The organism is Pseudarthrobacter sp. HLT1-7, from assembly GCF_059383435.1.
In genome coordinates, this window is sequence record NZ_JBWZCH010000012.1 from 1 (window position 1) to 56,857 (window position 56,857).

At 65.7% G+C, this 56,857-nt stretch carries 50 protein-coding genes, 1 tRNA gene and 1 pseudogene (1 of these 52 cut by a window edge); 20 read left to right on the plus strand and 32 right to left on the minus strand.

What is annotated here, in order from left to right; translation table 11 throughout:
• The first annotated feature begins 334 nt into the window (after positions 1 to 334).
• The gene (locus AC50X6_RS12270; RefSeq protein ID WP_494966486.1) at positions 335 to 1,201 is read left to right on the plus strand and encodes an endonuclease domain-containing protein; all 867 of its coding nucleotides are present in this window, start codon (positions 335 to 337) and stop codon (positions 1,199 to 1,201) included.
• Positions 1,202 to 1,360: 159 nt separating this feature from the next.
• On the opposite strand, the gene AC50X6_RS12275 is transcribed toward AC50X6_RS12270, so the two are convergent.
• From AC50X6_RS12275 to AC50X6_RS12285, 3 genes are all read right to left on the minus strand, one after another.
• Positions 1,361 to 3,049: a helicase HerA-like domain-containing protein gene (locus AC50X6_RS12275; protein ID WP_494966487.1), complete on the minus strand. Its 1,689-nt coding sequence runs from the start codon at positions 3,047 to 3,049 to the stop codon at positions 1,361 to 1,363.
• A gap of 93 nt (positions 3,050 to 3,142) precedes the next feature.
• Positions 3,143 to 3,844, minus strand: a complete 702-nt coding sequence (locus AC50X6_RS12280) for a type 1 glutamine amidotransferase domain-containing protein (protein ID WP_494966488.1) — start codon at positions 3,842 to 3,844, stop codon at positions 3,143 to 3,145.
• Positions 3,845 to 3,897: 53 nt separating this feature from the next.
• The gene (locus AC50X6_RS12285) at positions 3,898 to 4,767 is read right to left on the minus strand and encodes an aldo/keto reductase (protein WP_494966489.1); all 870 of its coding nucleotides are present in this window, start codon (positions 4,765 to 4,767) and stop codon (positions 3,898 to 3,900) included.
• 21 nt (positions 4,768 to 4,788) lie between these two features.
• Between AC50X6_RS12285 and AC50X6_RS12290 the strand changes: the two genes are divergently transcribed.
• Together AC50X6_RS12290 and AC50X6_RS12295 are read left to right on the plus strand one after the other, a co-directional pair.
• Positions 4,789 to 4,929 carry a hypothetical protein gene (locus AC50X6_RS12290; RefSeq protein ID WP_494966490.1) on the plus strand — a complete coding sequence of 47 codons (141 nt, stop codon included), beginning with the start codon at positions 4,789 to 4,791 and terminating at the stop codon, positions 4,927 to 4,929.
• Between the two features lie 184 nt (positions 4,930 to 5,113).
• Positions 5,114 to 6,103: an LLM class flavin-dependent oxidoreductase gene (locus AC50X6_RS12295; protein ID WP_494966491.1), complete on the plus strand. Its 990-nt coding sequence runs from the start codon at positions 5,114 to 5,116 to the stop codon at positions 6,101 to 6,103.
• A 1,021-nt stretch (positions 6,104 to 7,124) separates the two neighbouring features.
• Here AC50X6_RS12295 and AC50X6_RS12300 read toward each other — a convergent pair.
• From AC50X6_RS12300 to AC50X6_RS12310, 3 genes are all read right to left on the minus strand, one after another.
• Positions 7,125 to 8,069, minus strand: a complete 945-nt coding sequence (locus AC50X6_RS12300; RefSeq protein WP_494966492.1) for a carbohydrate ABC transporter permease — start codon at positions 8,067 to 8,069, stop codon at positions 7,125 to 7,127.
• Positions 8,066 to 8,884, minus strand: coding sequence for a carbohydrate ABC transporter permease (locus tag AC50X6_RS12305; RefSeq protein ID WP_494966493.1), 819 nt, complete (start codon positions 8,882 to 8,884; stop codon positions 8,066 to 8,068). The genes AC50X6_RS12300 and AC50X6_RS12305 overlap by 4 nt, the downstream gene beginning before the upstream one ends.
• A 94-nt stretch (positions 8,885 to 8,978) precedes the next feature.
• Positions 8,979 to 10,331: an ABC transporter substrate-binding protein gene (locus AC50X6_RS12310; protein ID WP_494966494.1), complete on the minus strand. Its 1,353-nt coding sequence runs from the start codon at positions 10,329 to 10,331 to the stop codon at positions 8,979 to 8,981.
• A 152-nt stretch (positions 10,332 to 10,483) separates the two neighbouring features.
• Between AC50X6_RS12310 and AC50X6_RS12315 the strand changes: the two genes are divergently transcribed.
• Genes AC50X6_RS12315 through AC50X6_RS12345 form a run of 7 tightly spaced genes read left to right on the plus strand, consistent with a single transcriptional unit; the run spans position 10,484 to position 17,253 of the window.
• Positions 10,484 to 11,485 (plus strand): LacI family DNA-binding transcriptional regulator, encoded by a 1,002-nt coding sequence (locus AC50X6_RS12315; protein WP_494966495.1) that lies wholly within the window; start codon positions 10,484 to 10,486, stop codon positions 11,483 to 11,485.
• Positions 11,486 to 11,545: 60 nt separating this feature from the next.
• Positions 11,546 to 12,709, plus strand: a complete 1,164-nt coding sequence (locus tag AC50X6_RS12320; RefSeq protein WP_494966496.1) for a cupin domain-containing protein — start codon at positions 11,546 to 11,548, stop codon at positions 12,707 to 12,709.
• A gap of 11 nt (positions 12,710 to 12,720) precedes the next feature.
• Positions 12,721 to 13,452, plus strand: a complete 732-nt coding sequence (locus AC50X6_RS12325; RefSeq protein WP_494966497.1) for an alpha/beta fold hydrolase — start codon at positions 12,721 to 12,723, stop codon at positions 13,450 to 13,452.
• Complete coding sequence (locus tag AC50X6_RS12330) at positions 13,449 to 14,384, plus strand: ester cyclase (RefSeq protein WP_494966498.1); 936 nt, start codon at positions 13,449 to 13,451, stop codon at positions 14,382 to 14,384. Before AC50X6_RS12325 ends, AC50X6_RS12330 begins: the two co-directional genes overlap by 4 nt.
• Positions 14,385 to 14,408: 24 nt before the next feature.
• Positions 14,409 to 15,731: a histidinol dehydrogenase gene (gene hisD / locus AC50X6_RS12335; RefSeq protein ID WP_494966499.1), complete on the plus strand. Its 1,323-nt coding sequence runs from the start codon at positions 14,409 to 14,411 to the stop codon at positions 15,729 to 15,731.
• The gene (locus AC50X6_RS12340; RefSeq protein ID WP_494966500.1) at positions 15,728 to 16,501 is read left to right on the plus strand and encodes an SDR family NAD(P)-dependent oxidoreductase; all 774 of its coding nucleotides are present in this window, start codon (positions 15,728 to 15,730) and stop codon (positions 16,499 to 16,501) included. The genes hisD and AC50X6_RS12340 overlap by 4 nt, the downstream gene beginning before the upstream one ends.
• The gene (locus AC50X6_RS12345; RefSeq protein WP_494966501.1) at positions 16,498 to 17,253 is read left to right on the plus strand and encodes an HpcH/HpaI aldolase family protein; all 756 of its coding nucleotides are present in this window, start codon (positions 16,498 to 16,500) and stop codon (positions 17,251 to 17,253) included. Before AC50X6_RS12340 ends, AC50X6_RS12345 begins: the two co-directional genes overlap by 4 nt.
• Positions 17,254 to 17,317: 64 nt before the next feature.
• On the opposite strand, the gene AC50X6_RS12350 is transcribed toward AC50X6_RS12345, so the two are convergent.
• Together AC50X6_RS12350 and AC50X6_RS12355 are read right to left on the minus strand one after the other, a co-directional pair.
• On the minus strand, positions 17,318 to 18,805 hold the full coding sequence (locus AC50X6_RS12350) for a M20/M25/M40 family metallo-hydrolase (protein WP_494966502.1): 1,488 nt from the start codon (positions 18,803 to 18,805) through the stop codon (positions 17,318 to 17,320).
• A gap of 94 nt (positions 18,806 to 18,899) precedes the next feature.
• Positions 18,900 to 19,856, minus strand: a complete 957-nt coding sequence (locus AC50X6_RS12355; RefSeq protein ID WP_494966503.1) for an SDR family NAD(P)-dependent oxidoreductase — start codon at positions 19,854 to 19,856, stop codon at positions 18,900 to 18,902.
• Between the two features lie 129 nt (positions 19,857 to 19,985).
• Here AC50X6_RS12355 and AC50X6_RS12360 point away from each other — a divergent pair, with 129 nt between their 5' ends.
• Positions 19,986 to 20,228: an MmyB family transcriptional regulator gene (locus AC50X6_RS12360; RefSeq protein WP_494966583.1), complete on the plus strand. Its 243-nt coding sequence runs from the start codon at positions 19,986 to 19,988 to the stop codon at positions 20,226 to 20,228.
• A gap of 87 nt (positions 20,229 to 20,315) precedes the next feature.
• Here the strand turns inward: AC50X6_RS12360 and AC50X6_RS12365 are convergent, their stop codons facing one another.
• From AC50X6_RS12365 to AC50X6_RS12375, 3 genes are all read right to left on the minus strand, one after another.
• On the minus strand, positions 20,316 to 20,978 hold the full coding sequence (locus tag AC50X6_RS12365) for a GAP family protein (RefSeq protein WP_494966504.1): 663 nt from the start codon (positions 20,976 to 20,978) through the stop codon (positions 20,316 to 20,318).
• Positions 20,975 to 21,493 carry a TetR/AcrR family transcriptional regulator gene (locus AC50X6_RS12370; protein WP_494966505.1) on the minus strand — a complete coding sequence of 173 codons (519 nt, stop codon included), beginning with the start codon at positions 21,491 to 21,493 and terminating at the stop codon, positions 20,975 to 20,977. The genes AC50X6_RS12365 and AC50X6_RS12370 overlap by 4 nt, the downstream gene beginning before the upstream one ends.
• A 93-nt stretch (positions 21,494 to 21,586) precedes the next feature.
• The gene (locus AC50X6_RS12375; RefSeq protein WP_494966506.1) at positions 21,587 to 22,402 is read right to left on the minus strand and encodes an SDR family NAD(P)-dependent oxidoreductase; all 816 of its coding nucleotides are present in this window, start codon (positions 22,400 to 22,402) and stop codon (positions 21,587 to 21,589) included.
• Between the two features lie 297 nt (positions 22,403 to 22,699).
• On the opposite strand from AC50X6_RS12375, the gene AC50X6_RS12380 reads away from it, so the two are divergent.
• Complete coding sequence (locus AC50X6_RS12380) at positions 22,700 to 23,293, plus strand: TetR family transcriptional regulator (RefSeq protein ID WP_494966507.1); 594 nt, start codon at positions 22,700 to 22,702, stop codon at positions 23,291 to 23,293.
• Positions 23,294 to 23,717: 424 nt separating this feature from the next.
• Here AC50X6_RS12380 and AC50X6_RS12385 read toward each other — a convergent pair whose 3' ends face one another.
• Positions 23,718 to 24,533: a DUF4386 domain-containing protein gene (locus AC50X6_RS12385; RefSeq protein ID WP_494966508.1), complete on the minus strand. Its 816-nt coding sequence runs from the start codon at positions 24,531 to 24,533 to the stop codon at positions 23,718 to 23,720.
• Positions 24,534 to 24,660: 127 nt separating this feature from the next.
• Between AC50X6_RS12385 and AC50X6_RS12390 the strand changes: the two genes are divergently transcribed.
• Positions 24,661 to 25,335 (plus strand): TetR/AcrR family transcriptional regulator, encoded by a 675-nt coding sequence (locus tag AC50X6_RS12390; protein ID WP_494966509.1) that lies wholly within the window; start codon positions 24,661 to 24,663, stop codon positions 25,333 to 25,335.
• 657 nt (positions 25,336 to 25,992) lie between these two features.
• Here AC50X6_RS12390 and galK read toward each other — a convergent pair.
• The 9 genes from galK to AC50X6_RS12435 form a co-directional block, all read right to left on the minus strand.
• A complete protein-coding gene (galK, locus tag AC50X6_RS12395; RefSeq protein ID WP_494966510.1) occupies positions 25,993 to 27,177 on the minus strand; it encodes a galactokinase in 1,185 nt (394 codons plus the stop codon).
• Positions 27,174 to 28,274 (minus strand): galactose-1-phosphate uridylyltransferase, encoded by a 1,101-nt coding sequence (galT, locus tag AC50X6_RS12400; RefSeq protein ID WP_494966511.1) that lies wholly within the window; start codon positions 28,272 to 28,274, stop codon positions 27,174 to 27,176. The genes galK and galT overlap by 4 nt, the downstream gene beginning before the upstream one ends.
• 1 nt (position 28,275) lies before the next feature.
• Complete coding sequence (locus tag AC50X6_RS12405; protein WP_494966584.1) at positions 28,276 to 30,594, minus strand: alpha-galactosidase; 2,319 nt, start codon at positions 30,592 to 30,594, stop codon at positions 28,276 to 28,278.
• 74 nt (positions 30,595 to 30,668) lie between these two features.
• Positions 30,669 to 31,487 (minus strand): DeoR/GlpR family DNA-binding transcription regulator, encoded by an 819-nt coding sequence (locus AC50X6_RS12410; RefSeq protein WP_494966512.1) that lies wholly within the window; start codon positions 31,485 to 31,487, stop codon positions 30,669 to 30,671.
• Between the two features lie 9 nt (positions 31,488 to 31,496).
• Positions 31,497 to 33,026, minus strand: a complete 1,530-nt coding sequence (locus AC50X6_RS12415; protein WP_494966585.1) for a beta-galactosidase — start codon at positions 33,024 to 33,026, stop codon at positions 31,497 to 31,499.
• Positions 32,993 to 33,502 carry a beta-galactosidase gene (locus tag AC50X6_RS12420; RefSeq protein ID WP_494966586.1) on the minus strand — a complete coding sequence of 170 codons (510 nt, stop codon included), beginning with the start codon at positions 33,500 to 33,502 and terminating at the stop codon, positions 32,993 to 32,995. Before AC50X6_RS12420 ends, AC50X6_RS12415 begins: the two co-directional genes overlap by 34 nt.
• A gap of 35 nt (positions 33,503 to 33,537) precedes the next feature.
• Positions 33,538 to 34,485 (minus strand): carbohydrate ABC transporter permease, encoded by a 948-nt coding sequence (locus AC50X6_RS12425; RefSeq protein ID WP_494966513.1) that lies wholly within the window; start codon positions 34,483 to 34,485, stop codon positions 33,538 to 33,540.
• Positions 34,482 to 35,360 (minus strand): carbohydrate ABC transporter permease, encoded by an 879-nt coding sequence (locus AC50X6_RS12430; protein WP_494966587.1) that lies wholly within the window; start codon positions 35,358 to 35,360, stop codon positions 34,482 to 34,484. The genes AC50X6_RS12425 and AC50X6_RS12430 overlap by 4 nt, the downstream gene beginning before the upstream one ends.
• Positions 35,361 to 35,465: 105 nt before the next feature.
• Entirely contained in the window at positions 35,466 to 36,785 is a 1,320-nt protein-coding gene (locus AC50X6_RS12435) for an ABC transporter substrate-binding protein (protein WP_494966514.1), read from the minus strand.
• 300 nt (positions 36,786 to 37,085) lie between these two features.
• Here AC50X6_RS12435 and AC50X6_RS12440 point away from each other — a divergent pair.
• A pseudogene (locus AC50X6_RS12440) lies at positions 37,086 to 37,536 on the plus strand (glycoside hydrolase family 15 protein); the annotation flags it as partial.
• A 250-nt stretch (positions 37,537 to 37,786) separates the two neighbouring features.
• Here AC50X6_RS12440 and AC50X6_RS12445 read toward each other — a convergent pair.
• The 3 genes from AC50X6_RS12445 to AC50X6_RS12455 form a co-directional block, all read right to left on the minus strand.
• Positions 37,787 to 38,923 (minus strand): GmrSD restriction endonuclease domain-containing protein, encoded by a 1,137-nt coding sequence (locus tag AC50X6_RS12445; RefSeq protein WP_494966515.1) that lies wholly within the window; start codon positions 38,921 to 38,923, stop codon positions 37,787 to 37,789.
• Positions 38,924 to 39,066: 143 nt separating this feature from the next.
• Positions 39,067 to 39,495 carry an aspartate 1-decarboxylase gene (gene panD, locus AC50X6_RS12450; protein ID WP_494966516.1) on the minus strand — a complete coding sequence of 143 codons (429 nt, stop codon included), beginning with the start codon at positions 39,493 to 39,495 and terminating at the stop codon, positions 39,067 to 39,069.
• A gap of 114 nt (positions 39,496 to 39,609) precedes the next feature.
• Positions 39,610 to 40,533 (minus strand): LysR substrate-binding domain-containing protein, encoded by a 924-nt coding sequence (locus AC50X6_RS12455; protein ID WP_494966517.1) that lies wholly within the window; start codon positions 40,531 to 40,533, stop codon positions 39,610 to 39,612.
• Between the two features lie 143 nt (positions 40,534 to 40,676).
• On the opposite strand from AC50X6_RS12455, the gene AC50X6_RS12460 reads away from it, so the two are divergent.
• Both AC50X6_RS12460 and AC50X6_RS12465 read left to right on the plus strand, forming a co-directional pair.
• Entirely contained in the window at positions 40,677 to 42,140 is a 1,464-nt protein-coding gene (locus AC50X6_RS12460) for an amino acid permease (protein WP_494966518.1), read from the plus strand.
• A 237-nt stretch (positions 42,141 to 42,377) separates the two neighbouring features.
• The gene (locus AC50X6_RS12465; RefSeq protein WP_494966519.1) at positions 42,378 to 45,938 is read left to right on the plus strand and encodes a proline dehydrogenase family protein; all 3,561 of its coding nucleotides are present in this window, start codon (positions 42,378 to 42,380) and stop codon (positions 45,936 to 45,938) included.
• 112 nt (positions 45,939 to 46,050) lie between these two features.
• On the opposite strand, the gene AC50X6_RS12470 is transcribed toward AC50X6_RS12465, so the two are convergent.
• Positions 46,051 to 46,410, minus strand: coding sequence for a hypothetical protein (locus tag AC50X6_RS12470; protein WP_494966520.1), 360 nt, complete (start codon positions 46,408 to 46,410; stop codon positions 46,051 to 46,053).
• 221 nt (positions 46,411 to 46,631) lie between these two features.
• Entirely contained in the window at positions 46,632 to 47,486 is an 855-nt protein-coding gene (locus AC50X6_RS12475) for a LysR substrate-binding domain-containing protein (RefSeq protein WP_494966521.1), read from the minus strand.
• 139 nt (positions 47,487 to 47,625) lie between these two features.
• On the opposite strand from AC50X6_RS12475, the gene AC50X6_RS12480 reads away from it, so the two are divergent.
• Entirely contained in the window at positions 47,626 to 48,978 is a 1,353-nt protein-coding gene (locus AC50X6_RS12480; RefSeq protein ID WP_494966522.1) for an MFS transporter, read from the plus strand.
• Positions 48,979 to 49,100: 122 nt separating this feature from the next.
• On the opposite strand, the gene AC50X6_RS12485 is transcribed toward AC50X6_RS12480, so the two are convergent.
• The 3 genes from AC50X6_RS12485 to AC50X6_RS12495 form a co-directional block, all read right to left on the minus strand.
• Positions 49,101 to 50,249: a N(5)-(carboxyethyl)ornithine synthase gene (locus AC50X6_RS12485; protein WP_494966523.1), complete on the minus strand. Its 1,149-nt coding sequence runs from the start codon at positions 50,247 to 50,249 to the stop codon at positions 49,101 to 49,103.
• 8 nt (positions 50,250 to 50,257) lie between these two features.
• Positions 50,258 to 50,407 (minus strand): hypothetical protein, encoded by a 150-nt coding sequence (locus AC50X6_RS12490; protein ID WP_494966524.1) that lies wholly within the window; start codon positions 50,405 to 50,407, stop codon positions 50,258 to 50,260.
• Positions 50,408 to 50,520: 113 nt separating this feature from the next.
• A tRNA-Gly gene (locus AC50X6_RS12495) sits at positions 50,521 to 50,594 on the minus strand.
• A gap of 572 nt (positions 50,595 to 51,166) precedes the next feature.
• On the opposite strand from AC50X6_RS12495, the gene AC50X6_RS12500 reads away from it, so the two are divergent.
• The 3 genes from AC50X6_RS12500 to dcd all read left to right on the plus strand — a co-directional run bounded on the left by AC50X6_RS12500 (position 51,167) and on the right by dcd (position 53,739).
• Positions 51,167 to 52,279, plus strand: coding sequence for a glycosyltransferase family 4 protein (locus tag AC50X6_RS12500; protein WP_494966525.1), 1,113 nt, complete (start codon positions 51,167 to 51,169; stop codon positions 52,277 to 52,279).
• A 309-nt stretch (positions 52,280 to 52,588) separates the two neighbouring features.
• Positions 52,589 to 53,035 (plus strand): SRPBCC family protein, encoded by a 447-nt coding sequence (locus tag AC50X6_RS12505; RefSeq protein ID WP_494966526.1) that lies wholly within the window; start codon positions 52,589 to 52,591, stop codon positions 53,033 to 53,035.
• 128 nt (positions 53,036 to 53,163) lie between these two features.
• Positions 53,164 to 53,739, plus strand: coding sequence for a dCTP deaminase (gene dcd, locus AC50X6_RS12510; protein WP_326967269.1), 576 nt, complete (start codon positions 53,164 to 53,166; stop codon positions 53,737 to 53,739).
• Between the two features lie 14 nt (positions 53,740 to 53,753).
• On the opposite strand, the gene AC50X6_RS12515 is transcribed toward dcd, so the two are convergent.
• The 3 genes in view from AC50X6_RS12515 to AC50X6_RS12525 are tightly spaced (at most 39 nt apart) and all read right to left on the minus strand, a layout consistent with a single transcriptional unit that may run on beyond the window.
• Complete coding sequence (locus tag AC50X6_RS12515; RefSeq protein WP_494966527.1) at positions 53,754 to 54,947, minus strand: cation:proton antiporter; 1,194 nt, start codon at positions 54,945 to 54,947, stop codon at positions 53,754 to 53,756.
• A 5-nt stretch (positions 54,948 to 54,952) separates the two neighbouring features.
• Positions 54,953 to 55,435, minus strand: a complete 483-nt coding sequence (locus tag AC50X6_RS12520) for a cation:proton antiporter regulatory subunit (RefSeq protein ID WP_494966528.1) — start codon at positions 55,433 to 55,435, stop codon at positions 54,953 to 54,955.
• A gap of 39 nt (positions 55,436 to 55,474) precedes the next feature.
• Positions 55,475 to 56,857, minus strand: partial view of an MFS transporter gene (locus AC50X6_RS12525; protein ID WP_494966529.1) — the 3' portion only. Its footprint extends 21 nt past the window's final position; the window shows 1,383 of its 1,404 coding nt (coding positions 22–1,404); its start codon lies beyond the right edge, outside the window; the stop codon is at positions 55,475 to 55,477.

Here is a 56,857-nt window from a genome sequence, read left to right on the forward strand (position 1 = left end):
CATCAGAAAGGTGCTTCTTTCGGCCGGTGGAACAGTGCGTCAACAACACTATTTTCCCAGCTCAGAAGCACCTTTCGTCGATTAAACACACCCTACAGGCCCCACCCTCATGAAAACCCCGGGCTAGGCGGCCACTCCTGGCTGGTTGATGCTGCTGTCCGTGACCACACGTCACGGACAGCAGCCTTTTGGTTTAAACCGGGCCCAGCCGCCGCGGAATTGTTCGGCTCAGCCGCCTGAGCGGACTCAAAAAGCTGCGCTCCGTGACATCGAGTTGTCCACATCCAGCCGTCCGCGGGTGCCGGATTTCACCATTCCGGGGGACCATGGCCGCATGGATATCTTCAGGGCTTTGAAGATCTGCGGGGGAGCGGCCCGAAGACCCGCGCTTGCCTGCCTGGGGATCGACGACGCCGCCCTCCGGCGGGCAGTCAGAGCGGGAGTCCTGCAGCCGGGCCGTGGACTTTATGCGCTTACGACGGCGGACCCAAACCATGTGGCGCTGCTGCAGCGGCGGCAGCTGCTCACATGTCTCAGCGCCGCGCCCTTCTACCGGCTCTGGACCGTTGACTCCGCCGGACCCCGCCATGTCCACCACCGGCGGGGCGAGGGCACCGGCGGCGAGATAGGACACGGCGGCCTGCTCCTGGAACCGCATCCGCACCGGCCGGTTGCAGCCCTCGGCGACGTGCTCCTTCATGCGCTGAGGTGCTTGCCCTGGCGGGAGTCCCTGGTCATGGTGGACTGCGCCGTCGGCAGGGGCGATATAACCCTTGATTTCCTGCGGCAGAGACTCCCCGGAAAGCGCAATGGCCGGGCCCGTCAGGTTCTCGACTGGGTGGACCGCGGAGCCGAATCCATGCTGGAGACTCTTGCCAGGACCTATTTCCGGCAGGCCGGAATCCGGGTGGAGACGCAGGTTTACATCGACGGCGTGGGATACGTGGATCTGCTGTTGGAGGGCAGGCTCATCGTAGAGCTGGACGGACGTCATCATGGTGAGTGGTCCCAAGTGAAGAAGGACCAGCGCCGAAACAATGCGTCCGTAACCCAGGGCTTTACCGTCCTCCGGTACTACTACGACGACGTCGTGCATAGGCCGGATCAGATGGTGGCGGAGGTTCTGGCTGTCCTCGCCGGCCTTGGCGGATCCGGGCACGCGTCACGGCAGGCGGAATTTTGGGACCGCGCGAAGCCGTGATCCGCGGATTGACGGGGTTCGGCGAAGCTGCCGGAGCCAAGAGCCTGCCTGGCGTGACGCCCGGTCCGGCCGCCCGGGGCCAGGTAGCCCAGGAGCGGGGTGAACACACCGTGTCACGCCAGCCCCGTGTGGCGCGCACAGCGGGCGCGCACTGACGTGCTAGCGGCGGCGTCGCCTGGGGGCAGTGCCGAAGACGCCGCGGAGCAGTTCCCGGCCGAGCTGGGTGCCGAGCGAACGCGCCATGCTCCTGAGTCCGCCGCCGAGAGCCCCGCCCACGGCACCGGCAAGGCCGCCGGCTGTTCCGCCACCGGCGTCCTGCCCCCGCGCCGGACGTTCGGTAGCGCGTTCCTGTCCCCGCTCCGGCGCGGGCGCCGGCCGGCTGCTCGGGCGTCCCAGGATCTCCTCCTCGATCCGCCGGGCTTCGGCGTCGACGTCGTCGTGGTTCCCGGCGCTGCCCGGAGCGGTCGGGGCAGCAGCCGCACCGGTGCCGGCGGCAGCCTTGCCGCTGATCTTCTCGTAGGCGGAGACATTGTCTACCGCTGTGCCGTACTTGGCGAGCAGGGCGGAGCCGGCCACGGTGCTGGAAATCAGGGCGTCGCTGCTCCGGCCCATGACGGATTCCGGCGCGCGGAGTCGGGTCAACGCGACGGGGGTCGGGGCGCCCTTTTCGTTCATGACCGTGATGACTGCCTCGCCGATACCCGCGGAGGTGAGCGTTTCCTCGAGGTCGTAGTCACTGATCGGGAAGGTGGAGACGGTCGCCTTGAGGGCCTTGGCGTCCTCGGGCGTGTAGGCCTTCAGCGCGTGCTGCACCCGGTTGGCGAGCTGCCCCAGGACCTCGGCCGGAACGTCCTTGGGCGTCTGGGTGACGAAAAAGATGCCGACGCCCTTGGACCGGATCAGCCGCACGGTGGTGGTGATTGCGTCCAGGAAGGCCTTCGAGGCGCCGTTGAACAGCAGGTGCGCCTCGTCGAGGAAGAACACGAGCTTGGGCTTGTCGAGGTCGCCGGCCTCGGGGAGCTCTTCGAACAGATCGGCGAGCAGCCACATCAGGAAGGTAGAGAAAAGCATCGGCTTGGTCTGCAGCGTCGGAAGTTCCAGGCAGCTGACGACGCCGCGGCCGTCCGGGGCGGTGCGCAGCAGCTCGGCGGTGTCGAACTCGGGTTCGCCGAAGAACTTCTCCATGCCCTGCGCCTCGAGTGTGATCAGTTCGCGGAGGATAACGCCGGCGGTGGCCTTGGAGAGCCCGCCCAGGTCTTCGAGCTCGTCTTTGCCCTCGTCCGAGGTGAGGAAGTGGATGACAGCCCGGAGGTCCTTCAGATCGATGAGTTCGAGGTTGTTTTTGTCCGCGAAGTGGAAGACCAGCTGCAGGCTCGATTCCTGCGTGTCATTAAGCTCCATGACGCGGGACAGCAGGATGGGGCCAAAGGAGGTGATGGTGGCGCGGACAGGAATGCCGTTGCCGTCGCCGCCGAGGGCCAGGAACTCCACCGGGAACGTCTTGGGCGACCAGGCCTGGCCGATGCCTTCCGTGCGGGCCAGGAGTTTTTCGGTGCCGGTGGCGGCAGTGGCCAGACCGGAGAGGTCGCCCTTGATGTCCGCAAGGAATACCGGCACCCCGGCGGCGGAGAGCTGTTCCGCCATCATGTGCAGGGTGACGGTTTTGCCGGTGCCGGTCGCGCCGGCCACCAGGCCGTGCCTGTTCATCATCGCCAGCGGGAGCCTGACGGGGGCGTCCTTGTGGACTTCGCCGTCGATGATCGCGGCGCCCAGCTCGATCGTGGGGCCCTCGAGGGTGTACCCCTTCTGGATGGTGGCGACTTTATCTGCTGTGGATTTGATTGCCATGCGGATAGCTTAGCCGGGTCCGGCAAGGCCGGACCCGGCTAAGTTGACAGCGATTCGCCGGCTGCGATCGCCGCCGGCGTTGCCTCGCCGTCGTTATTCCGCGAGAGCCTTGAGGACTTCCTTTGCGACGTCCTCGCTGGACTGCGGGTTCTGGCCGCTGATGAGGTTGCCGTCGCGCACTACATGGGAACTCCAGGCGGCGCTGTTCTCCACGATGGCACCCTTTTCCTTCAGCACGTCCTCCACGAACCACGGCGTGTTGGGCCCGGTGCCGCCGTTGAGTTCTTCCTCGTCGGTGAAGACGGTGAGGCGGCGTCCCGCGAACGCGAACGCGCCGGCGTCGTCCGTGGCACTGAGCAAGGCTGCGGGGCCGTGACAGAACGGGGCGATGATCTTGCCGGCAGTGTTCGCCGCGCTCAGGAGCTTGCCGAGATCGGCGTCCTGGAAGAGGTCGGACATGGGGCCGTGGCCGCCGGGCAGGACGACGGCATCGTAGCCGGCGGGGTCGACGTCAGCCAGCACCAGGGGTGCGGACAGTTCGGCGTCGATCTCGGAGAGGTACTTCCGGAATCCATCGGCGCGGTCCTGGCCGCCGGCGGATCCGGCGGCCAGGCTGACCTGGTCGACCGTGGGCTTCGCGCCGCCCGGGGTGGCGAGGTGGACGGTGTGCCCGGCGTGGAGCAGTGTCTGGTGGGAGACCACCAGTTCCTCCGCCCAGTAGCCGGTGGGGTGTTCGCTGCCGTCGCGCATGGTAAGCGAATCGGCGGCCGAGACGACCATCAGAATGTTAGCCATGGGGTGCTCCTGTTCTGCCGGCGCACGTGCGCCGGCGGGTGGGTGGAAAGAGTTTAGTGTGCAGCTTCGAGGTCGGCGTAGGTAGCGTCATCGAGGACGACGCCGGCCGCAGCCAGGTTTTCTTCGAGGTGCTTGACCGAGCCGGTGCCGGGAATCGGCATCATGACGGGGGAGCGGCGCAGCAGCCAGGCGAGGGCCACCTGCGAGGTGGTGGCGCCGAGGCGCGTGGCCGCCTCGTCCAGCGGGCCGCCGGGCTCTGCCAGCTCTCCCGCGGAGATGGGGGCCCAGGGGATAAAGCCGATCCCGTTTTCTTCGGCGTAGTTAAGGACGTCCTCGGAGCTGCGGTCGGTGAGGTTGTAACGGTTCTGCACCGTGGATACGGTGAAGTACTTTCCGGCTTCCTCGAGTTCGGCGACGCTGACCTGGGACAGTCCCAAAGCCTTGACCTTGCCCTCCCTCTGCAGGTCGCGGAGCACGGTGAATTGCTCCTCGGGATCCACCTTGGGATCGATCCGGTGCAGCTGCAGCAGGTCCAGCGAGTCCACCTTGAGCTTGCGCAGGCTCAGCTCGGTCTGCTGGCGGAGGTATTCCGCGCGCCCCAGCGGGACCCAGACGTCGGGCCCGGTGCGGGCGAAGCCCGCCTTGGTGGCGATCCGCAGGCCCTCCCTGTACGGGTGCAGAGCCTCGGCGAGGATTTCCTCGCTGATGTTCGGCCCGTAGGAATCGGCGGTGTCAATGAAGTCGACGCCGAGTTCGACGGCGCGGCGCACGACGGCGACCGCGGCCTTGCGGTCCGCCGGCTCGCCCCAGATGCCGTCTCCGACAATGCGCATGGCGCCGAAGCCCAGCCGCTGCACAGTGCCCAGGTTCTTGAGATCGATGGTGGCGGATGCTTCCGGATGCTGTGGTTTGTCGTGGTTCATAAGGGCGGCAACTCCCCAAGCATGCTGAGTATTCCAGCCGGTGCGCCCGGTCCGGCCGGTGCCAGGTCCAACTGTGCGCTGCCCGGGCTGACTCCCGGCAGCCGGGTGGCCCTGACCCAGGATGTCTCCGGCGGGCTGGACTACGACTACCCGTGCATGTGACGCGGCGCCCGCGGCAATAGTTCCGCAAGAACGGCTCCGCAGAAATATCCCGGGCACCGCCGTCGTTGTCCCCAGTGTGCGCGTGCCGCAACCCGGCACGCCTGAAGATCTTAAGACTTCTTAGGACCTTGGGACTGCATATGACCCTGAGGCATTGCCCCGCAACGAAAGGCCGGCTTTTTCCGTGACTGTTCCGCTTTCCATCCTTGACCTGGCAACCATCGGCAAGGGCCAGACGGCGGCAGAGAGTTTCGCGGGGAGCGTGGCCATCGCCCAGCTCGCCGAGAAGCTGGGCTACCGGCGGATCTGGTACGCCGAGCACCACAACATGTCCTCGATCGCTTCCTCGGCCACCAGCGTGCTGATTGCCCACATCGCCGCCCACACGGAGAGCATCCGCCTCGGTGCCGGCGGCGTGATGCTGCCCAACCACTCACCGCTGACCATAGCCGAGCAGTTCGGTACGCTCGAGACCCTGCACCCGGGACGTATCGACCTGGGCCTGGGACGCGCGCCGGGCAGTGACCAGAACACCCTGCGGGCCCTGCGCCGCGATCCGATGTCCTCGGACAGCTTCCCGCAGGATGTGCTGGAACTCCAGGGCTACCTGACCGGTCCCACCCGCATCCAGGGCGTCGAAGCCACCCCGGGCAAGGGCACGGACGTGCCGCTGTACATCCTGGGATCCTCGCTGTTCGGCGCCAAGCTCGCCGCGCAGCTGGGTCTGCCCTACGCCTTCGCCTCACACTTCGCGCCCAACGCACTGCAGGACGCCGTCGCGATCTACCGCCGGGAGTTCAAGCCCTCCGCGCAGCTGGGCGCCCCACATGTGATCGCCGGCGTCAACGTGATCGCGGCGGACTCCGCGTCCGAGGCGCAGGAGATGTTCCAGGCCACCAAGCGGGCCCGCGTCTCGCTGTTCTTCGGCAACGGCACGGTGTTCAGCGACGACGAGGCGGACATGATCCTGGACTCGCCGCAGGGCCAGCACCTGGCACAGATGATGAAGTATTCCGCTGTCGGAACCCCGGACGTTGTCCTTGATTACCTGGACGCGTTCACCGCCCACGCCGACGCCGACGAGCTGATCGTGGCGCACCAGAGCACCGGCACCGGGGCGCGGCTGCGATCCGTGGAACTGCTGGCCCAGGTCGCCGGACTGGCGCGGGTCTAGCGCGAGTTCCGGGCTATTTCGTTAGTTCGCAGGGGGTCTGGGCTCGGTGGCCTGGGCGCGATGGCCGGGCTCGGGGACATGCCCCGCGCCGGGGCCAGCGGGTGGACATAGTGCCATTATGCCCAGTCCCGGTGCGAAGAGAAGAATGGGCATGTCCCCCGGCGCGAAAAGGTCCGCGCTCCGTCTGACCCCCAGACGAACTAACGACAATGACCACTAGGTTCCGGAGTAAGGGGCGCCGGGGTGTGGCCGCCGTCGGCGTGGGCACGGCTGGGACTGTTCTAGCCTGACGTGGGGGATTCTGTGGGTGCCCGGGCCCTGCAATTGTTGTTTTCAGCGTGGCGGCAGGAAACTGGAGCCTGAGGCCTGTTGAAGCACGGCCGACGGTCGGTCCGCGGGACGGGACGGCACCATAATGGTGACATGACATCCCCACCGGGTGAAGTAGCCCCCTTAGCTCCGGGCCTGGTGCCGGAACTCCTGGTCACCGATCTCGTCACGAGCCTGCACTTTTGGGTCACACTCTGCGGTTTTGAGATTCTCTACGACCGGCCGGAGGAGGGGTTTGCGTATCTTCACTCGGGAACGGCGCACGTCATGCTGGAGCAGATCGGGTCGGACGAAACTGGGTCCCTGGCGCCCTTGAGAGTCCGCTGGGCCGCGGGGTTAATTTCCAAATCGGCGTGCCGGCGATAACACCCGTGGTGGAACGTCTCGCGGCGGCCGGCTGGCTGCTGTTCATGGTCCCGGAAACCAAGTGGTACCAAACGGGCGACACAGAGGCCGGAGTTTCCCAATTTCTGGTCCAGGACCCCGATGGGTATCTCATCCGGTTCGCTTCACCGCTGAAGTAGGCGTTCCTTGTCAGTGAGCGACCGGGGTGCCCGGTCTTGTGCTTCCCAGTTCCGGGCGGAACGGTTCGCTGTTCATTCGTGCTCTCCTTTGGTGGGCGTACAGCCGACAGCCTAGGAGTCCCCGCTCGGGTGGGTGCCGGTCCCAGGCGATGGACCACCTTGGATGCCTATCCCTTGATTGCACCGCCGGTGAGTCCAGTGACGAGGAACCGCTGGGCAAAGAAGGCCAGGGCGATGATCGGGAGGGCCAGCAGGATGCTGGCTGCGGCGATCAACTGGTACAGGGCGGTGTCTTCCGCAATCCCAAACGATGCGATGAAGACGGACAGGGTGGTCGCATACTGTTGCGTCAGTACGACGGGAATCAGATATTCCTGGATGGCCAGCAGAAAGGTGAAAATACCTGCGGTGACCAGCCCAGGGCCGGCGAGGGGCATGATGACGCGACGGAACGCCCCGAGACGGCTGCAGCCATCGATCTGGGCCGCTTCGTCGAGTTCCCGTGGCAGTTCGGCAAAGAAGTTCCGCAGCAGCCAAATCGTGAACGGCTGATTCACCGCAACCAGGGCGATGATCAGCATCAGCTGGGTGTCGTAGATGTTGAGGGCCTGTGCGATGGAATAGAAGGGCAGGACGACGACGAAGCGCGGCAGTGAGCGGAAGACGAGGGCGAGCACCAGCAACCACAATGAGATCCGCGAGTCAAAGCGTGAGAGTGCATAGGCCGCCGGTGCGCCCACGGCCAATGAAATGATGACTGTCACCACTCCGACCACAATGGTGTTCACCCCGAAGGACGCAAATTCAGTGGCATACCACAACTGTTCATAAGCCGTGATCTGGGGGGTGAATGTCCAGACCGGCGGCGAAACGAACGCGTCCGTGTAGGGCTTGATGGAGGTCAGGAGGGCCCAGAAGAAGGGAAACACCGCCACGAACGAGGCTATGGAGAGCCCGGTGTACGCGAGGATTGTCCGCCACCGGGGCCGGCGTCCAATGGTGGTGTTGCTCGTGACCCCGAGCTTCCGCCGGGGCGTCCGTTTCTGGACACCGGGAACGGGTGCCCGAGGGGGAACAGGGCTAAGGACGCTGACGTTATTGGGTGTGCTCACGCGGATTTCATCTCCCGCCAGGTCTGGCGTATGAAAGGGACAAGGAAGATCAGGATGATGATGATCGTGATGACGTTGATGGCGCTTGCAAGTCCGAGTTGCTGGGTTTCCCCGAGCGCTACGTTGTAGACGTAGGTCATGAGGGACTCTGTGCCCACGGTCGAGGCGGCAGGGGTGATCATCCGAACGCTGTCGAAGACCCGGAAGCCGTCCATGATCGAGATCAGTGCGATGAAGCCTATAAAGCCCCGGATGGAGGGCATCACGATTCGCCACTGGGTCTGCCACCAGCCGGCACCGTCGATGGCGGCTGCCTCGATCCGTTCGCGGGGAACGGACTGCAGGGCCGCGACGAGGACGAGGATACCGAACGCGGACTCGTGCCAGATGCTATGGAAAATGAGGAGAAACTTCGCCGCGGTCGGATCGGTGAACCAGTCCGGTGCGATACCCAAGGGGGCCAGCAGGACGTTGACGAAGCCGCCAAACGTGCTGTTGAACAACCAGGAGAAGACCAGGGCGCCGATCACTGTCGGCACGACATAGGGCACAAGAAGCAGACCGAGGAAGAACGCCCGGGCCTTGGCGCGGACGGCGTTGAGCATAAGGCCGACAACGTACCCGCCCACGATCTTTCCCGCCGTCATCGCTGCGGTGTAGACGGTCGTGAATCCGGCTGCGGCCCAGAACCGCTGGTCGCTCAACGTGGCCGCATAGTTGCCGAACCCGACGAACAGACCTGGGTCGCCGTAGCTGACCTTCCTGAAGCTGTCGAAGGCCGTGATGAATAAGGGCCCGGCCATGAGCAAGGTCATGACCAAAATACTGGGGCCGACGAAGATGAAGAATTCGCGTCGTCTCAGTGGACCCACCTCCTAAGATCTGTTGTGGCGGATTCGCCGCGGAAAGCTACTTCAGGTACCCGGCGGTCTTCAGTGCGGCATTGGCTGCTGCATCAGCTTTGCCGAGTGCATCGATCGGATCCCCTGTGCCGTTGACTGCCTCGACGATGAAGGTGCGGGTGCTCTGCTGGACTGTGGGCATGAACGGTTTCAGCGGCAGGGTTTCGGCTCCGGCCTTCAGGGTGTCGAGTGCGGCCTGCCAGTAAGGGGCCTTGGCCTGCAGTGCGGAATCGTTGAGCTTGCTGGTGCGGGAAATGACGGCGAACGGGGCCCCGTTGGTCATTGCTGCGTCACCGACGGAGGTCGCCATGACTCCGGCGAGCGTTTCGAAGCCAACTTTGGAATTCTTGGCGATGGCAAACCCGTCCTGCGTCCACTGGGCGGCGGGCTTGCCTCCTGCCTTCGCCGCGGGGGCGGGTGCGAAGGCGAAGTCCTTGGCGAACTTCGACAGGGCCGGATCGATGAGGGTCGCGCCCCTCCCGGCATAGACGATGCCCATGGCGGCCTGCCCGTTCTGCAGCGCAGCGACGGCTTTTGCATTGTTCAGCGTCAAAGCGTCGCTGGACATGTAGGACTTGAGTTTCCGCAGGTCATTGATCGCGGCTGCTCCTTCGGGGCTGGCCAGCGTCGGCCGTCCGTCGCCATTGACCCAGGCTCCGCCCTGGCTGGTCAGCGCGTTGTTGAAAGCGGTGGAGATGTCGCTGTCCGCATTGAACGACGCGACGAAGGGCGCCTGGGACTTGCCCGCGGCCTTGATCTTGTCGGCCGCTTCATACAGTTCGCCGTAAGTCTTGGGCGCCTGGATGCCTAGCCCGTCCAGAATGTCCTTGCGGTACATCAGGATATGGACGTTCTGCTGGTTGGGCAGCGCGTAGAGGCGGCCGTCGTACTTCATCTTCTCCAGCAGTGCAGGGTCGATATCGTTGACACCGGACGCTTCACCATTCTTGGCGACCCAATCGTCCAGGGGTGCCAGCCAGCCCTTGGCCGCATATTCGACCAGGGTTGTGTTGTAGACCTCGACGATGTCGTAGGAGGCACCGTCCGCCGGTTGGGAGAGTGAGAGTGGCGCCTTTTCCAGCTGTGCCGAGAAGTCCACCGGTGAATGGTTGACCTTGAGGTTCTTGACTCCGTTGCAGGAGCTCGTCATGGCCTTCGAGAAAGGATCCATTCCGGGGGCGCCGTAGGCCAGGATGTTGACGGTGGCAGGGCTGGCCGGCTCCGGGGCCAGGCAGGTTCCTTTCGCCCCGGTCGCGCCGGGAAGCTGGCTGCCGGCGCCGCAGGCAGCGAGTGAGGCCACCGTCACGGCGGCGACGGCGAGCATGACGGGCCGTTGGCCCAGGATTTGCGATAAGTTCAAAGCGTCACCTCATGATTGGTGCCCCTAGCGGGCATGAATACGTATGTAATACACTGTGGCACAGCTAACATCTTGTCAATAGGTGGACCGTGAGATGACCTGACGCCGGCGCATCCGCTCAACCCGCCCGAACCGGAAAGTGAGGCACCCCGATGGTTGCCACCAGTCGTGATGTTGCCCGCCTAGCCGGAGTGTCGCAGCCGACCGTTTCACGGGCACTGCGGGGCGACCCGAGGGTCACCGCCGAAACCCGCCGTCGCATTGCGGAAGCCGCCCAGGCCCTCAGCTACGTCCCCAGCCAGATGGGCCGCTCACTTTCAACGCAGGCCACACATCGGGTGGCCATGGTCGCCGACCTCAGCAACCCCCTCTACCCGCTGATCGTTCCGCCGATTCACGACGCGCTGGCCGCCCGCGGCTACCGGATGGTACTACTTGCCGAGCGCGAGGATGACAGCGCCGGGTACTCGCCCCTGCTGGACCGCTCCGTGGACGGTGTGCTCCTCACGACAACGCGGCGTGAGTCGACTCTGCCGTTTGAACTCAATCAACGGGGTATCCCGACGGTCATGCTGAACCGCATCGGTGGGATGGTCGACACTGACAGTGTGGTGGCGGACAACCTAGACGCAGGGCGGGTGGCAGCCCGGATGCTCGTGTTGGCGGGCCACCGCGAGATAGGGCTGATTGCCGGTCCCGGTGAAGCCTCCACCAGCACCGACCGTGAAACGGGGATCCGTGAGGCGCTGGCGGATGCGGGCATCGCCCTGCGCTCATCCCGTGTCGTGCGCGGATGGTTCGGCCATGATTCCGGAGACGCGGGGATGCGCAGGCTGATGGCCCTGGAGGACCCGCCCAAGGCCGTCGTCTGCGTCAGCGACTCAGTCGCCATCGGCGCCCTGAACGCGGCCCGGGACCTTGGCCTGCGGGTCCCCGAGGACGTGGCCATGGTTGGCATCGATGATGTTCCGACATCCGGTTGGCCGATCTGCGATCTCAGCACCGTCTCCATCCCGCTGCCCCAAATGGCGCAGGATGCTGCGAACCTTCTGGTGGACAGGCTGACGGGGGTCGTATCCGGCGGGCCCGTACATCGCGTCCACCCGGTGCACGCCGTACCGCGGGGCACCCACGCCCTCGAAGGGCGAACATAAGACCACCCAGGGCCACCCGCAACCCTTGACATGCATATGATACATACGTATACATAGCTCATGGAAGTTAACGTTAAACAGCAAACCGCAACCCAGGTCGTCGATGAGAACGAGCTCAGGCGCCGGACCATCCGTCGCAGTGACTACGTCAGCTGCAACCAGGCCTTCATCGACTGCCGCACGCCCGGCAGCGATACCAAGGAGAACTACTCGATCATCGGACCTGGTGTGACCCAGAGCGCCCAACAGGTGGTGAACCTTCGTGAGCCGCACGGCTTCAACATCGGTGCTGCCGCCATGCCCGATGGAGTGGTGAACAACCTCCACCTTCATTTCACTGCCGAAGTTTTCCTGAACTGGAGCGGAACCTGGAAGATGCGTTGGGGCGCAGACGGCAGCGACGGCGAATTCATCTGTGAAGAGGGCGATATCGTCAGCGTTCCTACCTGGATCTTCCGTGGATTCACCAATGTGGGCGGTTCGCGCGGGTGGCTCTTTACGGCCCTGGGCTTCGACAACACGGGAGGCATCATCTGGGGACCCTCGGTGCTGAAGGAGGCCGAAAAGCATGGCCTGTTCCTCACCCTGGACAACGATCTGATTGATACCGTGGCCGGCGACACGGTCCCGGAAAACGTGGAGGTCGTCCCGCCTCTGCCCCAGGCCGAGATCGACCGGTTGCGCATATGGACAGCCGAGCAGATGCAGCAGCGTGTGGTCCGCCAGCGCGATCTGAAGTGGAGCAAACAGCCCTTCCTGTGCAATGAGCTGCCCGGCGGCGGGGCGGAGCTCGCGACGGTCATCGGATACGGAATGACCGAGGACCGGGACCAGGTACCGCCGATCCATTATCCGCATAATTTCAACCTCGCGTGGCTGCGTGCGATCAAGGACGAGGGCATCCTCCAGCACCGCCACGACCACAGCCAGGTACTGATGGGCTACCGCGGCACCTGGCTGGTGACCCTCAACGAGGGGGACCACAAGGTGGCGACCGTTCTCAATCCCTACGACACGATTTCCGTGCCAGCGGGTGCCTGGCGGACTTTCACCGCCCTGGATGACGAGGCGCAGATGCTGGTGGTGAACAGCGGCGACGGGCGTGTGCGCCTCGAATGGCCGTCCGAAACCATCCGGCACGCCGAAGACAAAGGCCACGCCGCAGACGCCGCCGGCTACGTCGCCGCATGGAACGTCGTCCGCTACTCCACAATCGACGACTGAGCGGGCAAATTGTGGTGCCGCGCCCTGCGGAACAACAGATCCGCACGTGGATCCGGGTGCCGGGCATGTTGTGCACCGAGGAAGTCTTCACCGCCATGGATCCGTTTCTCGACCTGGGCGGCACCACAGTGGACGCCCGAATCCAGGGCACCACCTTGGGTGGCGCGGCGGAGTATCTCCTCGAGCTTGCCCGGACGCAGGAGGGGCCGGTGGGTATCATCGGGCTTTCGCTGGGTGCAATAGTGGTGATGGCTGCCGCCGTGGAGGACCCGGCAGCCTTCCACGCCGCGGTCCTGATCTCGACCAACCCCCGGGGTCCCAGGCCCGAACAGATCCGGGCCTGGGAAGTGATGGCCCGGCGCAACTCGGCCGGCGCGTTCACTGACATCGCAGGTGAACTCGCGCCCGCCCTGTTCGCCCCGGACCGCGGCACGGGTCCGCTGCTCAGCTCGGGAAAGACCATGGCCGAGCGCCTCGGACAGCGGGCCTTCGCAGACCAGCTGGGCATCCAACGAAGCAGGCGGGACCTCCGTCCGGAGCTGTCGAGGGTCGGCGCACGCACGCTGGTCCTCGCCGGATCCGCAGACCAGCTGTGCAGCCCGGACATGCATCAGGACATTGCCGCCGCCATGCCTCACGCCGAACTTGAAGTCATGACCGGCGCCGGTCATCTCATGACCCTTGAGGATCCGGCAGCAACGGCCAACATCATCAATCTCTGGTATCAAAGGAAAACTTTATGACGCCCTCTCCGCCCGGCCTCCGAGCATTCGGGTTCGACGGCCCCGTCGACTACATCGAACGCATCACCTATGACATCTGGAACCTCCCGCACCGTGATCTGGAGCTCATTCGCAAGTACTATTCGCCCAGTACGGCAATTCACCTCGACGCGGGCGACCTGGTGGGCGACGAGACCGTCATCGCCAACACCCATGCGCGGCTACGCACCTACCCGGACTTCCACGGCGTCATCGACGACACGATCTGGACCGGTTCCGAGGAGGAAGGCTACCGGACCTCCATGCGTTGGACCTGGACCGGGACCGACACCGGCGGCACCGCGTACGGCCCCGCCACCGGAGGAGCGGTGACATTCATGGCCATTGCCAACTGCATCGTCCGGGGCCAGGTCATCATTGAGGAATGGCTGGGCGCCAACCCGCTCGCCCAGGCCCGTCAACTGGGCTACTCCCTTCAGGACGCCGTGCAGGCTACCCAATATCCCGCGGCGCGCGGGGTGACGCGCCCGTCCTTCGAGTTCACCCGCACCGCGGAGGGAGACCTGGTCCGGCAGGCGTTCACCAGCGTCTTGGAAGGCCGGCTCGAATCCGGGCTTTACGCCGCCGATTGCGTCACCGCCTTCGCCCCGGACGTTCAGCGCGACGGCGCCGGTGCCGTCCTGGAATGGGCCCTGGGTCTGCGGGCCGCGCTCGGACCCCTTTCCGTGGAGGTCGACGACCAGTACTCGCTGCCGGCTTCGGGCAAACTGCCGCTGCGCGTCGCCACTCAGTGGCGGATCGCCGGCACCGGGCCCAGGGGCCCTGTCGAGTTCAGCCTCATCAGCCACCACCATCTCGTTGAAGGCCGCGTCACGGCACAGTGGCTGGCCTATGACGAACTCGCCCTCGCCCACCAGGGCGTCGCCTTCCCCCAGCCAGCAACCGCCGCCTGATCACCAACCTTCCCGGAGAAAACTATGTCGCAAATACTCAAATCAGCCCTCCCGGCCGGCCATACCGGCAGCAGCAAACCGGAAGTCCGCACCACCGTCGAAGCCATCATTGACGATATCCGTACCCGCGGGGACGCCGCCGTCCGCGAGTACTCGGAGAAATTCGATGGCTGGAGCCCAGAATCCTTCCGGCTCACCCTTGAGCAGATCGAGGAGATCATTGCCACCCTGCCCCGGCAGGTGATCGATGACATCACGTTCGTCCAGGAGCAGGTCCGCCGCTTCGCGCAGGCCCAGCGCGACTCCATGACGGACATTGAGATCGAAACGCTTCCCGGCGTCCGGCTGGGCCACCGGCACCTTCCCGTCGCCTCCGCAGGGGCCTACATCCCCGGCGGCCGCTACCCCCTCACCGCTTCAGCGCACATGACCATCATCACCGCCAAAGTCGCCGGCGTGCCCCGGGTGGCCGCGTGCACCCCGCCCATCCGCGGCAAGATCCCCGCAGCGACCATTGCCGCCGCACACATGGCCGGCGCGGATGAGATATACCTGCTTGGCGGAGTGCAGGCCGTGACGGCCCTCGCCGTTGGTACCGGGGAAATTCCCAAAGTGAATCTCATTGCCGGCCCGGGCAACGCCTTCGTGGCAGAAGCAAAACGCCAGTTGTTCGGCGAGGTAGGCATCGACCTTTTCGCCGGCCCCACCGAGATCCTGGTCATCGCCGATGAATATGCGGACCCGTTCATTGTCGCCGTGGACCTGCTCAGCCAGGCGGAGCACGGCCCCGATTCCCCCGCCGTGCTGATTACCACCAGCACCGAACTGGGCACCCAGGTCCTGGATCATATCGGGCACATCCTGCCGGGCATGCCCACCAAGGACTATGCCGAGCCGGCCTGGCGGGACCACGGCCAGATCCATGTCGTGGACTCACTTGACGAGGCATATGCCCTGGCTGACACTTTCGCTTCCGAACACGTCGAAGTCCTCACCCGCGAGCCTCGCGAAGCCCTGGAAAAAATGCGCGAGTACGGCGCGCTGTTCCTCGGCGAGGGCACCTGCGTTTCCTACGGCGACAAAGTCATCGGCACCAACCACGTCCTTCCCACCAAAGGCTCAGCCCGCTACACCGGTGGCCTCTGGGTCGGAAAATACCTCAAAACAGTCACACACCAGGAAGTGACAGACGCGGCGACGTCGGCGCGGCTGGGCGAGATCTGCGGCCGGGCCAGCCGGGTCGAATCCTTCGAAGGCCACGCCCGCTCGGGCGACGTCCGCGCGAGCAAGTACACCGGCGCAGACCTGCCCTGGTCCTCCCGGCCTGCCGCGGCGGCGCAGCAATGACCCTCCCGCTGGCAGGACGCACGGCCCTGGTGACCGGCGCCGGCAATGGCCTGGGCAGGGCCATGACCGGGCACCTGGTCGAAGCCGGAGCCCGGGTCATCATGGTCGGCCGGAACCTGCACAAACTCGCACAGTCCCGCGATGAACTCGGACTGACCGAGGGTCAATGCAGGCTGGAAAGCTGCGACGTCGCCGATCCGTCGTCGGTCGATCAGCTTGCACTGAGGCTCAGGGACGAATCCGTTTCCCTTCTGGTCAACAACGCGGGCGTGCCCGGGCCCGTGTCGGATCTGGTCGACATTGATCCGGGCGACTGGGACGAGGTGTTCGCCACCAACGTGCGCGGCGTGTACCTGATCTGCCGGGCCTTTCTTCCCGCCATGATGAAAGCCCGCAGCGGCGACATCATCAATATCGCATCGGTGAGCGGGAAACGGCCCCTGGTTGGGCGGACTCCCTACTGCGCATCCAAGATGGCAGTGATTGGACTGACCACAACCCTGGCTGCCGAGGCCGGCCCCTATGACATCCGGGTCAACAGCCTCTCACCTGGCCCGGTCCGGGGTCCACGGATGGAACGCAACTTCCGGCTGGAGGCTGAGCGCACAGGAACCTCCTGTGATCAGGCCGAGGCAGACTTCGTCTCCCGGGCGGCCCTGGGCCGCATGGTCGAGGAAGAGGAGGTCGGCCAGGCGCTGGTAGCGATACTGCAGATGCGGGGAATGACCGCAGCCGACATCGATCTCTCGGCGGGGATGGCGGCCCGATGAGCTCCCCGCTGTCACCGGATCCGCTCAAGACACGCCTCGCCGCCGGCGACCGTCTGCGCGGCCTGCTGGTCCGCGTGCCGGCACCGATGCTGATAGACATGGCCGGGACCAACGGGTTCGATTTCATCTTCCTCGACGCCGAACACGGGACCGCGGATCAAAGGGACCTCGCAGAACACATCACCGCCGCGCGGGCAGCCGGGCTGCCCACGCTGGTGCGTATCGGGGAGAACGAGGCGGCACTTGCCCTGCGCGTCCTCGATGCCGGCGCCGAAGGTGTCATCGTGCCGCACGTCCGGACAGCCGAGGAAGCGTCGGCCGCGGTGCGGATGGCCCACTACCCGCCTGCGGGGGACCGCGGCTTCGCGACCTACACGGCAGCCGGCCGATGGGGTAAGACATCCCCCGCACACCACGCGGCGCAGGCAGCCGCCAACACTATCGTCGTGGTCATGATTGAGGACGCCGAGGGGGTATCAAACGCCGGCGTAATCGCGCAACACCCCGGCGTCGACGTCATCTTTGTGGGCCCTTCGGACCTGGCCGCAGCCTTGGGCTACGACGCGGCCCTCGCGGATGACGCCCGGCTGCAGGTCTGGGCGGCCTCGGCCGCAGCCGGATGCCCCGTCATGGCGATCGTCTCCACCGCAGCCCAGGCGTCCAGGGCCTGGCAGCAGGGAGCGTCGATGGTGGTGCTGAACGCGCAGTCCGCCATCGATGACTGCCTGGCCGACTGGGCCGCCCAGTCCTGACTACGGCCGCAGGGGTGGCCCGGTTTCTACCGGGCCACCCCTCTTCTGTGAATTGTGACCAGTTCTAGCCGGCCGTGGCCGCCCGCGCCATGGAATCCGCAAAGTCGCCAAGATAGTCGACCGTGAAATGCATCAGCTTTTCCACCGACCCGACCGTGAAATACTCATCCGCAGCATGGGCCCGGTCGCCATGGCCGAGCCCAGCCACACTGAACGGGATCTGCTTGCCCAAAGCCGTGAAGAGCGAGGCAGGGCAGCAGTTGTTAGCGATCGGCCACACCGCCGTCTCCACCCCGTAACGTGCGGCCGTGACGATCCCCGCATCCAGCAGGACATCACGGTCGTCTGGCATGGACGGCGCCCCGGCATAACCGCGCGGAATCTCAATCGCAACGTGGCCGAAACCTCGCCGGTCCAGATGCCCCCGCAGGGCCAGGACGAACTCCTCCGGAGTCAACCCGGGAGGAAACCGGAAATCGACACGGGCGCTGGCTTCCCCGGGGAGCGAGGTATAGAACGTCGGACCCTGGTAGCCGCCAGCGATGCCCTGGATGTTCATGTTGACGCCGGTCATGTAATTTTCCACATGATCCGCGATGTCCTTCCCGGCCAGGGCCCTTTCAACATGCAGGTTGCCCAGCATGTTTGCCGCCCAGCTGGGATTTTCGCGGAAACCGGACGATACCCGGGCGACGTCGTCGGCGAACTGCAGCGAGGCCGCCTCCGCGACAGAGCCGACACCGTCAATGGTGACACGTTGTTCGTCGTCGTACATGGTGGCCAGGGCTCGCACCAGTTGCATCATCGGCGCGTCAATCCACGCCGAATTCCCCGCCCAGATGTGCCGCCCGTCAGCGGGGCCGCCCCACTGCCCGCCGCGGCACGTGATCTGCGCAAAGACGCACCCCTTGAACCCCCGGCGGACTGTCATGAGACCCGCGGAATTCTGCTGCATGCACGGCAGCCAGATCCCGTCAGCGGTGAGCAGCAGCTCCCGGTGATTCGCTACGAACCCCGGCAGGCTCGGGCTGCCGATTTCCTCTTCGCCTTCGATCACGAAGATCAGATTGACCGGTAATTCCACTCCGGCCCGCTGCATGGCCTCGATCGCGAGAATGGCGGCGATAACGGGGCCCTTGTGGTTGTTCGCGCCCCTACCGGCCACCACGGGTCCCAGATGGGGCAGCAGTCCAAGGTCGCGGGCATCCACGATCTCGGCCGCCAAAGGGTCAACCGTCCACTCAGGTGCCATCGTCGGGGTCACGTCATAAAGGCCATACACGATCAACGTGGGAGCCGACTGTCGGGCGGACCGGACTGTCCCCAAAACCACCGGGTACCCTGCCGTGGGAACGATCGCAGCGTCCGGACAAACTCGCTTCAACAAGGCGAAAAAGTAGTCTGCGGCAGCTTCGATGCCCTCACCGGTATCACTGAACGACGGTATGCGCAGGGCATGGCGTACCTCTTCCATGGCCAGATTGCCGTCGTCGTCGATTATCTGATGTGCCGAAGCGAACTCCATGCGGGGTCCGGTAGTGGTTTCTTTCATCCAGCAATTATTGGGCATGCATACGTATACTTCAACCTTTCGCCCCTCACCAGCGGACGGGGCGCTGGCTGTGCCCGCGACGATTTCGCTGAGTTCAGCGCGCGGACCGGGCTGTGTCCAGTAACTCCACCGAGACATCCCACAGCCGCCGGGCGGCGTCCGGGTCCAAAGCATAGTCCAGGACCCCGTGCAGGCCGTCGGTGATCTGGGGGACCGTCCGGGCCTCGTTGCAGTCTTCGAAATACCGGCCGCCGATTCCCTCGAGTTCGTCCGAGGTGGCGAGGAGCACGGAGGTGGCGGCCCCCTGCTCCATGGTTTTTACGGGCAGTCCAGCCGCGAGGACCTGCACTTTGGTTGCGGCGAGAACGGCAGGGTCCCAGTGCCGCTGGAGGTTGGTCCAGACGCCGCCGGGCATGAGGGCGTTCGCGGTGATCCCGTCGCCGGCCCAGCGGCGCGTTGCCTCGACGGCGAAGAGCACGTTGGCGGTCTTGGACTGCCCGTAGGCGGCTCCGGGGTCGTAGGGGCGCCGGTCGAAGAACAGGTCGTCAAAGACCACAGGCGAGTTACCGTGCCCGGAAGAGCTCACGACGACGATCCGCGCGGCCCCGTCGGCTGCCAGTGCCGGATGGAGACCGAGGGCCAGGGCGAAGTGGCCCAGGTGGTTGGTTGCGAACTGCAGCTCCCAGCCCGGCGGAGTGTAAGTCTCAGGCGTCATCATGACCCCGGCGTTGTTCACGAGGATATGCAGGGGCCCCCGCCAGCCGGCGGTGAACGCGTCGACGGAGCCGATGTCGGCGAGGTCGAGTTCGCAGGCCCTGACGTTGGGGTTTCCGGTGCCGGCAGCAATGCTCTCGGCCGCATTCCGGCCGGCGTCCATGTCACGCACCGCGAGGGTCACGGCTGCGCCGGTCCGGGCCAGCGCCCGCGCGGTTTCGACCCCGATTCCGGACGCCGCCCCGGTGACGATCGCTGCCCGGCCGGAGAGATCGACGCCGGCCGACACTTCCGCAGCAGTGCTGAAGGAGCCGAATTTAGTGGCAATGAGGTCCACGTGATTCCTCGTTTCGTTCTGGGGGCGGTGATCAAACGGGACGGGTGGCGGACATGCCACCATCGATGCCAAGGGTAGTGCCGTGGATCATAGAGGCGTCCTCCGAGGTGAGAAACACGACGCCGCGAGCTGCGCACCGCAGACGACGACGTCAACACCTGGTGGGACGACCACAGCGTGCGCGACTACGCCTCCGCCAGCAAACGCATCAACCACCCGCTGGTGGGGGACATGTCATTTGACATCGAAAGTGTGTCACCGCTGCAGGACCCGGACCAGCGTCTGGTCATCTACACCGTGGCTCCCGGCTCTCCGACCGCCCAGCTCCTGCCCATCCTCGCGAGCTGGCAACACACTTCGACACCCTCTTAGTCATCTCGTGTCGCCCCGCGGCGGTCGCCGCGGAGGACCTCTCCCTGGCCGTCACCAGCCCTCCGCCCCTGCAGGTCCACGGCCGGCTTAGGGCCACAGCGCGATGGCTGCAACTGCGATGGCAGCCGCCAGCAGCAGCAACGCCGTCGGAATCGACTTCTTCACCGTCCCGGTCGAGAACCGGTCATATACCTTCTGGAGCCAGCCGCGCATTCTTTCTCCATGCAGTACTCCGAGCAGTAACAGCAGCAGGCAGGGCAGGCAGTACACGAGTGCGTACCCGATGATAACCACCAGGCCGCTGCCGGAGGAGACGCCGGCGTTGATCATCCGTTCGATGGCAATGAAGTAAGGGAACGCATTCGGGAGATCGGCCCCGGTCATCATCACACCGAGCGGCAACGCCGTTCCCACCGAGAACCAGTCCGGCAGCACGGCGCCGGCGCGATCCCTCGTTTTCAGCCGCCTGAATGCGACAATGACCAGCGTGATGGCCGCGATCAGGAAAACGATACGCCGGAGCCAGCCGATGCCGCCGGCGACGGCATCGGCTGCCACGCCCGCACTGAGGAAGATCACCGCTCCCAGGACGAAGACCGTGATCATCGCTCCCGACACGAAAGCCAGCGCCGACAGGACCGGTTTCTTCCGGACGCTGAGGAGGATCAGGGTGATCGCAAGAATCGTTGCCGGGTTGAAGGAATCAAGGAGGGCCAGTGCCGCGATGCCGCCAATCAACGCCAAACTCATGACGCACCCTCCGTGGCGGACCGGCACAGGGCATCCACCAGGGCATCGACGTTCCCGGCCGGCGTGCCCGCCACCGCGTTCATCAGCAAACCGTCCCCAACCAGCCGGATGATCAGGGCTTGTGTCGGATCGCCCACCTCAGCACCCAGAAGGTCCTGCCACCGGGACGTTGCGGCGCCGGCCAGCTCGATCACTCCCTGATTTCCCGCCTCGACTGCCCGGAATGCCACCATCATCGCGCGGTACAGCGCTGCCTCATCCGGACCGGGGACCGATAGACGCAGCCAGGTCTCGGCGGCCCGGCCTTCCGCCGCCGCGGCCTCCATCACAGCATCAACCTCGTCGAGAGCCTGACGTGCCAGGCCATCCACAAGTGCTGCCCTGGTGCGGAAGTGGTGCATCAGGCCGCCTTTGGAGACCTGGGCCGCCGCCGCTACCGCATCAAGGGACGGGATTACCCCGCGCTCGAGAGCGAGTTCACGTGCTGCCTTGAGAATTCTGACCCGGGTATCCATCCCTCCACCTTACCCGACAAACCGACCAGTCGGTTTGTCGGGTAAGGTGGATTTGCCGGCGACGGAGGGGTGGCGGGATCCTGCCGGTGCAGGTTAGCCGACGTGCTGTCCGCCGTCGGCGGCGAGCACGGTCCCGGTGGTCCATCGGGATTCGTCACTGAGCAGAAACAGGGCGACACGGGCCATGTCGTCCGGCAGGGCGATCTGGTTCATCGGCGCCCAGGCCGCGACCTCGGCCTGGGCCTCCGCGGAAGGCAGCCACTGGCCGAACATCTCCGTGCGGGTGGAGCCGGGGGCGATTGCGTTCACGCGGATGTTTGCCCCGGCGACTTCAAGTGCAGCGCTCTTCGTCAGGCCGATGACACCCCACTTGCTGGCGACGTACTCGGCGATGTTTGGGACGCCGACGAGGCCTCCAACTGAACTGACATTGACGATGGAGCCTCCGCCCGCCGCGAGGAGTGCAGGGATCTGGTGCTTGAGGCTGAGAAATACCCCGCGCAGGTTAACGGCCATGACCCGATCGAAGTCTGCGGCGTCGATGTCAGGGATCGCTCTGCCGCTGCCGGGGAGACCGGCGTTGTTCAGGGCGCCGTCGAGACGGCCGTAGCGGTCGACGGCGGTGCGAACCGCCTCGGCAACGGAAGCTTCGTCGGTAACATCCAGGGAAACGGCCAGCGCGTCGTGGCCCTGCTCCGTGAGTTCGGCAACCAGTTCATCTAGCCTGTGGGTGCGGCGCGCGCCGACGACGACTGTGGCGCCCTCGGCGGCAAAGCGGCGCGCGGACGCCGCTCCGATTCCGGCGCTGGCGCCGGTGATCAAGATGACCTTATGCTCGAGCCGGCGGGCGGCGATGGTCAGTGGCTCAGGGCGCTGGTTGTCCACCGAAGGGGTGATGGGCGAGGTCATGGGCGTGCCTTTCTTTTTGGGGTAATTCCACGTGCTGTCGACGACGGCGGCCGGGTGCCTGCCGAGATACGGGATTGCCAGACAGGGAAGCCGACCGGGCCGGGAGCCGTCCTCCGCGTGTACCGCCGGCGGGAATAGAGCCGGACTGCATCCGGCCCGTCAATGCGTTCCACTCACGGCCGGCTGCCACTTAACCATAAAGGCACTGGGTGCCTCAAGTCAAGTAGTGCCTATAGGCAGTTGGTGCCCGAAGGCCCGTGATGCCATTCAATGGTGTAGCGGTGCTACTATGCGGACATGAATGACCTGAAGGCGCCCCGTGGTTTGCGGGAGCTGCGAGCACAGCAACTGCGGACCGCGCTGATCGAAACAGCGCAACGGCTATTCGTCGACCACGGATTCGACGCGGTATCGGTCGACGACATCGCCGCGCAAGCCCAAGCGTCCCGCCGCACGTTCTTTCGCTACTTTGGGGTCAAGGAAGACGTACTTTTCGCGGAGGACGACGCGCTCCTCGCAGCGTTCCTTGGCGGCATGCGCAGCGCGGATGAAACCGCATCAGCGCTGGCGGCGGCCCGCGCCGGAGTCCGGGCCGTCGTGGCCACCCTTGAGCCGCGCCGCGAAGAGCTGCGCGTGCGGCAGGCCGTCCTCAACACGGTCCCGGCCCTGCAGGACCGCTCTTTCTGCAAGTACGCCCGCTGGGAACGGGAGGCAGTCGGCGCGTTTTCCCGCGGCGCCGACGACTACGACCGCATCCTGCGGGTCGCCGTCCCGGGCGCCCTGCTTTGTTTGCGCATCGGCTACGACCTCTGGCTCGCCTCCGGGAAGGACGGGGTGTCACTGCAGCAGCACGTCGACGCCGCCCACGGAGACCTTGCACGGTCTGTCTGACTGCCGCTTGCATCAGCGGTGGCCTCCGTCAGTGGTTTCTCCGCTGGTGTGCAGCAGGGGCAGGAGCAGGTGGTGGACAGCCCGGGCAACGAACGGGTCGTCCACCGAAGGCCCAGCACCGTGACGCGGTGTAAGGCCAAGCAGGGGACACTTCGGAAATGGAAACCGCGTCCTCCGAGTAACGACTCATGAGGCTCGCGAAAGTGTTGTGCTTGCCTCAGCTGTTTGTGCTCGCGTGGATGCGGCTTCCAGGCCCGGGTTTTGGCTGCTGCGAGGACGATGAGAATGGTTTGGCCGGTGGTTACGCCCCGGCTGAGGTCGGCCGGGTTGGTAGTTGCCATCAGGTCCGCGAGTTCAGCGGCTTTGGCCGGAACGATTCGGGGCCCTTGATCAACGGACATGTCCTGTCGACCGTCGGTGGGAACTACGGTCGGGTCGACTGCGGGGTCATGGCGCTTTGACTCGAGACGGGGTCCGGCGCCGCTTCCGCGGCAGGCGTCCGATCCGTGGGGCGCGGAGAGCGTACGCCCACGATGAGCAGGTACAGGACCATCCAGATCTCTGCGATGGCCGGCACGACACCCAGGTAGCCGTGGATCTGATCAGCGAGCCCGGGGAGCAGGAACGCCACGACGACGTCAACCAGGTAGCTGACCGTGGCCAGTATCAGGATGATGCCGAGAGCCTTGGGAAACAGCCGAGACTTGTAGGCGAGATACCCCAACGGTGCAAGCCACAGTCCGAAGAAGACCTGGGCGGCAAGAACGGTGAAGTGCTGTATTTCAAGTAGGAGCAGCACGACCGCGCTGGACCCTACGGGCCCGAACGCGGTCTCGTAGAAACTGTCCGTCGCGACCTGCATCGCCACGAACGTGAAGACGGCGCTGATGGAGATGATGCCGGCGGCGATAATCACTGGCACCACCATGAGGCGCGCCGCGTGCTTGCCAACGTGCTTGAGTAACAGGTAGAGCGTCACGGCGGTCAGCAGGAAGAACACAGCATCCGTGAGGTGGGCGATGACGCCAAAGCGCATGAGCCCCTCGTTGGCCACCACGTTCGCGGACGTGGCGGCCGCGTCGCCGGCGACATAAAGGGAGGGATCGACAAAGCCCTCAGAGAAACCGCCTGTGATACCCACGACGAGGTAGAAGATGCCCGCAATCTTTGCCAGTCGCTTAGGTGAGGCCGGAGCGACCCCCGGGGGTTGCTCAAAGAATATTCCCTTTGGAGATTTCATGACGTTCCTTTCGAGTGGTGAGCGTGGCCGTCGCCACGCCATGCGTACAATGTAACTGTCAGCGCGTACAAAGTACACAGATCGGGTCAAAGGTCTCTTTGACTGTCGACAGAACAGGAGAGTGCCAATGTCCACGACGGCGATGAAGCATGAGGATCCGCGTCCGGCCCTTAGCAGGCAGCGTGTAGTGCATGCGGCGATTCAGCATGCAGATTCAGCCGGGCTGGGCGCGCTGACCATGCGGCAGGTCGCCGGGATGCTGCAGGTCGCCCCCATGGCCCTGTACCGCCACGTCTCAAACAGGGACGACCTTATCGATGCGATGATCGATGTTCTGTTCAGCGAAATCGCTCTTCCCCTGGGCAGTGCGCACTGGAAGACAGCTATGCGGGACCGGGCACTGTCGCTGCGCGATGTCCTCGCGCGCCACCGCTGGGCCATCGGCCTGATGGAGTCCCGGAGACGTCCCGGGCCGGCCAACCTGCGTCATCATGACGCGGTCATCGGCAAGCTACGCTCGGCCGGTTTCGTCGTCGCGATGGTGGCCCACGCTTACTCACTGCTTGACGGGTACATTTACGGCTTCGCCCTGACGAAGATGAACATCCCGTTCGACACCACGGACGAAATGGCTGCGATGGCCCAGGACATGTTCGAGCCGTTGCCCGCGAACGACTACCCGAACCTAGCAGAGTTCGTTAGGGACCACGTCATGAAGCCCGGCTACGACTACGGAGAGGAATTCGAGTACGGACTCGACCTGATCCTGAACGGACTGGAAGAGGCCCTCGCCAGCCAGTGACCAGCCCATGCACTCTCGCGGATGGCCTTCCCCGGTGTGCGGCGTGGAGTCGAGGAAACGATATGCCGCTGGCTCCGCGCCACCGCGCTTGGTATGCGGAAATGCTCCTCTAGCGTGTCAGGACGCGTATTGCGCTGAAGTGGCGGAGGGACGATGAGACGTAGCCTGCCGGATTCCACCCGCCAAATTGCAACCCGAACGGGATTTCAGGTGTGAATTGTCGAGTCCGGCCGCGGTAGTGCGCCGCAGGGATCAGGACCACCGCTCCCAGTAATTGTCTGCGGCCTGAAGAAATCAACGTCTGCTGGTCCGCTCCCCGAACAGGGGGTAGCTGGCTGGACTTCCCAAAGGGCTGGAAGCCTCGTTGCCTTGAGCGAAGGTGATTGCTATCAGAAGCACTATTGCCGGTGCTGATGCGAACTTGAACAAGGAGAGGACCAGCGCCCGTAGGTGCGCCCAGGTGCCTGTCCGGTCCGGATCCGAAAAACGCCCAGATAGGTTCCGGGCGTGGTTCCGCCAATAATCCCTTTAGCCGGCCCATGGCCGGAGCGCCGAGGCTATCGAAAGCCCCGCCGACGGGCCGAGCACGGCTCCCGTCATCCATCCGCACTGGCAGAGTGCAGGGAAGCACCGACAGTTCGGGTTTCTTTCGAAAAGTCAGGAGCCAGGCCACGGTTCCCGGCGCGCACCGGCCGAGGCACTGACCGGAAAGATATGAGGGGCGGTGAAACCGGCGCGGAAGAATTCCCGGGAAATTCCCGCCGCGACCGTATCGGCGTCGCCGTCCCTGACCAGGGCGATGGCGGCTCCGCCGAAGCCGCCGCCGGTCATGCGTGCCCCGAGCGACCCCAGATCCTGGGCGGACGAGACGGCAAGGTCCAGTTCCGGGGTGGAGATTTCGAAGTCGTCACGCATGGACACATGCGATGCGTCGAGGAAAGGTCCGATTGCGGCCGGGCCGGCGGTCCGCAGTGCGGCAACGGTGTCCAGCACCCGCTGGTTCTCGGTCACGATATGGCGGACCCTGCGGAAGGTCTGCGGGTCCAGCAGCTTGGCTGCGCGGGGGAGGTCCATCCCGCCGAGGTCCCGCAGCGCCTTGACGCCCAGGACGCGGGCGCCTTGCTCGCACGAGCGGCGGCGGCTGGCGTACCCGCCGTCGGCGTGGGAGTGGCTGGTACGGGTGTCGATGACGAGCAGGCCGAGTCCGGCGTCGCGGAAGCCAAGCGCAACGCTCTCCGTTTGCAGCGTGCGGCAGTCCAGCAGGATGCCGTGGTCCGGCTTGCCCAGCAGCGAGGCGGACTGGTCCATAATCCCGGTTGGGGCCCCGACGACGACGTTCTCGGCCAGCTGGCCGATCCGGGCCAGTTCCGGCCGTCCCAGCCCGAGGTTCCACAGCTCGGTCAAGGCCAGGGCCACGGAGCATTCGACGGCGGCCGAGGATGACAGTCCCGCCCCGGCCGGGACGTCCGAGCTGAGGGCCAGATCGACGCCGGTGAAGGCCGCTGCGGGGGCCGCCTGTGCGAGGGCCCAGACCACACCCAGCGGGTAAGCGGACCAGCCGGTCAAGGAGCCGGGATCCAGCCCGTCGAGGCTCGCCTCCACCACTCCGGGGTAGGCGCTGCTGGCGACCCGGATAGTCCGGTCCGTGCGGGGGCGCGCCGCTACGACCGTGCGTTTGTCGATGGCGATGGGAAAGGCGAAGCCGTCGTTATAGTCCGTGTGCTCGCCGATGATGTTGACCCGGCCCGGCGCGGACCATAGGCCGGCCGGCTGGATACCAAACTCGCTGGCAAAGAAATCGGTCCCCTGCTGCTGAAGATCCTGGTGTGAAGATCCGGTCATGGCTGAATGGCTTCCTTGAGTCGGGCGGCCGCGGTTTCCGGCGGGATATCGGCGATAAACGCGCCCATCGCCGCCTCCGAACCGGCAAGGTACTTGAGTTTGTTTTCTTCCCGCCGGGGCGAGGTCAGCTGGAGCATGAGCCGGATATCGTCCCGGTGGGCGCGGACCGGGGCCTGGTGCCAGGCGGCGATATAGGGCGTGGGCGTCGCATACAGCGCATCCACGCCGCGCAGCAGGCGGCCGTAGAGCAGGGCGAACTCATCGCGTTCCGCGGAGCTGGTGGCTGCCAGATCGGGAACCTGGCGGTGCGGCAGGATATGGACTTCCAGCGGCCAGCGCGCCGCAAAGGGGACGAAGGCCGTCCAGTGTTCGCCCTGGAGCACCACCCGCCCGGACTTCTGCTCGAAGGTGAGGACGTCCTCGAAGAGTGAACTGCCGTAGCTCTCCAGGGAGCGGATGAGTTGCTGGGTACGCGGTGTGATGAAGGGGTAGGCGTAGATCTGCCCGTGCGGGTGATGCAGCGTCACCCCGATCTCCTCTCCGCGGTTCTCGAAGGGGAACACCTGCTGGACGCCGGGCATGGCGGAGAGGGCCGCCGTCCGATCCGCCCACGCCTCCACGACGGTCCGCATCCGGGACACCGACACCCCGGCGAGTGATCCGGTGTGTTCGGGGGAGAAGCACACGACCTCGCACCGGCCCACCGACTGCAGCCGGCGGCCGAGCCCGATCCGGGACAGATCATCGAGCCCCCCGGGTGCGTCCGGACCCTCCAGGTCCGGCCCGAACGATGGTGATTTGTTCTCGAAAACCGCAACATCGTAAAGGCTGGGGACTTCGGAGGGGTTCTCCGCGGAGGCCGGCGCCAGCGGGTCCAGATGCGCCGGGGGCAGGACCACGCGGTTCTGCCGGGCTGACGCCACCGAAATCCATTCGCCGGTCAGGACGTCCTGGCGCATGGTTGCGGTGGCCGGCCGGGCCGCCGGCGCGCGCAGGTCCGGGGACCGTTCGGGCGACAGCGCGGTGTCCGCATCGTCGTAATAGATGATGTCGCGGCCGTCGGAGAGCTGAAAGGACCGCTTGGCGATTTTGGCCATGCTAGCGGCCTTTCCGTGCGTTGATAACTGAACCGCTAACTGCGTCGGCAGGGGGATCGGCCGCCGAATAGCAGCCCGCAGCGCTTTCTGCAGAAATTTCCCGGACGTGCAGCAACACGCCGTGTTCCGGGTTCAGGACCGGCATGGGCAGGCCGGATTCGGCCAGGAAACGGCCGGTCGCCTCAATACCCGACGCCAGCCACGCGGGCGGGACGATCTGGGTGAAGGTATGCCCGGTCCCGGCTCCCGGGTAAGCAAGCCGCACCCGGTATTTTCGCTCCGGCGAGAGCCCGGGCAGCGCCACCCGTCCCGGGACTTCAGCGAACGACGTCGCCACCGACACCAGCGCGAACAGCGCTTCGGAGCCGTCGTGGGAGACGACGCCGTGCAGCATCAGGGCGGGATCCGGCTCATCGGCCCGCACCATCCGGCCGCTGTGCAGCAGCGCCCGGTGTTCCTTGTAGGCCGCTATCGCGGCCGCCAGCTCGCCGCGTTCGGCGCCCTGCACCTGGCGGAGGTCCCATTCCAGCCCGAAGTGGCCGAACATCGCCGTGATGGCGCGGAAGGACAGCTCGTGGGTGCGTGCCGTGGTGTGCGAGGTGGTGGGCCCGATGTGCGATCCCACGAGCTCCGGCGGCACCACCACTTGGGTCCACCGCTGGACGGTCTGGCGTTCCAGCGCATCGTTGCAGTCCGAGGCCCAGACCCGGTCCGTGCGTTCCAGGATGCCCAGATCCACGCGGCCGCCCCCGGAGGAACAGCTCTCGATCTCGACCCCCGGATGGGCCTTCCGCAGCTCATCCAGCAGCCGGTACACTGCCAGCGTCTGGGCATGGACCGACGGGCTTCCCTCGTGGCCCATTTCCGCCAGGTCCCGGTTCTGGTCCCATTTGAGGTAGCTGATCCGGTACTCGCTCAGGAGCGAGTCCAGCCGGTCGAAAATGTATTGCCAGGCCTCCGGGTTGGCCAGGTCCAGCACCTGCTGGTGCCGCCAGGGCTCCGGCAGCCGGCCCGGCAGCCCGCCGGGGATGGCGGGCCCCGGGGTGCGCGGTCCCGGGCCTGAGATCCAGTCCGGGTGCGCACGGGCCAGGTCAGAGTCCTCGTTGACCATTTCGGGCTCGACCCACAGGCCGAAGTCCATGCCGTGCTCGGTGACGGCGTCGATCAGGGGGGTGAGCCCCGCCGGCCAGAGCTGTTCGTCGACGTACCAGTCGCCGAGCCCGGCGCGGTCGTCGCGGCGGCCCCGGAACCAGCCGTCGTCGAGGACAAAACGCTCGACGCCGAGACCGGCGGCAGATTCGGCCAGCTCCAGCAGGGTGTCCAGCCGGTGGTCGAAGTACACCGCTTCCCAGACATTCAGCACCACGGGGCGGGGCTTGCCCGAGCGGCGGCCAGGATGGTGCGGGCGTCCGCGGAACCACGCATAGAACGCGTCGCTGATGCCGTCCAGCCCGGAGTCCGAGTAGGCAGCGAAAAGCCACGGCGTCTCGTAGCGGGCACCGGCGTCCAGAGTGACCTCGGCGGAGCCCAGCAGCTCCGAGGCCCCGATGATCGAGCGGCCGTCGCCGATCGTCTCGACGAAGTTCTCGTGGTTGCCGCTCCAGCCCAGGTGCACAGCCCAGACCTGGCCGTGCCGGTTGCCGAAACCCGGCGTTCCCGCGGCGAGCAGCAGCGGGGAATCGTGGCCTGTGCGTCCGTGCCGGCCGGAGCGAACCCAGGTGCCCTGCCGCATCGGCAGCCGCTGCGGGTGCGCCTCGCGGCACCAGCGGCCCGTCAGGTCCAGGATTTCCGTCGCGGCACGCCCCAAGGGCAGCACCGCCGCCAGTTCTTCGAGCCGGTAGCTGTCCGGGCCCTCGTTGCGCAGGCTGTGCCGGAGCTGCAGCAGCCCGCCGTCGTTGATCCTGATAACGGTGCTGACGCTGATCCGGGCCACGGGGTCCCACTGTGTGATCACGGCCGAACCTTCCGCTGTCCCTTCCTGCACGGTTCCCGGCGGCATCGTGCCGTTCTCCGCCGTCACGGACACCACCCGGAGCCGGGCAGAGAACGCCTGGCCGCCCCGGTGGCCGCGGAGGCCGGGACGTCCCCGCCAGCCGGAGGAAGCCTGCGGGATCAGGCCCAGCGTGACGGGAATGTCCAGGGACGAGGGGGCAACAGGATCGGCCAGCAGCGAAAGGTCCGGAAGATCCGGGCCAAGGTCGGCGCCGAAGTGCAGCACAGCAGGCTCGCCGGTGCTGAAGTCGATCAGTACGGAGGTGCCGGAGCGCCGCAAATACAGCGGTCCGTGCGGTAGCTCCTCAGGAGGGGCGTGCTCGGACACGGTGGTCGGGTTTGGGTGGTTCACGGCAGCTCCAGGCTTGCGGTTGGCAGCGGGTTCATATGGTGCGCGGCCGGTCAGCCGGTGACGGCTCTGGCGGCGGCACTGGTGGCGGCTCTGGCAGTCCCGGTGCTGGCCAGCCGCAGCCGGCCCACGCGCTCGCCGAGAATGCGCCGGGCTTCGCTGCCCAGCCCGTCGTCGCTGATGAGCTCATCCGCGTCCTCCAGATTGGCAATGGTGCTGATGCCCAGCGTCCCCCACTTGGTGTGGTCGGCCAGCACCACCACCCGGCGGGCCGCCGCCACGAATGCGCGGTCCGTTTCCGCCTCCAGCACGTTCGGGGTGGTGAACCCGGCAGCAGAATCGACGCCGTGGACGCCCAGGAACAGCACATCGAGGTGCAGCTGTTTCAGGGCGGAGGTCGCCAGCGGACCCACGAGGGCGTCCGAGGGGGTGCGCTGGCCGCCGGTGAGGATCACGGTGGACGGCGATGCCCCCTGATAGAACACATCGGCGATCCGCACCGAGTTGGTCACCACGGTGATCCGGGGCCCGACGGACAGCAGTTGCGCCAGCGCCCAGGTGGTGGTGCCGGCGCTGAGGCCTACCGCCATGCCCTCGCGCACCTGCGTGGCCGCCTCGTGCGCGATCGCCATCTTCTCCTCCGGCAGCTGGGTCACCTTCAGCTCGAAGCCGGGTTCGTGGGTGCCGGCCCCGCCCGGGAGCTTGGCCCCGCCGTGGATCTTCTCGAGGGTTCCCGCGGCGTCCAGCGCCTCGATGTCCCGCCGGACGGTCATGAGGGACACGCCGAGCAGCTTCGCGAGGTCGGTGACGCGGACGATCCGTTCACGCTGGACCTCCGCGACGATGGCTGAGTGGCGGGCTGCGGCTAGCATGTTTCGTCCTTACTGAATTGACTGGCGGGTGGAAAGAGGACCTCGGGAGCGGACCACCGCGACGGCGCCGGCTGCCAGGCTGAGGCCGCCGTCGACGTCCCCGCCGCTGATAAGTTCTACACCCGAAAGAGGCAGCCGGACGTCGTCCATGCCGTGGTTGATGCAGAACGTCCAGTCCGTCCCATCCCGGCTGCGCCGGACCACCTCCACGTTGGCCGGAAGATCGGGCACCAGAGGCTCCACCGCCGCATCGGCGCACACTTCGGGAAGGAACCCGGCAAGTCCTTCCGCTGACAAGGAGGTGGCCACGTAGTAGGCGCGGCCCTTGCCGGCGTGGTTGCGGGTCACCGCCGGGGAACCGGCGACCGGGCCGTCCTGCACCTGGGCGAGCACCTCGGCGGTGGTCACCCGGCCGAGTTCGCTCCAACAGGAACCGGCGCCGAAAGCGCTGAGCGGGACCGATTCTCCCTCCCGCAGCGGGAAGAACTCTTCCATCCGCACGCCCAGCAGTTCGCTGAAGGCCCCGGGATAGCTGCCGAGGCGGATGTGGTCGTTTTCGTCCACGATGCCCGAGTAGTACGTCACGACGAGGTGGCCGCCGGATCTGACATAGGCGTCCAGGTTCGCTACCCCGGCATCTGTGAGGAGGTATTGCATCGGAACCACCACAAGACGGTAGCCGGATAGGTTGTCCGTGCTCTGGCGGAAGTCCGTCGGGATGCCGGCGCGGTAGAAAGCATCGTGCCAGCGCCGGGTTTCCGCGATGTTTGAAGCGTCCACGCTCGGGTGTGAATCCAGTTCCGACGCCCAGCGGGCGTCGGTGTCATGGATGATGGCGACGTCGACGCTGCCGGACGCCCCGGTCACTATGGAGCCGGCTACCCCGGACAGGCTGCTCAGCGCCTGACCCAGCTGGACGACTTCCCGCCACACCTTGGTATCGGTGCCACCGTGCGGCAGCATCCCGGAGTGGAACTTCTCCGCGCCGGCCCGGGAGGCCCGCCACTGGAAAAAGAGTGCGCCGTCCGCGCCGCGGGCGACATGCTGCATCGAATTGCGCAGCATTTCCCCGGGTGCCTTGGCGATGTTGCGGGGCTGCCAGTTAACCGCAGACGTGGAGTGCTCCATCAGCAGCCAGGGCCGGCCCTGCGCCCAGCCGCGGGTGAGGTCCGCCGTCGCCGCGAGCTCCTGGAAGTTCCGGGGGTCTTCCGCGATCAGGTAGTGGTCGTTGGACACCACGTCCATCTGTTCGGCCCAGCGCCAGTAGTCCACGGGCTGGTGCAGGCCCATGTTGAAGCCCATGAAGTTTGTGGTGACCGGATGCCGGGAGTGGGCACGGATGATTGCAGCCTCGGCCTTGTAGCACTCCAGCAGTTCGTCCGAGGAGTACCGGGCGAAATCCAGCTGCTGGGTGGGATTGACCCAGGTGCCCGAGGTCCGCGGCGGCAGGATCTCCTCCCACGCATAGTAGCGCTGGGACCAGAACGCGGTGCCCCAGGAGTCGTTCAGGGCCTCGATCGTCCCGTAGCGGTTTTCCAGCCAGGTCCGGAAGCCGGCGGCGGCGCCGTCGGNGCGGGGTGGTCCTTGTACCGAATCGCAATCTGCTCTGTCAGGGCGGCCGCAGCCCGGCGGTAGTCCGGGCTGGAGGCGGCAAAGGCCTGCCGTGAGCCATAGCTGTGGCGCACGCCGTCGGCCGTCACCGGGAGGGACCCGGGGTACTTGTGGCTGAACCACGGCGGCGGCGAGGCGGTGGCGTTGGCCAGGTCCACCCGGATCCCGTTGGCGTGCAGCAGGTCCAGCACGCGGTCCAGCCAGCCGAACTCGTAGACGCCCTCGGATGGTTCCAGCAGGGACCAGCTGAAGATGCCGACGCTGACCAGGTTGACGCCGGCCTCGCGCATCAGCCGGACGTCCTCGGCCCAGGTTTCTTCCGGCCACTGCTCCGGGTTGTAATCCCCGCCGAACGCCAGCACCGGGGACCCCTCGGAGCCCAGGCGGGCGGTGATGTAGTCCATGGCGTTGTCGTTCTGGTTGGTGTTGAAGTCCACGTTTATCCTTTGCTGGAGCCGAGCGTCAGGCCGGCCACGAAGTGCCGCTGCAGGAGCAGGTAGATGATGAGGGCAGGAATGGCCGTGATCATGGCGCCTGCGGCGATCAAATTGTAATCCGAGAGGAACTGGCCCTGGAGGTTGTTCACCGCGGTGGTGAGCGGGAGCCGGTCACCGCTCTGGATGAACAGCAGCGGCCAGAAGAAGTCGTTGTAGATGAAAATGACCTCGAGCGTGCCCATCGCGGCCAGCGCGGGCCGGCAGAGCGGGAGGATGATCTCCCAGTACTGCCGCCAGATGCCGGCGCCGTCCACCAGGGCGGCCTCCGTCAGCTCGGAGGAAAGCGCCTTCATGTAGTTGGAGAGGACGAAGGTGACGAAACCGATCTGGAAGGCCGTGTCGACGGCGATGACGCTGATGTAGGTGTTGAGGAGATTTCCGGAGTCGCTGATGCTGTACGGGAGTTCAAGCTGCTTGAACATCTGGAACAGGGGAGCCGCGAGGACCTGGGGCGGGAGGAGGTTGCCGGCGGTAAACATGATCAGCAGGGTGACGTTGAACTTCCAGGCGACCCGGCTTACGGCGAAGGCCATCATCGAGGCGAAGAACAAAATCAGGATGACCGAAGGGACGGTGATCAGCACCGAGTTCCAGGCATATTGCGCAAACCCGCCCCGGGTCCAGGCCTCGACGAAGTTATCGAAGTTGAAGGAGCCGCCAAAGCTGAAGTACCCGTACTTGTCCGTGTCGGCCTTGGGCCGCAACGACGTAAAGATCGTCCAGCCCAGCGGCACCAGCCACATGGCTGCCATCACGATCAGGAAGATATGGATGCCGAACTGCCGCTTCGCCGGGCCCCGGGCCTTGCCGCCGGAGCCGGACCCGGTGCGCTGCCTGGCGGCGGCGTTTTTGCCCGCCGCCGCGGCAGGGGCTGGCTTAATGATGCTCATGCCTCTTTGTCCTTTCCGAAGGCCCGGGACAGGTAGAAGGTGATGGGGACCAGCGAAATGATCAGCAGGACAACGGCAAGGGCTGATCCCACACCGATCACCTGGCCCTCGCCGACGAGGTTCTGGATGACGAGGGCGCTGATAAGTTCCAGGCCGTTGGTGCCGCGGTTGATGACGTAAACAATGTCGAACGCGCGCAGTGATTCGATCACCGTGATGACGATGATGATCACGTTGACGGGCCGCATGGCCGGGAAGATGACGCGGAAGAAGGTCTGGACCGCGTTGGCGCCGTCGATCTGGGCTGCTTCCCGCAGAGTTGGGTCAACGCCCTTGAGCCCGGCCAGGTACAGGATCATAACGTAGCCGGCATGTCGCCACGTGGCCGCGATGAGCGCCGCCCAGATGTTAACGCTGGAGTCACCGAACCAGTCGACCGCCTGCGGGGTGCCGGCGGTGCCAAGCAGGAAGTTCAGCAGCCCGCTGTCCCGGTTGTAGAACAGTTGCCAGATGACGCCGATCAAGGCCAGCGACAGCATGACGGGGGTAAAGAAGATGCTCTGGTAGATCTTGCTGCCGCGGATGTTCTGATCGAGCAGGATGGCGAGCAGCAGGCCAAGGGGTGTGGCGATGAGCGCCAGGAAGACCAGCCACAGCACATTGTTCTGGACGGCGGGCCAGAACGGCGGGTAGTCGTTGGCGATGAACTGGTAGTTGTCCACCCCTGCGCCCTTGATGTCGTTCAGGCTGAGCCCGTTCCACCGGGTGAAGGACAAGGCTGCCGAGAGCAGTGTGGGGATCCAGACCAGGACCAGCTGGATCAGGGTGGGGACCCCCACCATGAAACTGAGTACCCATTTGTCCCGGCGGGTCATCCGCCGGACCCGCCCTGCCGGGGCGCGCGTGGTGCGTCGTGCCCCGGCAGCGGTTGTATCACTTGTTGTGCTCACTAGAGATTCCTTGCTCGATATCGCTTGCTGCTACTGGGCGGCGTAGAGCGATTTGGCCTGGGCTTCCAGGTTCTTGACATCCACGGTGCCGTCCTTGATGAAGGACTGCAGGGCCGGAATCATTACGTTGTTGGCCATGGCCGGGAGTGCATCGCGGTCAAAGAACTGGCTGATGCTCTTGGCGTTGCTGATGGCGTCAGCCATCTTCTTGTTCAACGGCGAGAACTTGGAGGTGTCCGAGCCCTTGGCGGTGGCGATATTCGCCGAGTCGACGGATGCGTAGACGTCCTGTCCCTCCGGGGTGCCGAGGTAGGCGAGGAAGTCCTTGGCGGCCGGGTTCTGGCCGCCCTTCTTGGACAGCAGCAGCCCGTCGATGGGGGCTTCGATTGCGTCCTGGCCTTCCATCGCGATCTCCGGGAACGGGAAGAAGTCGATGTCGTCCGCGACCGACTTGTCCGCGTACTGCTGGGTGAGGAAGGATCCGAGCAGGTACATGCCGGACTTCTTGTCGCCCAGGTTTTTGGCCGAGTCCTGCCACGTCATGCCGAGCGCATTGGGGTTCTGGTAAGGCAGCAGTTCCTTCCAGGTGTCGAAGACGTCGCTGACCTTCTTCTGGTCCCAGCTTTCCTTGTGGGCGGTGAGGTCCATGTGGAACTGGTAGCCGTTGAGCCGCATGTTCAGGTAGTCGAAGGTGCCCATGGCGGGCCAGCCGTCTTTGTCCGCGAATTCGATGGGGATCAGGCCGTCGCCCTGCATTTTCTTCGACAGCGTAGTGAGCTCATCGAAGGTCTTCGGGACCTGGTAGCCCTTCTCGGCCCAGAGGCTCTTGCGGTAGAAGAAGCCCCAGGGGTAGTTGTAGTTCGGGACCAGGTACATCTTCCCGTCGGAACCTTTGGACGCCTTCTTCAGGGCATCGGAGTAGTTGCCGCCGATCTTCTCCCAGACATCGTCGATCGGGGCGAGCAGTCCCTTGTCTGCGTAGTACTGCATCCGGTACCCGGCGAACCAGGTGAAGGTGTCGTCGGGGCTGCCTTGGAGGTAGGTGTTGATCTTGTTCTGGAAGTCGTTGTGCGGCACAACATTGGTGGTGGTCTTGACGCCGGACTTCTTCTCAAAGGCGTCCGTGAGGGCCTTGTAGGCGTTCTTGGGAACTTCATCCGAGGAACCGGAACCGAAGGTCAGTGTCTTGGCGCCGCCGCTGGCGGCCGGTGCGCTGCCGCCGGTGCAGGCTGCCAGCAGTGGAACTCCCGCCATCGCGACGGCGCCCACACCCAGCGTCTTCAGCAGCGTCCGGCGGTCCCATCCGCCCCGGCTGGAAGCCCTCTGCAGCGCGTCTTCATGCATGGTCATGGTTTCTCCTTTGAAATCAACGGATGCTGTGAGTCAACTCACATGATAATCAACCATATCCGAACAATATAGAACCGTAAAGGGCAAAAAAGAACATTTTATGCCGTTTGCCGCGCCTTCGTGCAGACCAATGCGGCCGACGACGGGCTGACCCCGCAGCTGCTGGCCGAACTCAAGATCCTGGTCCGGACGCCAGCGCTGCTCGTGGCCTGCAACTACGGCGGAACACTGTGCTCCGCTGAAGGCATTCCCACCGAAACCCTCCCGCTGGCCAGCGCCGCGATAGCCCTCCGTGCCCTCGAGGTCCTGCGCGAGGGCTGGGACGCCGGGGCGTCGTCGTACACGGTCGCCTACGACACCGGACCTCGACGCCGCGGTGCTGCACATCGGGCTCTCCGGCCTGCTGGATGTCAGCGACCAGCGGTTCCTGGACACCGTCACGGCGGTGGAACGGGAATTGCGGGTGGGGCCCACGGTGTTCCGGTACCGGTACGACGACGGCCTGCCGGGGCTGGAGGGCGGCTTCCACATCTGCACGACGTGGCTGATCGAGGCTTATGTGGCGGTTGGCCGGATTGAGGAGGCCTGGGACCTGTTCGACCAGCTGGTGAACCTGTTCGGGCCCACCGGGTTGCTGCCCGAGGAGTACGACCCGGGCACCGAAACTCATTTGGGCAGCCATCCGCAGGCGTATTCGCACCTGGGCTTCATCCGCTGCGCGCGGCTGCTGGACGCACTTCCCCGGAACTAGCGGTCATTTTCGCCGGTTCCTCGGGGTAGACGGAGCCTGGACCGTTTCGGGCCGCGGGGGACATGCCCATTCTTCGCACCCGGGACTGGGCATAATGGCACTATGTCCATCCACTGGCCCCTGCGCGGGACATGTCCCTGAGCCCGGCCACCGAGCCCGGCCAACGAGCCCCCCGCCCGAGCCCTGGCGAACTAACGAAAATGCCCACTAGCCCCACCCTGGGACCGGCACGATTGGTGTCGCTCCGGTCCTATTCGCAGGCGACACCGTCCCGGTCGCCGTCCAGCTTGTCTCTGTAGCCGGGCTGCCCCGCATGGAGGGGAGCTGCGCGGGCGGCGCGGACGGCCGCGCAGTTCGCGTAGTAAGCGGAGGCCGGGGCAGCCGGGGCAGCCGGGGCAGCCGGGACAGGAACCGGAGCCACGTAGGCCGGGGGCGGCGGCACGTAGGACTGGGCCGGAGCCGGGGCGGCTTGCTGCGCGGGGGCCGGCGCCTGCATCGGAGGAGGCGGCGCTTCCTGATTGGTCGGCGCCGGTGCGGCAGGGCAGTCACCGAGGATCCGGGCCATCGCATCGTGCTCGGCCTGGGTGACCCAGAGTGTGTAGCTGGCCTTGACCGAGATCTGGCGGGCCACATACGTGCAGCGGTAGGGCTTGTTTGGCGGCAGCCACGTGGCGGCGTCGCCGTCGCTCTTTTTCATGTTGGCGGGGCCATCCACCGCCAGCAGGTTCAGCGGATCGTTGGCGAAGGAGAGCCGTTGCGCCGCGGTAAGCTGCTGGGCGCCCTTTTGCCAGGCATCGCTGAGCGCCACCACATGGTCGATCTGCACCGCGGTGCTGGTGGCGTTGCCGCGGAGGAAGTTGATCAAGGTTGCCGTATAGGGGTCGTTCAAGACGCCGGAAAGTACCACGCAGTCGCGGGTGCCGGGCTTGAAGGCAGGGGCGGCCAGGTCCCGGCGGAGCATGTCGTTTCGCGTGTCGCAGCCGTTGCGGTCGACGTCGGCCCACGCTTGGCCGAACTGGTCACGTGAGTATCCGGTCTTGGGCGCACGGCCCTTGATCGGGATGGTGGCCAGCACATCGAGGGCCTTGCTGGCGAAGGCGGGCTGAAGGTTGGGGGCTCCGACGCCGGCCGCGGTGACGCCGGGAGCGGCGTCAGGGTCCAGCGGGGTGCCGTCGGCGGTCGGCGTGGATGCCGGCGTAGCTGCCGGCGACGCGGAAGCGCTCGGGGACCCCCCGGTGGCGGTGGCCGCGGCCGGTGCGGTGGCAGGGCTCGCGCACGCGGTGGCGGAAACGAGCAGCAGTCCGGTCAGGCCGGCTGCGATCCAGTCGACCGCGCCCGTGCGGCGTGCCGTGGGCGGTCGGACGCTGCATGGTCGGTCGATCTTCAATTGTCTCCCCAGTAAGTGCGTGCGGGCCGAATCCCGACCGGTCAAAGCCTACCGGCGGCAACGACAACGCGGGGTCACATCGCGCCCATGGTGGGGCCCGGGATGGGCGCGAAGTGACCCCGCGTTGCGTTAGTGCGGGGACGCTAGTTCAGCGAGGCGTTGTTCAGAGCGTGCGGCGGGCGCATGATCCCGGGGGTATGCCCCTCCGCGGGGTCGTTGCCGATTCCGACGATCCTGTTGTGCTTGTCCACATGGACCACCTTGGGGTTGTACGCCCTGGCTTCGTCCGTGGTCATCTGGGCGTAGGTGATGAGGATGACGATGTCATTCTCATGCATGAGATGTGCGGCGGCTCCGTTGATCCCGATCACCCCTGTTCCGCGTTCGCCGGCAATCGTGTATGTCTCCAGCCGGGCGCCGTTGGTGACGTCGACGATCGCCACCAGCTCTCCCGGGAGAATGTCGGCGGCCTCGAGCAGATCCAGGTCCACGGTGACGGAACCGACGTAGTGAAGGTCCGCGTGGGTGACCGTGGCGCGGTGGATCTTGGACTTAAATATTGTGCGATTCATAACGTGACCAGTCTAGCTCCGGGCGAACCGTCAAGCTGTGAGCCAGCGAACACCGCCTTCAGGTTACAGACAGGAGGTCGACGGCGTCCGGCACGTCCGTTGGCCCCTCGGCGGTCAGTCCGACGGCGCCCCGGCGGCGGGGGTGATGGACGCGGCCGTCTCGGCGAGGATTTCCCGGGCTGCCAGGATGGCGGGCCGCTTGGCACTCGAGTGCCGCACCGAAGTGAAGACCGTCCGGTGCGGATCGCCCGGGAGATTAATCAGCCGGGCTGTTGTTGCCCGTCCGGTCCAGACGAGGTCCGGCATCAGGGCCACGGCGTTTCCGGACTCGATCAGCCGGATCTGCGCCTGCAGATCAGCGGTTTCGAATCTGACGTCGGGCTCGAAACCGGCGCTCCGGCACGTTTGCTCGGCCCAGTGCCTGGAAGCGGCCCCGCGGGGTTCCATCACCCACGCCAGTTCCGCAGTGTCGGCAAGGGAGGCGACCGCCGGCCGGTCCGGGGAGGCGGGCGGAACCGCGAGGCGGATCGCATCGCCCGTGAGCCGGACCCTGTCCAGTTCCGCGTAGCGGGGGGCAGCGTGGCCGGGGTACTGCTCGGCGATCACCAGGTCGAAGTCCCGCGCCCAGGTCTCATGCAGGGCCGTTTCCGGTTCCCGCTGCGTCATTTCCACCCGGACCTCGGGGTACCTGGCGGACATCCGGGTCAGGGCATCGGGCATCAGCGCCAGTGCAGCGGACTGGAATACGGCCATCCGCACCGTCCCGGTCACCGTGGTCAGGGAGGCCGCGAGATCGGCCTCTGCCTGCTCGAGGGTTTCCAGCAGTTGGGCCGTATGAGCCACGAGGACTTCGGCCTGCGGCGTGAGCTGCACCCGGCGCCCGGTCTTACGAAGCAGCTCAACGCCGGCTTCCTTTTCCAGCAGGGCCAGCTGCTGCGAGACCGACGACGGGCTGTACTGGAGTGCCTCGGCGACTTCCGCCAGGGTGCCCCGGATCTTCAGTTCGCGGAGCAGGCGCAAACGCCGAACGTCGAGCATCGCTATTCCTTTGTGAATTCTAATGGTTATTGATTAGGAGAAGTCACTTTATCTAATGCAAGCGGGCTTGCATACTGTTACTCACTGAGTAACCCCCATCACAGGGTGGATTGATGGGCCCCACACCTAAGCAGGAGTCCCTGATGAGTACCAACGACCAGACCAGATCGATCATGCGGCGCAAGCCGATTGACGATATCGAGGAAGAGAACAAGCACAGCGGCTTGATCAAGAGCCTCGGGCTGTGGCAGCTGACTGCCATTGGCGTCGGCGGCATTATCGGCGTCGGCATCTTCTCCCTCGCCGGCCTCGTGGCCCACGGCAGCGAAACTGAACCCGGAGTCGGCCCGGCAGTGCTTTTTTCCTTCCTGATTGCGGGTCTGGCGTCCGCGGCTGCGGCCCTGTCCTACGCCGAGTTCGCCGGCATGATCCCGCGTGCGGGTTCTGCCTACACCTACGGATATGTGGCGCTGGGCGAGGTGATCGGCTGGTTCATCGGCTGGGATCTGCTGCTCGAGTACATCGCGATCGTGGCTGTGGTGGCCATCGGCATTTCCGGCTACTTTGACGCGTTCCTCTCGGGCATCGGCATCAACATGCCAGTCTGGATGACCTCGACGCCGGATGAAGGCACGGGCGGCATCGTCAACATTCCGGCGATTCTGGTCTGCCTGCTGGTCACCTGGATCCTCTCCCGCGGCACGCGCGCCTTCGGCCGCTTTGAGCTCGTGGCGGTGGCCATCAAGGTGGTCCTGATCCTCTTTATCATTGGCCTGGGCGTCTTCTATATCGACACCAACAACTACAATCCGTTTATGCCCAGCGGCTTCGGTCCGGTCCTGGCGGGGTCCGCCACCGTGTTCTTCGCGGTCTTCGGCTATGACGCCATGAGCACCGCCGCGGAGGAAGCCACCGACGGTAAGAAGCACATGCCGAAGGCCATCATCCTCTCCCTGATCATCGCCATGCTGTTGTACGTCGCAGCCACCCTGGTGCTCACCGGCATGCAGAACTACCAGGACATCGACCCCAAGGCCGGGTTCGCCTCCGCGTTCAACGGCGTGGGCCTGCCGGTCATCGCCACCATCATCTCGGTCTTCGCCGTGCTGTCCATCATGACGGTTATGCTCACCTTCCTCCTTGGTGTCACCCGGGTCTGGTTCTCGATGAGCCGCGACGGGCTGCTGCCCGGCTGGTTCGCCAAGACGGACCGCCACGGTACCCCGCAGCGCGTCACCTGGATTGCCGGGATCGGATCGGCGCTGCTGGCCGGTGTCTTCCCGATCAAGGCCGTCGCGGACCTCACCAACATCGGAATTCTGGCCGCCTTCGTCGTCGTCTGCTTCTCGGTGATCGTCTTCCGCTACAAGAAGCCCGATGCCCCGCGGACCTTCCGACTGCCCCTGATGCCGGTGATTCCGGCCTTCGGCGTCCTGGCCTCGGCGTTCCTGATGTTCCAGCTGCACTGGGAGACCTGGGCACGCTTCGGGGTCTGGCTGCTCATCGGCCTGGCAATCTACTTCTTCTACGGCAGGAAGCATTCGCTGATGAACCCGGACAGTCCGCGCCACGCAGAAGCAGTGGAGATGCACCGCCACGTCGGTTAACCCCCGGGACGCTCCCGCACTACCCGGGATGCGCTATCACTTTTGGCTCCCATCCACGCCTTTTGGGAGCCAAGAGTGATAGCGCATCCGTGTGTTCGGGGACGGTTGCGCCCGGTCTGGAAATAATCGATTTTTCTAACCAGTACTGCTCGGAAAACATCGCTTTATCTTATGAAAATCCGGTCTCATACTGAAGCCTAGGAAGGTCCATATTTTGAGAAAGAACGAGTACCAGCCATGACCAAGATTTCAACGGAGTCCGGCGTGAACACAGGCAACGCGGCCGGGCACGCACCCGTCTCGGAAGGCTCCCCGGTCCTTGAGGCCGCCGCCCTCGCCGAGGAAACCATCGGGCTGGTACGCCACTGGCTCACGGAAGCCGCCCGGATCCCGGTCGATGCCTCCGCCCAGCAGCTCGCCGGGGTCCTAAAGGACCCGAACGGCCTGGACTTCACGGTGGGGTTCGTCGACGGCGTCGTCCGCCCCGAAGACCTCCGGGTCGCGGCCCGCAACCTTGCCGCCCTCGCCCCGAAGGTCCCGGCGTTCCTGCCCTGGTACATGCGCAGCGCCGTCCGCCTCGGCGGCACCATGGCACCGGTCCTGCCGCGGGTGGTCATCCCGATCGCCCGCCGCGTGCTCCGCGAAATGGTCGGCCACCTCATCGTCGACGCGACCGACGCCAAGCTGGGCCGGGCCATCGCCAAGATCCGCAGGGACGGCATCAAGCTCAACGTCAACCTCCTCGGCGAGGCTGTGCTCGGCGGCCACGAGGCGTCCCGCCGTCTGGAGGGCACCCACACCCTGCTGTCCCGCCCCGACGTCGACTACGTCTCCATCAAGGTCTCCTCCACCGTCGCCCCGCACTCCGCCTGGGCTTTCGACGAGGCCGTGGAGCACGTCGTTGAGAAGCTCACGCCGCTCTTCACCCGCGCAGCGTCCTTTGCCGTCGGCGGAAAAAAAGCCAAGTTCATCAACCTGGACATGGAGGAGTACAAGGACCTGGACATGACCATCGCGGTCTTCACCCGGATCCTGGACAAACCGGAATTCAAAAGCCTTGAGGCCGGCATTGTTCTCCAGGCCTACCTCCCGGACGCCCTCGCCGCAATGATCCGCCTGCAGGACTGGGCGGCCGCCCGCCGCACCAACGGCGGTGCCGCGATCAAGGTCCGCGTCGTCAAGGGCGCCAACCTGCCCATGGAGCAGGTCGAAGCCTCCCTGCATGACTGGCCGCTCGCCACGTGGGGCACCAAGCAGGACTCGGACACCAACTACAAGCGCGTCATCAACTACTCGCTGCACCCGGACCGGATCCGCAACATCCGGATCGGCGTGGCCGGCCACAACCTCTTCGACATCGCCTTCGCCTGGCTGCTGGCCAAGCAGCGCGGCATCGCGGATACCGCAGAGCAGAGTATCGAATTCGAGATGCTGCTCGGCATGGCCCAGGGCCAGGCCGAAGCCGTCAGACACGATGTCGGCTCGCTGCTGCTCTACACCCCGGTGGTCCACCCCGCCGAGTTCGACGTCGCGATCGCCTACCTGATCCGCCGGCTCGAAGAGGGCGCCAGCCAGGACAACTTCATGTCCGCCGTCTTTGAACTCGGGGGGAACTCCCCAGACAGCAGGGCGCTGTTCGAGCGTGAGAAGCAGCGCTTCCTTGCCTCCCTCGCCAGGCTCGACGACGAGGTCCCGCCGCCCAACCGCCGGCAGAACCGCAGCCTCCCGGCCGCGCCGCCGCCGGACGCCGAGCAGGCACAACGCAGCTTCGAGACCACCCCGGACACCGATCCGTCGCTGCCCGCCAACCGCGACTGGGGCCGCGCCATCCTGGGCCGCGTGGCGACTTCCACGCTGGGTATCGCCGCCGTGGAAGCCGCCACCATCAACGACGCCGGCACGCTCAACGCCGTGATCGGGACCGCAGTGGAAAAGGGAAAGGCCTGGGGTGCCCTCTCCGGCGCCGAGCGTGCCGCGATCCTGCACCGAGCCGGCGACGTCCTCGAAGCCCGGCGCGCCGAACTGCTCGAGGTCATGGCCAGCGAGACCGGCAAGACCCTCGACCAGGGCGACCCGGAGGTCAGCGAGGCCGTTGACTTCGCGCACTTCTACGCCGAATCGGCCCGCAGGCTGGACGACGTCGACGGCGCCACCTTCGTTCCGGCGAAGCTCACCCTGGTGACCCCGCCGTGGAACTTCCCGGTGGCCATCCCCGCCGGCTCCGCCCTCGCGGCCCTCGCCGCCGGCTCCGCCGTCGTGATCAAGCCTGCCAGGCAGGCCTGCCGCAGCGGTGCCGTGATGATCGAGGCGCTCTGGGACGCCGGTGTGCCCCGCGACGTGCTCACTATGGTCCAGCTGGGCGAGCGTGAGCTTGGCCGGCAGCTGATCTCCCACCCCGCCGTGGACCGGGTCATCCTGACCGGCGGCTACGAGACCGCCGAACTGTTCCGCACCTTCCGCAAGGACCTGCCGCTGCTTGCCGAGACCAGCGGCAAGAACGCCATCATCGTCACGCCGAGTGCCGATTTTGACCTCGCGGCCAAGGACGTCGCGTACTCCGCCTTCGGCCACGCCGGGCAGAAATGCTCCGCGGCCTCCCTGGTGATCCTCGTGGGATCAGTGGCCAAGTCCAAGCGCTTCCACAACCAGCTGATCGATGCCGTCACCTCACTCAAGGTGGGCTACCCCGAGGATCCGACCAGCCAGATGGGCCCGATCATCGAGCCCGCCAGCGGCAAGCTGCTCAACGCCCTCACCACCCTCGGCGAAGGCGAAAGCTGGGCCGTGGAGCCGCAGCAGCTCGATGGTACCGGCAAGCTGTGGAGCCCAGGCATCCGCTACGGCGTCCGCCGCGGATCCTACTTCCACCTCACCGAATTCTTCGGCCCCGTGCTGGGCGTTATGACCGCGGACACGCTCGAAGACGCCATCGCCATCCAGAACCAGATCGACTACGGTCTCACCTCGGGCCTGCACTCGCTGGACGCCGAGGAACTGGGGATCTGGCTGGACACTGTCCAGGCCGGCAACCTCTACGTCAACCGCGGCATCACCGGGGCCATCGTGCAGCGCCAGCCCTTCGGGGGCTGGAAGAAATCCGCCGTCGGCGCCGGCACCAAGGCCGGCGGACCCAACTACCTCGTAGGCCTCGGCGGATGGACCAGTAAAGCCAGCACCGCAGCAGCCGCGGGCACCCTCGGGGCGGCGGCCCCCGCGCACCCCGGCGTCCGCCGGATCGAGGATGCCGCCAAGGACTTCCTGCCCGCCGGGGAGCTGGTTCCCTTGCGCCGAGCCCTGGCCTCTGACGCCGTCGCCTGGGCCGAGGAGTTCGGCACCGCGAAGGACGTCTCCGCCTTGAGCGCCGAACGCAACATCTTCCGCTACCGCCCGCTGCCGGTCACCATCCGACTCTCCGACGGCGAACCGCTCGGTGCGCTCGTCCGGACCGTGGCGGCCGGTGTCCTGGCCGGCTCCGCCCTGACGGTGACCGCCGCCGTCGAACTGCCCGCCCGGCTGCGCGCCGTACTGTCCGGTCTCGGCGTGGCCGTCTCGGTGGAAAGCGACGCCGGGTGGCTGGCCGCGGCCGGCACGCTCGCCGGCGGACGGATCCGGCTCCTCGGCGGGGATTCGAAAGCACTCGCGGAGGCGACAGGTGGGCGCCCGGACCTGGCGATGTACTTCCACCCGGTGACCGAAGCCGGCCGCGTCGAGCTGTTGCCGTTCCTGCACGAGCAGGCCATCAGCATCACGGCGCACCGCTTCGGCACGCCCAACCACATCTCGGACGGCCGTATCTAGCAGGCTTCCGCTCCGGAAGTGGCACAACAAACGAGCCGGGCGGCCGCCCTCCAACGATGGCCGCCCGGCTCGTCCGATCATCTAGGTCCGAGGGACTGGTTCGTTTCGGGACTCAGCCGAAGTACCAGCCGGGCGGCACCCAGGACGCGGGTACGGCATGCGCGGCAAAGTCGTCGCAGCCGGAGCAGAAGTAGGTGACTTCGCCCAGTTTGTTGACTGAGCCGTCGCTGCGATGGGTGGCCGGTACGAAAGTCTCAAGGTAGATGAACTCGTCGGTTCCGCAGCGTTCGCAGTAGGGGCTGCCGACGTACCCGGCTGCCACCAGTGTGGCGGGATGCGGATCCCGGCGTCCTCGGAAAGTGTGCTGCGCGGCCGCGCCGCGGTTCACCGTGGGAGCCGGCGGGCGCACCGCCTGCAGCGAATGGACTGCCGGTGCTGTGGGAATATGTGGTCGGTTTGTGGCTGGCGTCATTGTCGGCCTATCCCGAACGCTTTTGTGCCGCCCCCAAAGGCAGAAGCACAGGACAGCGTCCGATTCTTTGAATCGTTGTCATTGGCCTCTGCTTGACCTTCAACAACTTCAGGATATGTCACGGATCACCGGCGATCAATGGCGCCGCGTAAGTACATCGTCCAAGTAGGTACACCACGTGTGCACGTACTCATCACGCTGAAGGCAGCGGCGCCGCAGGCTCAGCCGGAGCGTTTCAGGGTCCGGCCCTTGATCGCCTCGGTGAGGGCCTCGATAACCTCTGTGTTGGCCAGCGGATTGCGGATCAGTGTGAAGTCGACATCGCCCACCGGCGGCAGATCGAAGCGCCGGGTGATGATCAGCAGGTCCTCCGGGACCAGCGAAGACGGCATCACCGCAACACCGATGCCAGCCCGCACGGCGGCCAGCACGCCGCTGATCTGCCGGGTGGTGCACGTGATGCGCCAGGTCCGGCCGGAGGCTTCGAGCGCGTCAATGGCGAGCTTCCGGCTCAGGCTGGGGGACGGGTAGGCGATCAGGGGCACGGTCTCGGCCGGATCCAGGACGGTCTGCTCCAGGCCCACCCAGGCGAAGGAGTCCTGCTGGACCACGGTGCCGTCCTTGGCCCCGGCCACCCATTTGACGAAGACGAGGTCCAGCTGCCCGGCGTTGAGGCGCTTGTACAGCTGGTCGCTTTGGCCCACCGTCAGTTCCAGGTTGATCTGGGGGTAGACCTGGCGGAACTCCCGTAGGATCCGGGGGAGTCCCGTGATGGCCAGGTCGTCGGCGGTGCCGAACCGGAGCCGTCCGCGCATGGCTGATCCGGAGAAGTAGCGGGAGGCGGAATCGTGCGCGGACAGGATGCTGCGGGCGAAGCCGGCCATGGCGTCACCGTTGTCGGTCAGGCGCACGTCGCGGGTGTCGCGGGCAACGAGGACCCGCTTCGCGGCCGTCTCCAGCTTGCGGACATGCTGGCTGACAGTGGGCTGCGCGAGGCCCAGCCGTTCGGCGGCCTTGGTGAAACTCAGGGTTTCGGCGACGGCCAGGAAAGAGCGGAGCTGGGCGGGTTCAAACATGCGGACTCCTGACCTGCGGCACGCGCGTGCAGTATTGCGTTTTGTAATGCTAGTTATGCGGAGAATAAGCTTCCATAATCTATCCGGGCCAGCTTAGCGTTAAGTAATCCCCGCACGCCCGCTCGCTTGAGGACTTTCCGTGGCACCCCCTCCGCCGTTACAGGCACACGTAGCTTCACTGCCTGATACCAACACCGCACCGATCGTCGTTGTCCAGGAGCGCCTGCCGTGGCGCCACACCTTCATCTCGCTGAAGGTCCGTAATTTCCGCATCTTCGCGATCGGCCATTTCGTTGCTGTCATCGCCCTGTGGATGCAGCGGATCGCCCAGGACTGGCTGGTGCTTCAGCTCTCGGGCTCGGTCACCGCCGTCGGCGTCACCGTGGCGCTGCAGTTCCTGCCATCGCTGTTCCTCGGTCCATGGGCGGGGATGATGGCGGACCGCTTCGCGAAGCGGAAGATCATGATGCTCTGCCAGTCGGTGGCCGCGGTGCTGGCGGCGATCCTCGCAGTGCTGGCCCTGACCCAACAGATCGAAGTCTGGCACGTCTACGCCATCGCCCTGTCTCTGGGCCTGGTCACGGTGCTGGACCAGCCGGCGCGGCAGGTCTTCGTCAATGAACTGGTGGGGCCGGCCTACCTGCGGAATGCCATCAGCGTGAACTCCACGATCTTCCAGCTGGGCGGCCTGATCGGCCCGGCGGTCGCCGGGTTGCTGCTCACGGCAGTTGGGGCCGGCTGGGCCTTTGCCGGTAACGCCGTGGCCTGCTGCTTCACCGTGGCCATGTTGCTCACGCTGCGGAAGGACCAGCTGTTCATCAGCACCCCGGCGGCCAAGCGCAAAGGCATGCTGAAGGAGGGGCTCAACTACGCGCTGAGCAAGCCCACAATCTACTGGCCCTGGCTGATGGCAGGGTTCATCGCCGTGTTCGCGATGAGCCTGCCGGTGCTGCTGGCCGCGTTTGCGGACCAGGTGTACGACGTCGGCGCCGGCGGCTACGGACTGCTGAACGCGCTGGTGGCACTGGGAGCGCTGGCCGGGGCGATCACCTCGGCGCGGCGGCGTGAGCTGCGGCTGCGTTCGGTGATGCTGGGGGCCGGCATGTACGGGCTCATGCTCTGCCTCGCGTCGCTGGCGCCGTCCATGCTGTGGTTCGGGGCAGCGATGGTCCTGGCCGGGTTCTGGTGCCTGATGTTCCTGACCGCGGCCAACCAGCTGGTCCAGATCAGCTCCAACATGGCCATCCGCGGACGCGTGATGAGCCTGTACATCATGGTGCTGATCGGCGGCCAGGCGATCGGCGGCCCGATGATTGGCTGGCTGGCCGAGCACATCAGCCCGAACACCGCCATCCTGGTCTCCGGCGGGGTGCCGGCGCTCGCAGCGGCCGCTGTCGCCGTCGTACTGGCGCGCCGGGATCAGCTGATGCTCAAGGTGGACTTGAGGGACCGGCGCCGGCTCGTCACGATCGTCCGGAAGCGGGCCGGCTAAGGGCGCGGGCAGCACCCGGGCGGGCCGGCAGCCGCCATTCCCCAGATCCCGGGCACGGCCTAAACGCCCGGGCTCCTGCGCGCCAGGAGCCCAAGCACCCCATGTGCTTGGGCCCCCGGCGCTCAAGCCCCCAGCGGCAGGTGGGGGTAGTCCGGCTCGCGCTGCTGGAACTGCAGCACATCCGGGTTGAGGACCACGCCGTTGCGGATTTCGATTGCGCGGCGGATCGTCTCGTTCCCGGTCCAGGCCTCGGGGCCGGACATCACGGTTTCCAGGAACGGCAGCAGCGCCTCGCTGATCTCCCAGCTGGCGGAGTTCCAGAGGTAGGACGGGCTGTGGTCCACGGCGTAATAGTCGATGTGGTCGCCTACCGTGAACATGGGTTCGGCGAAGGTGGTGCTCGTTGCCCAGCTGAAGCCCATACCCTCGTCGCAGGACACGTCCACAATCAGACTGCCGGGCCGGAACGCGTCGAGGTCCTCCGTGCGCAGGTACGTCAGCGGCGCGTTGGGGTCCTGCAGCGTGCAGTTGACCACAATGTCGCTTTCGGCAAGGAACGGGGCCAGCGGCACACGCCCGCGCTCGGTGATGACCTGGCTGAGGTACGGCGCCGTGTCGTCGTGATCGAACTGCGCGATCCGCACCGAGTGGATCGGCGAGCCCACCGCGGCGACGCCGCGGCTGGTCAGCACCTGGACGTCGTGGACGCCGTGGGCGTTCAGGGCCGTGACCGCGCCGCGCGCCGTTGCCCCGAAGCCAATGACGACGGCGCTCAGCCGGCGGCCGTAGTCCCCGGTGGACCCTGCGAGGGCCAGGGCATGCAGCACGGAGCAGTAGCCGGCCATCTCATTGTTCTTGTGGAACACGTGCAGCCCGTAGCCGCCGTCGCTGGCCCAATGGTTCATGGCCTCGAATGCGATCAGTGTGAGTTTCTTGTCGATCGCGAGCTGGGTGATGGCCCGGTCCTGGACGCAGTGCGGCCAGCCCCACAGGATCTGCCCGTCACGGAGTTCGGCCAGGTCGTCGGGCTGCGGCTTGGGCAGGAGGACGACGTCGGCCTCCGCCAGGAGTTGCGCGCGCGGGACGACGCGCCCCACGAGTGGTGCCAGATGGGTGTCCGAAACCCCGAAACGCTCGCCGTAGCCCTCTTCGAGGATCAGCTGCTGCCGGAGTTCGGGTGCGATCCGGTCCAGATGGAGGGGGTGGATCGGCAGGCGCTGCTCGTCAGGCTTTCGCGTGCTGGCAAGGACTCCAAGGGTGAGATGGCCCAAGCTGCCGCTCACTTCTTTTTGGGGCTAGCCGGCTTGGCGCTGGTGGCCTTGTCCATGGAGCTGGGCGGTGCCGCAACGGACTTTTTGTCGGCCCGCTTTTCCTTGATGGACTTGCCGGATTTCTTGGATGCTGCTTGACGGGGGGATTTGTCAGCCATGATCGCTCCTGTAGCGGAACCGAAGAGGTTCCTGACTTCGAACCATACAGGTAACGGCCTAACGACCCCCGGGCGTTGTTGCCAGGGTTTCCGGCCCTTGACGCGCAGTGGATTGGAGCGGCTGACGGGAATCGAACCCGCGTATCAAGCTTGGGAAGCTAGCGCTCTACCATTGAGCTACAGCCGCAGTGGGACTGTCCAAATTGCTGGACCTGGTGCCCAGTAAACACCGAGATTCACCTTACCCCAGCCTGGGCCCCTCTCTGAACAAGTCACGCCGGCGGGAGCGTGCTGATCGATCGCCCGGCCTCGTCACGCCCGCCCTTGCGGTGCGGGACGTCGCCGATGCCTCACCGGGGAACGACGGAGTCCTTTTAGGGCGCGCACTCCGGACTCTCGACTGATTCTTCGAGTGAATGTTCCAGTGGCGCATGACAGTCCAAGTGGTCGACCAAAGCAACAAGGGGTATCTCACGCTCGTGTCCATGCCGGCGCCATCCAATTCACTAAGGGGACCGAAGTCGACTGAGTCAAGGGAAGGTCTCCCCCGGGAATCAGCCCGGAAGGGCTCTTGAAAACGCCAGACTGAGCGCGCCAGATTGGATCAGCACTGTCCTAGGCAACTGTGTACCTTTCGGGCATGATGGGTAGGCGAGATGACTGGGTGCATCAAATTTATTGAGGACGCCACCTATTCGGAAATTTCTCCTCCAGAATCAGGGTTAGTCCGGTTCATTGTGTTAGGGAAGGCTGGCATTCATGCGAATCCTCTTCGATGCGCACTGGTGGATCGACGGACCGCCTTCCAACCGGGAAGTGCTCCGGCAGATGGTGCTAACTTGGAATCGCCAGTTTAGCAACGACGAACTCTTCGTGGCAGTACCGTCGAGACACGTCCTCGCTGCGTCGGCGGAGGTCCCTGACGGTGTTACGGTCGTTCGTTCGCGGATCGCCCCGCAAGGACTCAGTGCCATCATCGAACTGCCGTTGTTGAAGCTCAGGCACAAAGCCGATGTGATCATTTCCCATAACTTCACCCCTGCGTTCGGGACCTCGATGGTATTTGTTCACGATTTTCTTTTCTTGACAAATCCCGAATGGTTCACCTTTGCCGAAAACAGGTACTTCAGTCTTATGCCTGTCTCGGCCCGGCGGGCCAAGATAATTTTCACCTCGTCCGAAAATGAAGCACAGAGAATCCGGCGTTTCACCCGCAAAAATCAAGCAGTGCTCCCAGTGGGACTGGGGCCGAATACGAGCGTCATAAATGCCGTTCCTCAGCCAGTCCCAGAGCTGAGCGAAATGCGGGGGTTCATCTTGTCGGTGGGCCGGCTAAACATACGGAAGAACTTGGGTATGACTTTGGACGCGGCGCTTAAGTCGGGGCGGTTGTCACCGGAATATCCGCTAGTTGTTGTAGGTGCGGATTCGGGACGGGGCACAACGTATTCCCCGGCCGTGGCACAGGCTGTCCGGTCCGGAGCCGTCCGTTTCCTCGGATACACCAGCAACGAGGAGCTCGCCTGGCTGTATTCCAACGCGGATTTGTTCGTTTTCCTGTCATTGGACGAAGGATTCGGCATGCCCCTTCTGGAGGCGCTCGCACTGGGAACCCCTGTGCTGGCGAGCGACATACCTGTCTTTAGAGAGATCCTGGGCGATGCAGGAGCACTTGTAGACCCGGCGGATGTGGAGGCCATCTCAGCGGGAATCCAGGCGGCCATTGACTTCGGGTCGCCACAGGTCAATGCGTCAAAGGTGCTGGATAAGTATTCGTGGACTCTGAGCGTGAACAGGATGCGGGAGGCGGTTCATGACTGGCACATGACCGGCGGGGCCGACACATACGACATGGACAGCACCGGCCGGTGATTCGGCGGGCCCAACCTCAATCCACGGGTGCCGGATTACCGTGGGAGGGAAGATGGCTCCCGCAGTTCTGCTCAGGGAATGCGCGGAAATTGGCCCGGGCAGCTCGGCACGATTGCCGCGTCGCTGGAATCGGCAGCCACGTGCACAGCTTTGCACAACGTTCCGATCGCGCACGACGTCCATAACTCTTCGGTAAAGGCCCGCCCCGCGACCGCGGAAGGCGGACAGCGCTGTCTATCCTGAAAGAGTTAGCTGCAGTCTCCGGGGAAGCGGGCTACGCCTTCAGCCGTCCGCCGAGCAAGGACTATCGTGGCATTCGCAGAGTACGACGTCGTCATCGCGCGCGACGCCTTGAGCGTGTACAACTTCCTCGTGGACGCCCGGAATCTCCCGCGATGGCGCGCCGGAATCCGCAGCATCGAGCTGGAATCAGGCGCCGCCGGGTCAAAGGGTGCCGTCTACCGGCAGACCCTCGCCGGCCCGCGCGGCCGCCCGGTCGCCGGCAATTTTGAGATCACCGAAGCCCGGCCGGGGGCGGAAATCCAGTACCGGGTCCTTGTGGGCCGGACACGCCCGCACGGCGGCTACTACCTCAGTACCGAAGGCCAGCGCACGCGCGTCCGCTTCGCCCTGGAGCGCGAGCCGCGCGGGATCCTCGCGTGGCTGAAGTCCCCGTTCCGGCGGCAAATGAAGGCCGAGGTCCGCCAGCTGGAGCGGCTCAAGACGTTACTGGAAGATATGCCGGAAGCGGACTAGCCGCCGCTCGGGGCGGGACCATAAGCGGGACCAGCAGGTGGGAACCGGCAGGCGGGGACCAGTGGCCGTTCGGTCCGTAACACCGGCAGCCCCGCCCCTGCCTTGGTGGAGTACGGTAATTTGAGACTGTGCTGATCTCAGACCGCGACATTCGCAAAGAAATTGACTCCCGCCGGATCGTTTTGGACCCGTTCGACCCTGCCATGGTTCAGCCGTCGTCGGTGGACGTCCGGATCGACAGGTTCTTCCGGCTCTTCGACAACCACAAGTACGCCCACATCGACCCCGCGGAGGAACAGCCCGAGCTGACCCGCCTCGTTGAGGTGGGGTCCGGCGAGCCCTTCATCCTGCACCCGGGCGAATTCGTTCTCGGCTCCACCTACGAGGCGGTGACCTTGCCGGACGACATCGCCGCCCGGCTTGAGGGCAAGTCGTCGCTGGGCCGGCTGGGCCTGCTCACGCACTCGACCGCCGGCTTCATCGATCCGGGGTTCTCCGGCCACGTCACCCTGGAGCTCTCCAACATGGCGACGCTGCCGATCAAACTGTGGCCGGGTATGAAGATCGGCCAGCTGTGCTTCTTCCGGCTCACCTCGGCTGCCGAGCACCCTTACGGCTCCGGCGAATACGGCAACCGCTACCAGGGCCAGCGCGGCCCGACGGCGAGCCGCAGCCACCTGAACTTCCACCGCACAGAAATCTAGGCCCCGCGGGGGATCTATCGCGGGCGTTGCTGTTTAGATCCCGCCGGCCGTGCGGGCCGCAGCCTTGCGACTATTGGTTCGACGTATTTTGCCGCGAGCGGACCGGTGATAGCCATGATCAGCACATAGGCCGTGGCAAGCGCCGCGAGCTGCTGCGGGACCACGCCGGAAGCCACGGCCAGGCCCGCAATGACGATCGAGAACTCGCCGCGGGCGATCAGCGCCGCGCCGGCACGGAAACGGCCGGGCACACCGATCCCTGCCCGCTTCGCCGCCCAGATCCCGGTGATCATCTTGGTCGACGCCGTCACCAGGGCCAGCAGGAGCGCCCAGCCGAGGACCGGCGGGATGGTTGCGGGATCCGTGTTGAGGCCAAACACCACGAAGAATATGGCCGCGAACAGATCCCGCAGCGGTTCGAGGATCCGCGTTGCGTTGTGGGCCGTGACGCCCGAAATGGCAATCCCGAGCATAAAGGCGCCGACGGCGGCGGAGACCTGCATGGCGGCGGCGAGCCCGGCAACGAGCAGCGCTGCGCCCAGCAGGTTGAGCAGGAACACCTCGGAGTTTTCGCTGTGCACGGCCTTGGAGACATGGTGGCCGTGCCGCAGCGCGACGATCAGCACGACGGTGACGACGGCGAGGGAGATTCCCACGGTCTGCAGTCCCACGACGAAGCTGACTCCGGCCAAGGTGGCCGTCAGGATCGGCAGGTAGACCGCCATGGCCAGATCCTCAAACACGAGGATGGACAGCACCACCGGAGTCTCACGGTTGCCGATCCGGCCCAGATCGGTGATCACCTTCGCCGCGATGCCGGACGAGGAAATGTAGGTGACGCCGCCCATCACCATTGCACCCACGAGGCCCCAGCCCAACATGACCGCCAGTCCGGCGCCGGGGAGGAAATTCAGGACCAGGTCCAGGACGCCGGCCTGCCAGGACCGGCGCAGCCCGGTAACCAGCTCGGCAGCGGAATATTCCAAACCGAGCATAAGCAACAGGAGGATGACGCCGATCTCGCTTGAGAGGTGCGTGAACTCCTGCATCCCTTCGAGCTTGACGAGCCCGCCGGAGCCGAAAAACAGGCCGCCGACGAGGTACAGCGGGATAGGGGACATTCCGATCCGCCCGGCCAGCCGGGCCAGCAGGCCCAGGCAGAACACGACGGCCCCGAGTTCTATCAGGGTCAGTGCGAGCGGATCCATGCCGTTTAGCCGTTGCGCAGGATGGCGGCCGCTGTATCCAGGCCTTCTTGCGTTCCCACCGCAACGAGGAGATCGCCGGGGTGCAGGACGACGTCGGGGCCCGGCGAGGGGACCACCTCACCTTCGCGCATGATTGCCACGATCGACACACCGCTGCGGGTACGGATGCAGGCCTTGCCCATCGGCTGGTCGTGGAACGGAGATCCCACGCCGATAGAAAATTGCCGGGTCACGATCCCGGGGACCTCCCGGTGGGCTTCCGAGAGCTTCATCGCCAGACGCTGGCCGCCCAGGAGGTTGCCCAGGGCCGAGGCCTCATCGGCGGTCAGCGGGATGGATGCCTGGCAGGTGTCCGGATCGTCCCAGGTGGAGACAATGAGTTCCGTCTGGCCTTCGCGGTATTCAACGACGCCGATCCGGCGCCCCGAGGCGGTCATGAAGTCCTTGCGCCGGCCCAGGCCGGGGAGGTCAGTTTCATCCACGTTCATGCCACCAGCCTAGTGCGCGGTGCGGCTTTCCGCGCAGGTTCAGGCTTCGGGGACGACGGCGATTTCCACCTTCCCCGGCGGCCTGACCGGCAGCAGGACCAGGAGCCCGGCGAGCAGCACCACCATGATGCCGAGGATGCCCCAGCGCTGGGCTTCGCCGGCCGGCACGAGCGGGGCGGCGACGGCGATGCACAGGGTGAAGAGGGCCGGGGCGAGGAAGCTGACGGCCCGGCCCGTGGTGGCGTACAGGCCGAAGAGTTCGCCGGACTCTCCGTGCGGGGCGAGCCGGGCCAGGTAGGCGCGCGAGGAGGACTGCGCGGGCCCCACGAAGAGGCACAGGAACAGCCCGAAAACCCAGAATGTCGTGGTGCCGGCCCACTCCGTGCCGAAGAAGACATGGCTGCCGCTGCCGAGGACCAGGATCGTGGTGCCGGCAATCAGCAGGCCGATGAGGGAGCCGATTATGACGGCCTTCGGACCGATCCGGTCATCCAGGACTCCGCCCAGGATGGCGCCCACGGCGGCCACAACGTTGCCGAAGATGGCGAAGAAGATGACCTCCTTGAGTTCGAAGCCGAAGGTGCCGGCCGCGATGATCCCGCCGAAGGTGAACACGGCGGCAAGCCCGTCCCGGAAGATTGCGCTGGCCAGCAGGAAATAGATGGTGTGCGGGCTGGTCTTGTAGATCGCCCTGATCCGGCGCACCAGAAGGCCGTAGGAGGCCAGGAAGCCCAGTCCGGCGCCTTGTTTGGTCTTGGGCAGTTCCGGGACGGCGAACAGCACCGGCAGGGCAAAGATGACAAACCACAAGGCGGAGAACACGGCCACGAGGCGGATGTTCAGGCTGTCCTCGGTGGAGGAACCGAACCAGTCGAAGCTGGGCTGGACGAAGAGCTGAAGCACCATGAGCAGCGCCACGATGCCGCCGAGGTAGCCCATGCCCCAGCCGAAGCCGCTGACCTTGCCGATGTTCTTCGGGGTGGAGACCTGCGCCAGCATGGCGTTGTAGTTGACGCCCGCGAACTCGAAGAACACATTGCCCAGCGCAATCAGCGTCACGCCCAGCAGCAGGAATTCCGGGCGCGGGAAGACAAAGAAGCAAAGACCGGTCAGGAGTGCGACGGCGGCCGTGTTGACGCCCAGCCACAGCCTGCGGCGCCCGCCGGCGTCGGACCGCTGCCCGGTGACCGGCGCCAGCAGGGCGATGGCGGCGCCGGCGATGGCCAGCGCCCCGCCGAGGACGGCGGAGGCCTGGTCCTCGCCGCCGAATGCCCTGGACGTCAGGTAGACCGTGAAGACAAAGGTGGTCATGACGGCGTTGAAGGCTGCGGAACCCCAGTCCCAGGCGGCCCAGGCAAGGACCCGCCCCTTGTTGGTGGCCTGGCTTCCCGATTCAAGGTCCGAGGACGGTCGTATGGCCTC

Excerpts from the sequence above, each read along its gene's own strand:
- AC50X6_RS12320 (WP_494966496.1), top strand. The coding sequence starts at position 11,546 with ATGGAAGTTAACGTTAAACAGCAAACCGCAACCCAGGTCGTCGATGAG.
- AC50X6_RS12345 (WP_494966501.1), top strand. The coding sequence starts at position 16,498 with ATGAGCTCCCCGCTGTCACCGGATCCGCTCAAGACACGCCTCGCCGCC.
- hisD (WP_494966499.1), top strand. The coding sequence starts at position 14,409 with ATGTCGCAAATACTCAAATCAGCCCTCCCGGCCGGCCATACCGGCAGC.
- AC50X6_RS12305 (WP_494966493.1), bottom strand. The coding sequence starts at position 8,884 with ATGACCTTGCTCATGGCCGGGCCCTTATTCATCACGGCCTTCGACAGC.
- AC50X6_RS12520 (WP_494966528.1), bottom strand. The coding sequence starts at position 55,435 with ATGAACGTGGATGAAACTGACCTCCCCGGCCTGGGCCGGCGCAAGGAC.
- AC50X6_RS12465 (WP_494966519.1), top strand. The coding sequence starts at position 42,378 with ATGACCAAGATTTCAACGGAGTCCGGCGTGAACACAGGCAACGCGGCC.
- AC50X6_RS12290 (WP_494966490.1), top strand. The coding sequence starts at position 4,789 with ATGCTGAGTATTCCAGCCGGTGCGCCCGGTCCGGCCGGTGCCAGGTCC.
- AC50X6_RS12365 (WP_494966504.1), bottom strand. The coding sequence starts at position 20,978 with ATGAGTTTGGCGTTGATTGGCGGCATCGCGGCACTGGCCCTCCTTGAT.
- AC50X6_RS12460 (WP_494966518.1), top strand. The coding sequence starts at position 40,677 with ATGAGTACCAACGACCAGACCAGATCGATCATGCGGCGCAAGCCGATT.
- AC50X6_RS12515 (WP_494966527.1), bottom strand. The coding sequence starts at position 54,947 with ATGGATCCGCTCGCACTGACCCTGATAGAACTCGGGGCCGTCGTGTTC.
- AC50X6_RS12350 (WP_494966502.1), bottom strand. The coding sequence starts at position 18,805 with ATGAAAGAAACCACTACCGGACCCCGCATGGAGTTCGCTTCGGCACAT.
- AC50X6_RS12285 (WP_494966489.1), bottom strand. The coding sequence starts at position 4,767 with ATGAACCACGACAAACCACAGCATCCGGAAGCATCCGCCACCATCGAT.
- AC50X6_RS12410 (WP_494966512.1), bottom strand. The coding sequence starts at position 31,487 with ATGCTAGCCGCAGCCCGCCACTCAGCCATCGTCGCGGAGGTCCAGCGT.
- AC50X6_RS12490 (WP_494966524.1), bottom strand. The coding sequence starts at position 50,407 with ATGGCTGACAAATCCCCCCGTCAAGCAGCATCCAAGAAATCCGGCAAG.
- AC50X6_RS12425 (WP_494966513.1), bottom strand. The coding sequence starts at position 34,485 with ATGAGCATCATTAAGCCAGCCCCTGCCGCGGCGGCGGGCAAAAACGCC.
- galK (WP_494966510.1), bottom strand. The coding sequence starts at position 27,177 with ATGACCGGATCTTCACACCAGGATCTTCAGCAGCAGGGGACCGATTTC.
- AC50X6_RS12275 (WP_494966487.1), bottom strand. The coding sequence starts at position 3,049 with ATGGCAATCAAATCCACAGCAGATAAAGTCGCCACCATCCAGAAGGGG.
- AC50X6_RS12385 (WP_494966508.1), bottom strand. The coding sequence starts at position 24,533 with ATGAAATCTCCAAAGGGAATATTCTTTGAGCAACCCCCGGGGGTCGCT.
- AC50X6_RS12270 (WP_494966486.1), top strand. The coding sequence starts at position 335 with ATGGATATCTTCAGGGCTTTGAAGATCTGCGGGGGAGCGGCCCGAAGA.
- AC50X6_RS12500 (WP_494966525.1), top strand. The coding sequence starts at position 51,167 with ATGCGAATCCTCTTCGATGCGCACTGGTGGATCGACGGACCGCCTTCC.
- galT (WP_494966511.1), bottom strand. The coding sequence starts at position 28,274 with ATGGCCAAAATCGCCAAGCGGTCCTTTCAGCTCTCCGACGGCCGCGAC.
- AC50X6_RS12470 (WP_494966520.1), bottom strand. The coding sequence starts at position 46,410 with ATGACGCCAGCCACAAACCGACCACATATTCCCACAGCACCGGCAGTC.
- AC50X6_RS12455 (WP_494966517.1), bottom strand. The coding sequence starts at position 40,533 with ATGCTCGACGTTCGGCGTTTGCGCCTGCTCCGCGAACTGAAGATCCGG.
- AC50X6_RS12430 (WP_494966587.1), bottom strand. The coding sequence starts at position 35,360 with ATGACCCGCCGGGACAAATGGGTACTCAGTTTCATGGTGGGGGTCCCC.
- AC50X6_RS12370 (WP_494966505.1), bottom strand. The coding sequence starts at position 21,493 with ATGGATACCCGGGTCAGAATTCTCAAGGCAGCACGTGAACTCGCTCTC.
- AC50X6_RS12375 (WP_494966506.1), bottom strand. The coding sequence starts at position 22,402 with ATGACCTCGCCCATCACCCCTTCGGTGGACAACCAGCGCCCTGAGCCA.
- AC50X6_RS12390 (WP_494966509.1), top strand. The coding sequence starts at position 24,661 with ATGTCCACGACGGCGATGAAGCATGAGGATCCGCGTCCGGCCCTTAGC.
- AC50X6_RS12280 (WP_494966488.1), bottom strand. The coding sequence starts at position 3,844 with ATGGCTAACATTCTGATGGTCGTCTCGGCCGCCGATTCGCTTACCATG.
- AC50X6_RS12475 (WP_494966521.1), bottom strand. The coding sequence starts at position 47,486 with ATGTTTGAACCCGCCCAGCTCCGCTCTTTCCTGGCCGTCGCCGAAACC.
- AC50X6_RS12380 (WP_494966507.1), top strand. The coding sequence starts at position 22,700 with ATGAATGACCTGAAGGCGCCCCGTGGTTTGCGGGAGCTGCGAGCACAG.
- AC50X6_RS12315 (WP_494966495.1), top strand. The coding sequence starts at position 10,484 with ATGGTTGCCACCAGTCGTGATGTTGCCCGCCTAGCCGGAGTGTCGCAG.
- AC50X6_RS12340 (WP_494966500.1), top strand. The coding sequence starts at position 15,728 with ATGACCCTCCCGCTGGCAGGACGCACGGCCCTGGTGACCGGCGCCGGC.
- AC50X6_RS12330 (WP_494966498.1), top strand. The coding sequence starts at position 13,449 with ATGACGCCCTCTCCGCCCGGCCTCCGAGCATTCGGGTTCGACGGCCCC.
- panD (WP_494966516.1), bottom strand. The coding sequence starts at position 39,495 with ATGAATCGCACAATATTTAAGTCCAAGATCCACCGCGCCACGGTCACC.
- AC50X6_RS12435 (WP_494966514.1), bottom strand. The coding sequence starts at position 36,785 with ATGACCATGCATGAAGACGCGCTGCAGAGGGCTTCCAGCCGGGGCGGA.